This is a genomic window from Paenirhodobacter sp., assembly GCF_050177655.1.
Classification (GTDB): Bacteria; Pseudomonadota; Alphaproteobacteria; order Rhodobacterales; family Rhodobacteraceae; genus Rhodobacter.
This window is the reverse complement of record NZ_JBFXGV010000007.1, coordinates 1-56,528: the sequence shown is the minus strand read 5'-3', so window position 1 is coordinate 56,528 and position 56,528 is coordinate 1. Positions and strand designations below refer to the sequence as shown.

Annotated in this window: 49 protein-coding genes and 1 pseudogene (1 of these 50 running past the window's edge); 14 read left to right on the top strand and 36 right to left on the bottom strand. The window is 68.0% G+C overall.

What is annotated here, in order from left to right; genetic code table 11:
• On the bottom strand, positions 1–495 hold the 5' end (the start) of the coding sequence (locus tag AB7U46_RS04950) for a c-type cytochrome (protein ID WP_428335829.1). The gene continues 1,182 nt to the left of window position 1, outside the view; only the first 495 of its 1,677 coding nucleotides appear in the window; its start codon is at positions 493–495; its stop codon lies off the left edge, out of view.
• Positions 496–645: 150 nt separating this feature from the next.
• Positions 646–2,730, bottom strand: a complete 2,085-nt coding sequence (locus AB7U46_RS04945; protein ID WP_428335828.1) for a c-type cytochrome — start codon at positions 2,728–2,730, stop codon at positions 646–648.
• A 426-nt stretch (positions 2,731–3,156) separates the two neighbouring features.
• Between AB7U46_RS04945 and thiC the strand changes: the two genes are divergently transcribed.
• From thiC to AB7U46_RS04905, 8 genes are all read left to right on the top strand, one after another.
• The gene (gene thiC / locus AB7U46_RS04940) at positions 3,157–4,944 is read left to right on the top strand and encodes a phosphomethylpyrimidine synthase ThiC (RefSeq protein ID WP_428335827.1); all 1,788 of its coding nucleotides are present in this window, start codon (positions 3,157–3,159) and stop codon (positions 4,942–4,944) included.
• A complete protein-coding gene (locus AB7U46_RS04935; protein ID WP_428335826.1) occupies positions 4,941–5,876 on the top strand; it encodes an FAD-dependent oxidoreductase in 936 nt (311 codons plus the stop codon). The genes thiC and AB7U46_RS04935 overlap by 4 nt, the downstream gene beginning before the upstream one ends.
• Positions 5,866–6,063: a sulfur carrier protein ThiS gene (thiS, locus tag AB7U46_RS04930; RefSeq protein ID WP_428335825.1), complete on the top strand. Its 198-nt coding sequence runs from the start codon at positions 5,866–5,868 to the stop codon at positions 6,061–6,063. Before AB7U46_RS04935 ends, thiS begins: the two co-directional genes overlap by 11 nt.
• A 3-nt stretch (positions 6,064–6,066) precedes the next feature.
• Positions 6,067–6,825: a thiazole synthase gene (locus tag AB7U46_RS04925; protein WP_428335824.1), complete on the top strand. Its 759-nt coding sequence runs from the start codon at positions 6,067–6,069 to the stop codon at positions 6,823–6,825.
• Positions 6,822–7,433 (top strand): thiamine phosphate synthase, encoded by a 612-nt coding sequence (locus AB7U46_RS04920; protein ID WP_428335823.1) that lies wholly within the window; start codon positions 6,822–6,824, stop codon positions 7,431–7,433. The genes AB7U46_RS04925 and AB7U46_RS04920 overlap by 4 nt, the downstream gene beginning before the upstream one ends.
• Entirely contained in the window at positions 7,430–8,341 is a 912-nt protein-coding gene (locus AB7U46_RS04915; protein WP_428335822.1) for a ThiF family adenylyltransferase, read from the top strand. The genes AB7U46_RS04920 and AB7U46_RS04915 overlap by 4 nt, the downstream gene beginning before the upstream one ends.
• Positions 8,338–9,099 carry a bifunctional hydroxymethylpyrimidine kinase/phosphomethylpyrimidine kinase gene (locus tag AB7U46_RS04910; protein ID WP_428335821.1) on the top strand — a complete coding sequence of 254 codons (762 nt, stop codon included), beginning with the start codon at positions 8,338–8,340 and terminating at the stop codon, positions 9,097–9,099. The genes AB7U46_RS04915 and AB7U46_RS04910 overlap by 4 nt, the downstream gene beginning before the upstream one ends.
• A 70-nt stretch (positions 9,100–9,169) precedes the next feature.
• Positions 9,170–10,390, top strand: a complete 1,221-nt coding sequence (locus AB7U46_RS04905; protein ID WP_428335820.1) for an MFS transporter — start codon at positions 9,170–9,172, stop codon at positions 10,388–10,390.
• Positions 10,391–10,408: 18 nt separating this feature from the next.
• Here AB7U46_RS04905 and AB7U46_RS04900 read toward each other — a convergent pair whose 3' ends face one another.
• The 4 genes from AB7U46_RS04900 to AB7U46_RS04885 are packed head-to-tail and all read right to left on the bottom strand — an operon-like array spanning position 10,409 to position 14,354.
• Positions 10,409–11,041, bottom strand: coding sequence for a CoA transferase subunit B (locus AB7U46_RS04900; protein WP_428335819.1), 633 nt, complete (start codon positions 11,039–11,041; stop codon positions 10,409–10,411).
• Entirely contained in the window at positions 11,041–11,766 is a 726-nt protein-coding gene (locus AB7U46_RS04895; protein WP_428335818.1) for a CoA transferase subunit A, read from the bottom strand. Before AB7U46_RS04895 ends, AB7U46_RS04900 begins: the two co-directional genes overlap by 1 nt.
• A complete protein-coding gene (gene rpoN, locus AB7U46_RS04890; RefSeq protein WP_428335817.1) occupies positions 11,763–13,046 on the bottom strand; it encodes an RNA polymerase factor sigma-54 in 1,284 nt (427 codons plus the stop codon). Before rpoN ends, AB7U46_RS04895 begins: the two co-directional genes overlap by 4 nt.
• A 57-nt stretch (positions 13,047–13,103) precedes the next feature.
• Complete coding sequence (locus AB7U46_RS04885) at positions 13,104–14,354, bottom strand: CobW family GTP-binding protein (protein WP_428335816.1); 1,251 nt, start codon at positions 14,352–14,354, stop codon at positions 13,104–13,106.
• Positions 14,355–14,793: 439 nt separating this feature from the next.
• Here AB7U46_RS04885 and AB7U46_RS04880 point away from each other — a divergent pair, with 439 nt between their 5' ends.
• Entirely contained in the window at positions 14,794–16,776 is a 1,983-nt protein-coding gene (locus AB7U46_RS04880) for a sigma-54-dependent Fis family transcriptional regulator (RefSeq protein WP_428335815.1), read from the top strand.
• Positions 16,777–16,878: 102 nt separating this feature from the next.
• Here AB7U46_RS04880 and AB7U46_RS04875 read toward each other — a convergent pair whose 3' ends face one another.
• The 12 genes from AB7U46_RS04875 to AB7U46_RS04820 form a co-directional block, all read right to left on the bottom strand.
• Complete coding sequence (locus AB7U46_RS04875; RefSeq protein ID WP_428335814.1) at positions 16,879–17,709, bottom strand: hypothetical protein; 831 nt, start codon at positions 17,707–17,709, stop codon at positions 16,879–16,881.
• Positions 17,706–19,976, bottom strand: coding sequence for a hydantoinase B/oxoprolinase family protein (locus tag AB7U46_RS04870; protein ID WP_428335813.1), 2,271 nt, complete (start codon positions 19,974–19,976; stop codon positions 17,706–17,708). The genes AB7U46_RS04875 and AB7U46_RS04870 overlap by 4 nt, the downstream gene beginning before the upstream one ends.
• Before the next feature lie 55 nt (positions 19,977–20,031).
• A complete protein-coding gene (locus tag AB7U46_RS04865) occupies positions 20,032–22,188 on the bottom strand; it encodes a hydantoinase/oxoprolinase family protein (RefSeq protein WP_428335812.1) in 2,157 nt (718 codons plus the stop codon).
• 99 nt (positions 22,189–22,287) lie between these two features.
• Complete coding sequence (locus AB7U46_RS04860; protein ID WP_428335811.1) at positions 22,288–22,692, bottom strand: acetone carboxylase subunit gamma; 405 nt, start codon at positions 22,690–22,692, stop codon at positions 22,288–22,290.
• 3 nt (positions 22,693–22,695) lie between these two features.
• A complete protein-coding gene (locus tag AB7U46_RS04855; protein WP_428335810.1) occupies positions 22,696–24,630 on the bottom strand; it encodes a hydantoinase/oxoprolinase family protein in 1,935 nt (644 codons plus the stop codon).
• Positions 24,631–24,974: 344 nt separating this feature from the next.
• Entirely contained in the window at positions 24,975–25,664 is a 690-nt protein-coding gene (locus tag AB7U46_RS04850; protein WP_428335809.1) for a type 1 glutamine amidotransferase, read from the bottom strand.
• A gap of 51 nt (positions 25,665–25,715) precedes the next feature.
• A complete protein-coding gene (locus tag AB7U46_RS04845; RefSeq protein ID WP_428335808.1) occupies positions 25,716–26,519 on the bottom strand; it encodes an ABC transporter permease subunit in 804 nt (267 codons plus the stop codon).
• The gene (locus AB7U46_RS04840; protein ID WP_428335807.1) at positions 26,519–27,427 is read right to left on the bottom strand and encodes an ABC transporter permease subunit; all 909 of its coding nucleotides are present in this window, start codon (positions 27,425–27,427) and stop codon (positions 26,519–26,521) included. The genes AB7U46_RS04845 and AB7U46_RS04840 overlap by 1 nt, the downstream gene beginning before the upstream one ends.
• On the bottom strand, positions 27,424–28,563 hold the full coding sequence (locus AB7U46_RS04835; protein WP_428335806.1) for an ABC transporter ATP-binding protein: 1,140 nt from the start codon (positions 28,561–28,563) through the stop codon (positions 27,424–27,426). Before AB7U46_RS04835 ends, AB7U46_RS04840 begins: the two co-directional genes overlap by 4 nt.
• Positions 28,564–28,623: 60 nt before the next feature.
• The gene (locus tag AB7U46_RS04830; RefSeq protein ID WP_428335805.1) at positions 28,624–29,709 is read right to left on the bottom strand and encodes a polyamine ABC transporter substrate-binding protein; all 1,086 of its coding nucleotides are present in this window, start codon (positions 29,707–29,709) and stop codon (positions 28,624–28,626) included.
• A gap of 36 nt (positions 29,710–29,745) precedes the next feature.
• A complete protein-coding gene (locus tag AB7U46_RS04825) occupies positions 29,746–31,068 on the bottom strand; it encodes an NAD(P)/FAD-dependent oxidoreductase (protein ID WP_428335804.1) in 1,323 nt (440 codons plus the stop codon).
• Entirely contained in the window at positions 31,068–32,417 is a 1,350-nt protein-coding gene (locus AB7U46_RS04820) for a glutamine synthetase family protein (RefSeq protein WP_428335803.1), read from the bottom strand. Before AB7U46_RS04820 ends, AB7U46_RS04825 begins: the two co-directional genes overlap by 1 nt.
• Before the next feature lie 122 nt (positions 32,418–32,539).
• On the opposite strand from AB7U46_RS04820, the gene AB7U46_RS04815 reads away from it, so the two are divergent.
• On the top strand, positions 32,540–33,235 hold the full coding sequence (locus tag AB7U46_RS04815) for a GntR family transcriptional regulator (RefSeq protein WP_428335802.1): 696 nt from the start codon (positions 32,540–32,542) through the stop codon (positions 33,233–33,235).
• 224 nt (positions 33,236–33,459) lie between these two features.
• Here AB7U46_RS04815 and AB7U46_RS04810 read toward each other — a convergent pair whose 3' ends face one another.
• From AB7U46_RS04810 to AB7U46_RS04775, 8 genes are all read right to left on the bottom strand, one after another.
• Positions 33,460–34,302: a dipeptide ABC transporter ATP-binding protein gene (locus tag AB7U46_RS04810; protein ID WP_428335801.1), complete on the bottom strand. Its 843-nt coding sequence runs from the start codon at positions 34,300–34,302 to the stop codon at positions 33,460–33,462.
• Entirely contained in the window at positions 34,299–35,138 is an 840-nt protein-coding gene (locus AB7U46_RS04805; RefSeq protein WP_428335800.1) for an ABC transporter ATP-binding protein, read from the bottom strand. The genes AB7U46_RS04810 and AB7U46_RS04805 overlap by 4 nt, the downstream gene beginning before the upstream one ends.
• Positions 35,139–35,145: 7 nt before the next feature.
• Positions 35,146–36,000, bottom strand: a complete 855-nt coding sequence (locus tag AB7U46_RS04800; RefSeq protein ID WP_428335876.1) for an ABC transporter permease subunit — start codon at positions 35,998–36,000, stop codon at positions 35,146–35,148.
• 59 nt (positions 36,001–36,059) lie between these two features.
• A complete protein-coding gene (locus AB7U46_RS04795; RefSeq protein ID WP_428335799.1) occupies positions 36,060–37,067 on the bottom strand; it encodes an ABC transporter permease subunit in 1,008 nt (335 codons plus the stop codon).
• 60 nt (positions 37,068–37,127) lie between these two features.
• On the bottom strand, positions 37,128–38,732 hold the full coding sequence (locus AB7U46_RS04790) for an ABC transporter substrate-binding protein (RefSeq protein WP_428335798.1): 1,605 nt from the start codon (positions 38,730–38,732) through the stop codon (positions 37,128–37,130).
• Positions 38,733–38,890: 158 nt separating this feature from the next.
• The gene (locus tag AB7U46_RS04785; protein ID WP_428335797.1) at positions 38,891–40,078 is read right to left on the bottom strand and encodes a M24 family metallopeptidase; all 1,188 of its coding nucleotides are present in this window, start codon (positions 40,076–40,078) and stop codon (positions 38,891–38,893) included.
• Between the two features lie 118 nt (positions 40,079–40,196).
• On the bottom strand, positions 40,197–41,405 hold the full coding sequence (locus AB7U46_RS04780; protein WP_428335796.1) for a PLP-dependent aminotransferase family protein: 1,209 nt from the start codon (positions 41,403–41,405) through the stop codon (positions 40,197–40,199).
• Positions 41,406–41,732: 327 nt separating this feature from the next.
• The gene (locus tag AB7U46_RS04775) at positions 41,733–42,050 is read right to left on the bottom strand and encodes a hypothetical protein (RefSeq protein WP_428335795.1); all 318 of its coding nucleotides are present in this window, start codon (positions 42,048–42,050) and stop codon (positions 41,733–41,735) included.
• A 595-nt stretch (positions 42,051–42,645) separates the two neighbouring features.
• On the opposite strand from AB7U46_RS04775, the pseudogene AB7U46_RS04770 reads away from it, so the two are divergent.
• Positions 42,646–42,882 (top strand): annotated as a pseudogene (locus AB7U46_RS04770) (transposase); the annotation flags it as partial.
• Between the two features lie 15 nt (positions 42,883–42,897).
• Here the strand turns inward: AB7U46_RS04770 and AB7U46_RS04765 are convergent.
• The 10 genes from AB7U46_RS04765 to AB7U46_RS04720 all read right to left on the bottom strand — a co-directional run bounded on the left by AB7U46_RS04765 (position 42,898) and on the right by AB7U46_RS04720 (position 51,977).
• On the bottom strand, positions 42,898–43,131 hold the full coding sequence (locus AB7U46_RS04765; protein ID WP_428335794.1) for a hypothetical protein: 234 nt from the start codon (positions 43,129–43,131) through the stop codon (positions 42,898–42,900).
• The gene (locus AB7U46_RS04760) at positions 43,115–44,629 is read right to left on the bottom strand and encodes a cytochrome D1 domain-containing protein (protein WP_428335793.1); all 1,515 of its coding nucleotides are present in this window, start codon (positions 44,627–44,629) and stop codon (positions 43,115–43,117) included. Before AB7U46_RS04760 ends, AB7U46_RS04765 begins: the two co-directional genes overlap by 17 nt.
• 109 nt (positions 44,630–44,738) lie before the next feature.
• Positions 44,739–45,950, bottom strand: coding sequence for a heme d1 biosynthesis radical SAM protein NirJ (gene nirJ / locus AB7U46_RS04755; RefSeq protein WP_428335792.1), 1,212 nt, complete (start codon positions 45,948–45,950; stop codon positions 44,739–44,741).
• A gap of 3 nt (positions 45,951–45,953) precedes the next feature.
• A complete protein-coding gene (locus AB7U46_RS04750; RefSeq protein ID WP_428335791.1) occupies positions 45,954–46,433 on the bottom strand; it encodes an AsnC family transcriptional regulator in 480 nt (159 codons plus the stop codon).
• Entirely contained in the window at positions 46,430–46,903 is a 474-nt protein-coding gene (locus AB7U46_RS04745) for an Lrp/AsnC family transcriptional regulator (RefSeq protein ID WP_428335790.1), read from the bottom strand. Before AB7U46_RS04745 ends, AB7U46_RS04750 begins: the two co-directional genes overlap by 4 nt.
• Positions 46,900–47,895: an Lrp/AsnC family transcriptional regulator gene (locus AB7U46_RS04740; RefSeq protein ID WP_428335789.1), complete on the bottom strand. Its 996-nt coding sequence runs from the start codon at positions 47,893–47,895 to the stop codon at positions 46,900–46,902. Before AB7U46_RS04740 ends, AB7U46_RS04745 begins: the two co-directional genes overlap by 4 nt.
• Positions 47,896–47,897: 2 nt before the next feature.
• Entirely contained in the window at positions 47,898–49,061 is a 1,164-nt protein-coding gene (locus AB7U46_RS04735) for a cytochrome D1 domain-containing protein (protein WP_428335788.1), read from the bottom strand.
• The gene (locus AB7U46_RS04730; protein WP_428335787.1) at positions 49,058–49,372 is read right to left on the bottom strand and encodes a c-type cytochrome; all 315 of its coding nucleotides are present in this window, start codon (positions 49,370–49,372) and stop codon (positions 49,058–49,060) included. The genes AB7U46_RS04735 and AB7U46_RS04730 overlap by 4 nt, the downstream gene beginning before the upstream one ends.
• On the bottom strand, positions 49,365–50,144 hold the full coding sequence (gene cobA / locus AB7U46_RS04725; RefSeq protein WP_428335786.1) for a uroporphyrinogen-III C-methyltransferase: 780 nt from the start codon (positions 50,142–50,144) through the stop codon (positions 49,365–49,367). Before cobA ends, AB7U46_RS04730 begins: the two co-directional genes overlap by 8 nt.
• A gap of 69 nt (positions 50,145–50,213) precedes the next feature.
• Positions 50,214–51,977 (bottom strand): cytochrome D1 domain-containing protein, encoded by a 1,764-nt coding sequence (locus tag AB7U46_RS04720; RefSeq protein WP_428335785.1) that lies wholly within the window; start codon positions 51,975–51,977, stop codon positions 50,214–50,216.
• A gap of 144 nt (positions 51,978–52,121) precedes the next feature.
• Here AB7U46_RS04720 and AB7U46_RS04715 point away from each other — a divergent pair, with 144 nt between their 5' ends.
• From AB7U46_RS04715 to AB7U46_RS04705, 3 genes are read left to right on the top strand one after another with little or no spacing between them, the layout of a single operon-like run.
• Entirely contained in the window at positions 52,122–54,275 is a 2,154-nt protein-coding gene (locus tag AB7U46_RS04715; protein ID WP_428335784.1) for a 4Fe-4S binding protein, read from the top strand.
• Positions 54,272–55,495 (top strand): NnrS family protein, encoded by a 1,224-nt coding sequence (locus tag AB7U46_RS04710; RefSeq protein WP_428335783.1) that lies wholly within the window; start codon positions 54,272–54,274, stop codon positions 55,493–55,495. Before AB7U46_RS04715 ends, AB7U46_RS04710 begins: the two co-directional genes overlap by 4 nt.
• A 3-nt stretch (positions 55,496–55,498) precedes the next feature.
• Complete coding sequence (locus tag AB7U46_RS04705; protein WP_428335782.1) at positions 55,499–56,386, top strand: FAD:protein FMN transferase; 888 nt, start codon at positions 55,499–55,501, stop codon at positions 56,384–56,386.
• The last annotated feature ends 142 nt before the right edge of the window (positions 56,387–56,528 follow it).

The following is a 56,528-nucleotide window of genomic DNA, read 5'->3' as shown; positions in this document are numbered from 1 at the left end:
CTCCTGGCCGGCGATGCGCGGGAAGACCGCGCCGACGCCCTCGCCGTTCTGGCCGTGGCAGCTGGCGCAGGAGGGGATCTCCCGGCTCCAGTCGCCATTGTGGAAGAGCGCCTCACCCGCCGCGGCATCCGCCGCGACCTCGGTCTCCGGCGCGGGCCAGTCCTGCTTTTCCGCCTTCTGCGCGGCGAAATAGGTCGCAAGCGCGGTGATCTGATCTCCCGTCAGTTCCGGCGCGATCGAGGACATCGTGTCGCCCACCCGGGTGCCGTCGGCAAAACCGTGCAGCGCCCCCGCGAGGAACCCCGCATCCATTCCGGCGATCATCGGCGCGCCCATGTCGGCGCTGCCCAGCCCCGTCTCCCCGTGGCAGGTGGCGCAGGCGGGGACCGTGTCGGTGCCCTCGGTGATCAGGCTCATGACCTCGTCGGTTCCGGCTTGCGCCGCGCTCGTGGCGAGCAGCAGCGCAAACCCGGTGAGGATCTTGCGGTGTAGCATGGCTGGAAGGCTCCCTGTTCTTCCCTGATTGACAAATTCAGCTATCGCAATGCTGCGATGCGTTCAACGTTGTCCCGGCTCCCTTGCAACAAGCGATGCGGCCGGCCCCGGGACAAAGGACCAGCCGCAGGCTTCGGACGAGGCGGTCGATCAGTACCGCGCGTCCTTCGGTTTCGGATCCTTCGGCCAGTCCTTCACCTTGTCGGGGAAGTCGGGCCGCGGCATGTGGCTGAAGTATTCGCCCACATCCACCGCATCCTGATCGGAGAGACCGCCCTGACCCAGCGGGAACTTGCCATGCGCCGCGATCGGCATGTTCTGCTTCACGAAGGCGGCGGCCTTGAAGGTGCGGGACATGCCGGCGCCGATGTTGAAGGAATTGTCGCCCCAGAGCGGCGGGTAGACGGTGCGCCCGGCGGCATCGGTCAGGCCCTCGCCGTTCTCGCCGTGGCAGGCGGCGCATTGTTGCGCATAGATCTCCTTGCCATGCACCGGATCGGGGATCAGCGTCTGGTCGATCTTGCCGATGCCGCGGCCCTCGACCTTGTCCTCGGGCTTGGTCTCGCCCTTCATCCAGTCGAAATAGGCGATCATCGCCTTCATCGGTTCGCCGTCCTTGGCGAGCGGCTTGCCGTTCATCGAGCGGCGGAAGCAGCCGTTGATCCGGTCTTCCATGGTGATGACCTTGCCGGCCCGCGCCCCGTAGGAGGGGAAGAAGGCGGTGATGCCGATATAGGGCGAGCCATCGGCCACCGTCCCCGCGTTGAGGTGGCAGGAGGTGCAGTTCAGCTCGTCGCCCACGTTCTCGGGAAGCAGGTCACGGGTCTCGGCGTTGAGCCGCATGCCATAGACCAGTTGCTCGGCATTCGGTTCCTTCAGCATCGCAGCCAGCCGCGGCGTCTCGAAGGTCGAGGCCGCGACCGCCGGGCCGATCGCCTTGCGCGCGGCTGCGACCTGTTCAGTCGTGATCGCCGAGGCACCATTGCCGAAGTTCTCACGCACGAAGCTCAGGATCTCGGCAATCTCCTGATCGCCGAGCTGCGCGAAGCCCGGCATGAAGAAGGCGCGCGGATGCGCCGCGGTCACCGCGGTCTCGCCGCCGGTCAGCGTGATGTGGATCAGCGTCGCGGGATCCTCGGCCGAGATCGTGTGGTTGCCGCCGAAGGCCGGGAAGACGCCGGGCACGCCTTCGCCGTTCGGGCGGTGGCAATCGGTGCAGAACTGCGCATAGCCAAGGCCGCCCGCGGTGGTGAAGGTCGTCTCGGGAACCACCGCCGCGATCACCTCCTCGGGGCTTTCGGCCTGTTCGGGCCGGTCGGTGGGCAGCGACTTCATGTAGATCGCCATCGCCGTCAGATCGGCATCGGTGAAATGCTGCGTCGAATGCGAGATGACATCGGTCATGCTGCCCGAGACGGTGGCAAAGCGGTTCTGCCCGGTCTTGAGCAGGCGCACCATGTCCGACACCGTCCAGAGGCTGCGCAGGTTGACCGCGTTCCAGTTCTCGACCTGCGCACCGGAGAGGAACTTGTCCCCCTTCGGCCCCTTGTCCGACATCGTGACTTCCTGGAAGCCGATGCCGCGCGGGGTGTGGCAGGCGCCGCAATGGCCAAGCCCCTGCACCAGATAGGCGCCGCGGTTCCAGACCGCGTCCTTCGACGGATCGGGGGCGAAGGGCTGCGACTTGAGGAAGGCGACGTTCCAGAAACCGAGGCCCCAGCGCTGGTTGAACGGGAAGCCGAGATCGGTCTCGGGGTTTTGCTGCTTCACCGGCGCGAGCCCCTGGCTCAGATAGGCCCAGAGCGCGCCCATGTCCGCGGCGGACATCTTCGCATAGGAGGGATAGGGCATCGCCGGATAGAGGTTGTGCCCGTCCGCCGCGACGCCCTTGCGCATCGCGCGGTCGAACTCGCCAAAGCCCCAGCCGCCGATGCCGGTTTCCGGATCGGGGGTGATGTTGGTCGAATAGATCGTGCCCATCGGGCTTTCGAGCGCGAGGCCGCCGGCCATTTCCGTGCCGCCCTTGGCGGTGTGGCAGGCGACGCAATCGCCCAGTTCGGCGATGTAGCGGCCGCGCGCGATCAGGTCGGCATTCGCCTCCCCGGTGAAGCCGGGCGAGAGATCCTCGACCGCCGGCGGGCGCACCAGCCAGAGCGCGACGCCGCCGGCCAGCAGCGCCACGGCGCCGAGCGTTGCAAGATATTTTCCGGTACGAGATTTCGGGGCCGCGGTCATGTCAGTGATCCCATGCAATTTCTGCCCGGACGCTAGGTGTCGTTCACGAAACCGTCAATTTGGGGATAGCCCGCAGCAACTAGGGGTTTTCCCCTAGAAAGCCGCCTCTGCGGCCCGCTGCCCCCTGCGACATCGCGTCCTCACCACTGCGCGGCGGGCGTTGACATGTCGCGCGAAGCCGCTATCGTCCGCCCCACGTCAGGGGAGTCCCGCCAAGGGGACTGAGAGGCTGACAGGGGGCAACCCCGGTGAAGCGACCCTTTGAACCTGACCCAGTTGACACTGGCGTAGGAAGACCGAAGGGCATTTCCGCATTCCTCATCCATTGGGGGCGGTCCTTTCGGGCCGCTTGGGCCCTCCTGCCGGGCCGTCGCGGCCCCTTTCTGCCAAGGTTTCACTTGGGTCTCATCGCAAGAGGAGACCGAAATGAAAGACCTGCCCCCCACGATCACCACCGGCCCGCTGCCGGCCTCGCGCAAGATCCACCTTGAGGGCGCTTTGCACCCCATCCGCGTGCCGATGCGCGAGGTCGCGATCTCGAACGAGGCGCCGCTCACCCTCTATGACAGCTCGGGCCCCTATACCGACCCGGCGGTGGCGACCGAGATCGGGCGCGGCCTGCCGCGGCTGCGCGGCGACTGGCTGATCGCGCAGGGCGCGGTCGCCGAACACGAAGGCCGCACCGTCACCGCGGCCGACAACGGCTTTGCCACCGGCGCGCGGCTGACCCCGGCCTTTCCGGTCACCCACCGCCCGCTGCGCGCCACCGGCGGCCGCGCGGTGACCCAGCTCGCCTTCGCCCGCGCGGGCATCATCACGCCGGAAATGGAATTCGTCGCGATCCGCGAGAACGAGGGCCGCATCGCCGCCCCCGCCCGCGACGGCGAGGCCTTTGGCGCCGGGATCCCCGACCTCGTCACCCCGGAATTCGTGCGCGCCGAGATCGCCGCGGGGCGCGCGATCATCCCCGCGAACATCAACCACCGCGAACTCGAGCCGATGATCATCGGCCGCAATTTCAAGGTGAAGATCAACGCGAACATCGGCAATTCCGCCGTCACCTCCTCGATGGAGGAGGAGGTGGAAAAGATGGTCTGGGCGATCCGCTGGGGCGCCGATACGGTGATGGACCTCTCGACCGGGCGCAACATCCACAACATCCGCGACTGGATCCTGCGCAACGCCCCGGTGCCGATCGGCACGGTGCCGCTTTATCAGGCGCTGGAAAAGGTCGGCGGCGTGGCCGAGGATCTGAGCTGGGAGATCTTCCGCGACACGCTGATCGAACAGGCGGAACAGGGGGTGGATTACTTCACCATCCACGCCGGGCTGCGGCTGCACATGATCCCGATGACCGCGCGCCGCGTCACCGGCATCGTCTCGCGCGGGGGCTCGATCATGGCGAAATGGTGCCTGCATCACCACCGCGAGAGCTTCCTCTACGAGCATTTCGAGGAGATCTGCGAAATCGCCCGCGCCTATGACGTGAGCTTCAGCCTCGGCGACGGGCTGCGCCCCGGTTCGATCGCCGACGCCAATGACGAGGCGCAATTCGCCGAGCTGCGTACCTTGGGCGAGTTGACGCAGATCGCCTGGGCGAAGGACTGTCAGGTGATGATCGAGGGGCCGGGCCATGTGCCGATGCACAAGATCAAGGCCAATATGGACGAACAGCTGAAGCACTGCCACGAGGCGCCCTTCTACACGCTCGGGCCGCTGACGACCGACATCGCGCCGGGCTACGACCATATCACCTCCGCCATCGGCGCGGCGATGATCGGCTGGTTCGGCACCGCGATGCTCTGCTACGTCACGCCGAAGGAGCACCTCGGCCTGCCCGACCGCGACGACGTGAAAACCGGCGTCATCACCTACAAGCTCGCCGCCCATGCCGCCGATCTCGCCAAGGGGCATCCGGGCGCGCAACGGCGTGACGACGCGCTCAGCCGCGCGCGCTTCGAGTTCCGCTGGCAGGACCAGTTCAACCTCGGCCTCGACCCCGACACCGCGCGCGAAATGCACGACGAGACGCTGCCGGCCGAGGCGCATAAGGTCGCGCATTTCTGCTCGATGTGCGGGCCGAAGTTCTGCTCGATGCGGATCAGCCACGACATCCGCGCCGAGGCGGAGAAACAGGCGGGCATGGCCGGGATGGCGGAGAAGTTCCGCGCGGGCGGCGCGCTTTACGTTCCGGTGACGGAGGAGGCGGAATGATCTCCGTCCTCGGATCCGGGGTCGCCGGGCTTTGCGCGGCGACGGCGCTGGCCGAGGCGGGCTTCGCCGTCGAGCTGATCGCGCCGGAGGGGGCGCCCCCCGCCGCCTCGCGCCTTGCCGGCGGCATGCTCGCCCCGTTCTGCGAGGGCGAGGCCGCGCCCGAGACCGTCGTCACCCGCGGGCAGGGCGCAATCGGCTGGTGGCGCGCGCATAGCGAAAGCTTCGTCGCGCGCGGCACGCTCGTCGTCGCCCCCGCCCGCGACAGCGCCGAGCTCGACCGCTTCGCCCGCGCGACCCGCGGCCATGATTGGGTCGATCCGGGCGTGCTCGAACCGGGTCTCGCCGGCCGCTTCGCCCGCGGCCTCTTCTTCGCTACGGAGGCGCATGTGACCCCGGTCACCGCGCTCTCCGAGCTGCGCGCGGGCCTCGCCCGCCGCGGCGTCGCGATCCATGGCGGCGCCCCGCGCGGGCGCATCGTCGATTGCCGCGGGCTGTCCTCCGGCGACCGGCTGCCCGATCTGCGCCCGGTGCGCGGCGAGATGCTCGAGCTTTTCGCCCCGGACGTCACCTTCACCCGCCCGCTGCGCCTGCTGCATCCGCGCTTTCCCTGCTACCTCGTGCCGCGCGGCGGGGGGCGTTTCATGCTTGGCGCGACGATGGTCGAAAGCGCGCGCCCCGGCCCGATCACCGCACGCGCGGCGATGGAACTCCTGTCCGCCGCCTACACGCTGCACCCCGCGCTTGCCGAGGCGGAGATCCTTTCCACCGGCACCGGCCTGCGCCCGGCTTTCCCCGACAATATCCCCGAGATCCGGCGCGAGGGCGACCGCCTCCATCTCAACGGCCTTTATCGCCACGGCTTCCTGATGGCGCCGGTGCTGGCCCTCGATCTCGTCGCGCTCTTGCAAAAGGAAACCGCCGATGCGCATTGATCTCAACGGCGCCCCGGTCGAGACCGGCGCCGCCACCCTCGCCGATCTGATCGCCGAGCGCGGCTTCGACGCCGCCGCGGTCGCGACCGCGCTCGATGGCGCCTTCGTCGCGCGGGGGGCACGCGGGCAGACCCCGCTCACCCCCGGCGCGCGGATCGAGGTGCTTTCGCCGATGCAGGGGGGCTGAGCGATGTTTTACGACACCCCGCTGAGCAGCCGCCTGCTTCTCGGCACCGCGCAATACCCCTCGCCGCAGGTGCTGCGCGACGCGATCGCCGCCTCGGGGGCGGAGGTCATCACCGTCTCGCTGCGCCGCGAGGGGCCCGAGGGCGGCGCCTTCCGCGAGATCCTGCGCGAGAGCGGCTGCCGCCTGCTGCCCAACACCGCGGGCTGCCATTCCGCGCGCGAGGCGATCACCACCGCGCAGATGGCGCGCGAGCTGTTCGGCACCGACTGGATCAAGCTCGAGGTGATCGGCCATGCCGACACGCTGCAACCCGATCCCTTCGCACTGCTCGAAGCCGCCCGCGTCCTCTGCGCCGAGGGGTTCCGCGTCTTCCCCTACACCACCGAAGACCTGATCCTCGGCGAGCGGCTGATCGAGGCGGGCTGCCGCGTGCTGATGCCCTGGGGCGCGCCGATCGGCTCGGGCCAGGGGCTGCGCAACCGCGAGGCGCTGCGCAGCTACCGCGCGCATTTCGCCGGCGTGCCGCTGGTGATCGACGCCGGCATCGGCGCGCCAAGCCAGGCCGCGCAGGCGATGGAGATGGGCTTCGACGCGGTGCTGCTCAACACCGCGGTCGCGCGTGCCACCGACCCGGTCGCGATGGCGCGCGCCTTCGGGCAGGCGGTCGCGGCGGGGCGCGTCGCACATGAGGCCGGGCTGATGCCGCGCCGCGAAATGGCCACGGCCTCGACCCCGGTCTTCGGCATGGCGGTGCTGGCATGATCCGGCTCGATCCCTTCTATCCGATCGTAGGCGATGCGGATCTGCTCGAGACCCTCGTGCCGCTTGGGGTTCGCCTCGTGCAGCTGCGCCTGAAGGACCGGCCCGAGGCGGAGATCCGCGCCCAGATCCTTCGTGCCAAGGCCTGCTGTGCGGCGCATGGCACGCAGCTCGTGGTGAACGATCACTGGCGTCTCGCGCTCGAGGCGGGTTGCGATTTCGTCCATCTCGGGCAGGAAGATCTCGACACCGCCGACATCCCCGCGTTGCGCGCCGCCGGGGTGCGCTTCGGCCTGTCCACCCATGACGAGGCCGAGCTCGACCGCGCGCTCGCCACCCGGCCCGCCTATGTCGCGCTCGGCCCGGTCTGGCCGACGCTCCTGAAGAAAATGAAATGGGGGCCGCAGGGCCTTGCCCGCGTCACCGAATGGAAGCGCCGCGCGGGGGCGGTGCCGCTCGTCGGCATCGGCGGCATCACCCCCGACCGCCTCGGCGCGCTTTTCACTGCCGGCGCCGACAGCGCGGCGGTGGTGACCGACATCGCCACCGCCGCCGACCCGGTCGCGCGCTGCCGCGCCTGGATCGCCGCAACGCGGGAGTTGGCGCGATGAGCCGCTACGCGCGCCAGACCGTGCTGCCCGAGATCGGCGCGCAGGGGCAGGCCCGGCTCGCCGCGGCGCGGGTGATGGTGGTGGGGGCCGGCGGGCTCGGCTCGGCGGTGCTGCCGCTGCTCGCCGGGGCGGGCATCGGCGCACTGCGCCTGATCGACCCCGACATTGTCGCCGAAAGCAACCTGCACCGGCAGACCCTCTTCGAAATGGGCGATCTGGGCCGGCCGAAGGTCGAGGCCGCCGCCGCAGCGCTCTCCCGGCGCAACCCGGATTGCGCCGTCACCACGCGGATCGCCCGGCTCGACCCGCTGATCGCGCGCGCGGAGATCTCGGGCCTCGACCTCGTGATCGACGCCGCCGACACATTCGTGACAAGCTACACGCTCTCCGACATCTGCCAGGCCCGCGGGGTGCCGCTGATCAGCGCCGCGGTACTCGCGCGGCAAGGCCATGTCGGCGGTTTCTGCGGCGGCGCGCCCAGCCTGCGCGCGGTCTTCCCCGATCTGCCGGCACAGGCGGCGAGCTGCGAGAGCGCCGGGGTGATGGGGCCGGTCGTCGCCACGCTCGGCGCGCTGCAGGCGCAGATGGCGCTTGCGGTGCTGCTCAACCTCACGCCCTCCCCGCTCGGCCAGCTCCTGCAGATCGACCTCGCCAGCTGGCGCCTCTCGGGCTTTCGCTTCGACGGCGCGGCGGAACCGGAAGAGCCCGGCCCGCTGATCCTTTCGCCCGGCGAGATCACGCCCGAGGACATCACCGTCGATCTGCGCCGCGGCGAGGCCGCCCCCGACGATCCCGCCGGCCGGCGCGTGGTCTTCCTCTGCCGCAGCGGCCTGCGCGCCTGGCATGCCGCGCGCCAGCTGCAACGCGCGGGGCACGCCCGCGTCGCGATCGTCGGAGAGGGCGCATGAGCGCGCCGCTGCTCCTGATCGGCGGGCTCGATTCGAGCGCCGGCGCCGGGATCCTGCGCGACGCCGCCACCGCTGCGCAGCATGGCGTGCCGTTTCGCACCGTGGTGACCGCCGTCACCGCGCAGACCGACGCGGCGGTGAGCGCGATCCACCCGGTCCCGGCCCCGGTCATCCGCGCCCAGATCGCCGCCGCGGGCGCGGTGGCGGCGATCAAGATCGGCATGCTCGGCACCGCCGCGACGGTCACGGCCGTCGCCGATGCGCTGCCCCCGGTGCCGCTGGTGCTCGACCCGGTGCTGCGCGCCTCCTCCGGGCGGGCGCTGCTCGATCCGCCGGGGCTGCGCCTCTTGATCGGGCGGCTCCTGCCGCGCTGCACGCTCCTCACCCCGAACCTGCCCGAGCTTGCCCTGCTCGGGCGGGCGCTCGGCCTGCCCGAGGGGGGGGCGGAGGCGGAGATCGCCGCGGCGTTGATCGCGGCGGGGGCGCGCAACGTGCTGGTGAAGGGCGGGCATGCCATGACGCCCGAGCGCTGCGAAGACCGCCTCTACCGCGCGACGGGCGCCGTGCTCAGCTTTGCCGGCCCCCGCCACCGGGTCACGCTGCGCGGCACCGGCTGCCAGCTCGCCACCGGCATCGCGGCGGAGATCGCGCTGGGGCGCGCCCTGCCGGAGGCGATCCCCCGGGCGCGCGCCCTCCTCGCGCAGCGCTTCATGGCGGCAGAGGCCGAGACCTCAGCGCAGCCTTGCGCCGCGCCGTGATTTGGCGGCAACTGTCCCTTGTCTGCCGCGCGCCCGCTCCGGGGGCACCGCGGCGCAACGGGAGCCTGCGATGAGCGACGAGACCACGACGAAACCGGCGGGCTGGCACGCGCTGCCGACGGGGATCTGGGCGCTCGGCTTCGTGTCGATGCTGATGGATGTCTCCTCCGAGATGATCCACGCGCTGCTGCCGATCTACCTCACCGCCGGGCTGGGCGCGACCGCGCTCGCCGTCGGCGTGATCGAGGGCATCGCCGAGGCGACGGCGGCGATCACCAAGGTGTTTTCCGGCGCGCTTTCCGACTGGCTCGGACGGCGCAAGGGGCTGGCCGCGCTCGGCTATGGCCTTGCCGCGCTGACGAAACCGGTGTTTCCGCTCGCCACCTCGCTCGGCTGGGTGGTGGCGGCGCGTTTCGTCGACCGCGTCGGCAAGGGCATCCGCGGCGCGCCGCGCGATGCGCTGATCGCCGATCTCACCCCCGAGGGGTTGCGCGGCGCCGCCTTCGGCCTGCGCCAGTCGCTCGACACCATCGGCGCGGTGCTCGGCCCGCTCGCCGCGATCGGGCTGATGGCGCTTTTCGCCGATGATTTCTCGAAGGTGTTCTGGGTCGCGGTGATCCCCGCCTTCCTGTCGCTCGCCCTGATCCTGACCGCGGTGCACGAGCCGCCCCGCCCCGCGGCAAAGCCCGCCCGCGCGCCGCTGTCGCGCGCCGAACTCGCGCAGCTGCCGCGCGCCTTCTGGGTCGCGGTGGGGGTGGCCTCGGTCTTCACCCTCGCCCGGTTCAGCGAGGCCTTCCTGATCCTGCGCGCCTCCGAAGCCGGGCTTGCGACGGCGCTGGTGCCGCTCGTGCTCGTCGGGATGAACGTCGTCTATGCGCTTTCCGCCTATCCCGTGGGCGCGCTTTCCGACCGGATCGGGCGGCGCGGCCTGCTGATCGGCGGGCTCGCGCTGCTGATCCTCGCCGATCTCGTGCTGGCGCTTGGCCCCGGGCTTTGGGGCGCGGGGATCGGCGTGCTGATCTGGGGGCTGCACATGGGGGCGACGCAGGGGCTGCTCTCGGCGCTCGTCGCCGATACCGCGCCGCCCTCGCTGCGCGGCACGGCCTTCGGCCTTTACAACCTCGTCACCGGGGTCGCGCTGCTGCTGGCGAGCGTGATCGCCGGTGCGCTCTGGCAACAGATCGGCGCGCAGGCGACCTTCCTCGCCGGTGCGATCTTCGCGGCGCTGGCGCTGTTCGGCGTGCCGCTGCTCGGCCCGCGCAAGCCGCGCCCGGGGGGCGATGACGCCTGATCCCGGGCGCGGCGTAACTCAGTCGACGATCGTCGCCTCGGTCGCGGCGCGGAGGTCTTCCTCGGTCACGCCGGGGGCGGTCTCGACGATGTGCAGCCCCTTGTGACCGACGTCGAAGACACCGAGATTGGTGATGATCCGATCCACCACCCCCTTGCCGGTGAGCGGCAAGGTGCATTCCTTCAAGACCTTGCTCTCGCCGTGTTTCGAGGTGTGATCCATCACCACCACCACGCGCTTGACGCCGGCGACGAGGTCCATCGCCCCGCCCATCCCCTTCACCAGCTTGCCGGGGATCATCCAGTTCGCGAGATCGCCCTTTTCGCTGACCTCCATCGCGCCAAGGATCGCCATCGCGATCTTGCCGCCGCGGATCATGCCGAAGCTCGTGGCGCTGTCGAAATAAGCGGTCTGCGGCAGCTCCGTGATCGTCTGCTTGCCGGCGTTGATGAGGTCGGGATCCTCCTCCCCCTCATAGGGAAACGGCCCCATGCCGAGCATGCCGTTTTCCGATTGCAGCGTCACGTTCACGCCTTCGGGGATGAAGTTCGGCACCAGCGTCGGGATCCCGATCCCGAGGTTCACATAGGTGCCGTCATGCAGCTCGAGCGCGGCGCGTGCCGCCATCTGGTTGCGATCCCAGCCCGCCATCATGCGACCTCCCGCTTGCGCGTGGTGCGCTGTTCGATCCGCTTCTCGTGGCTGCCCTGGATCAGGCGATGCACATAGATCCCGGGCAGATGGATCAGATCGGGGTCGAGCGAGCCGGTCGGCACGATCTCCTCGACCTCCATCACGCAGATCTTGCCGCACATCGCGGCGGGCGGATTGAAGTTGCGCGCGGTCTTGCGGAAGATCGCGTTGCCGCTTTCATCCGCCTTCCAGGCCTTGACGATCGAGACATCGGCGACGATGCCGCGCTCGAGAACGTAGGTCTGACCGTCGAATTCCTTCAGCTCCTTGCCCTCGGCCACCACCGTACCGACGCCGGTTTTCGTGTAGAACCCGGGAATGCCCGCGCCGCCCGCGCGCATGCGCTCGGCGAGCGTCCCCTGCGGGTTGAATTCGAGCTCGAGCTCGCCCGAGAGATACTGCCGCATGAATTCCGCGTTCTCGCCGACATAGGAGGAGATCATCTTGCGGATCTGCCGCGTGTCGAGCAGCTTGCCGAGGCCGAAACCATCCACGCCGCAGTTGTTCGAGGCGATGGTGATGTCCTTCACGCCGCTTTCGACCATCGCGTCGATCAAGAGTTCCGGGATACCGCAAAGGCCAAAGCCGCCCGCCGCGATCATCATCCCGTCAAACAGCAGCCCGTCGAGCGCCTCCGCCGCAGAACCGTAGATCTTGCCCCTCTGGACCCTTGTTTGCGTCACGCTTTTCCTCCTCTTTTCCTGTCCCAGGCCGGGGGGATCCCCGCCTGCGCGCGGTGATTGGCCACCGCGCGACGTGAAACCTCGATGCCGCGCGCGGCGAGCGCTTCGGTGAGCGCGCGATCGCTGAGCGGTGCCTCGGGCGGCTCCGCGGCGATCAGCTCGGCGAGCACGGCACGCACCGCCATGGCCGGCGTGGCGCCGCCGCGCGATCCGGTACGGGCGAAGAACGCCTCCATCGGCAGCATGCCGCGCGGCGTCTGCACCAGAAGCCCGTTGCGCAGCCGGCTGATCGTGCTGTCGTGATAGCCGAGCGCGCGCGCGACATCGGTGCAGGTGAGCGGTACCAGCGCCGCAGGCCCGCTTTCGAGAAACGCCTGCTGCCGCGCCACGACATGGCCCGCCACCTCGAGCAGCATCTGGTTGCGGCGCGACAGCGTGCGGTCGATCCATTTCGCCGCGGCGATCTGGCCGCGGGCGGCGCCGTCACCACGCACGGTGATCTTCGGCAGCGTCTCGCGGTTGAGCGCGACCTGCAAATGCCCCTCCGGATCGCGCGTGACGATCAGATCGGGGGCGCGGCGCAGTTCGGGCGCGTCGCCGAAATGCGTGCCGGGCTTCGGGTCGAGCCGGCGCAGCTGCGCGACCATCGCGGCCAGCTGCGGCGCATCGACACCGCAGCGCTGCGCCAGCGTGCCCGCCTCGCCGCGCGCGAGCAGCGGCAGATTGTCGAGCAGGCGCCGCATCGGATCGCTCAGCGCCTCCTGATCGGCGAGCTGCAGTGCAAGGCATTCGGCGAGCGAGCGCGCGAAAAGCCCCGCCGGCTCCATCTGCTGCAATCGCGCGAGCACCCGCTCCGCCTCCGCCGGCGAACAGGCCGCGCGCGTGGCCAGCGACTCGAGCGGTGCGCCAAGCCAGCCGCTCGGCTCGAGCGCCTCGGCAATGACCGCCGCAATCGCCGCCTCGCGCGGGGCGCGGAACAGAAGCCCGATCTGTTCGGCGACATGGGCGTGCAGCCCGGGCGCGGGCGCGGCAAACCGCTCGGCCGCGTCGCCATCGCCGCCCGCCTGCGCGCGCCAATGGGGCAGCGCACGCCCGGGGCGCGGCGCGGCCTCGGGCTCGGGCAGTTCGACCTGCAGGGCGGGGTTTTCCGCCGCCGCGGCGACGAGCATGCCGCAGATCGCAGCATTGTCCATCTGCAGATAGTCGAGCGCCTGCCGCATCACCTGCGACATCTGCACCGCCATCTTCTGACCGAGCCGCAGGCCCGTCATTGCGCGCATTCGCTCGCCCTCCCCCGGCGAGAGTAGCCTGCGCCCCCGCCGGCGCAACACCCGGGATCAGCCATGGCGACGGGCCCCGCCGAGAAAGCGCGGCTGGATCACGAAGGCCTCGGAAGCGAGCCCGGCCCGCGGCGTCAGCGGCATCCGCTCGGACAGCCAGCTGCGCGTCGGCAGGCCGGGGCAGATGGCACTGCGGCGCAGCGCCTCGCGATCGCCCGGGATCGCGGCGAGACGCGCGCGGATCCCGGCCTCGTCCGCGGCGCCCAGATCCTCGCCGATGAAGACGAGCCGGCCGTGGCGATCGGCCAGCGCGCCGCTGCCCGGCCAGGCCGGCAGGCGCACCGGCAGGCAGGCGGTGCCGTCGACGCATTGCACCACGACCGGCACCTCAAGCCCGGGCACCGCGATCAGCCCCTTTACCCGCAAAAGCCGCCCGGCCCAGTCCGAGAGGATCTGCCCGAGCGCAAGGGAAAACCCGCGCCAGCCCGGCGCCTCGGGGAATTCGACGACAAAGCTGCGCACGCGGCCGGAATGGGAGGGTTCATGCGCGGGCGCGCCGCCGAACGTCGCGGCGAAGGGCCCGGGCGCCGGCGCGCGCAGGCTTGCGGTGCCGAGCCAGTCGCCGAGATCCGTGGGCGCCGCCTCGGTCGAATAGAGACCGGCGCCGAAGATCGCGTCGGGCTCCGCCGCGCCCGCGCGCAGCACGACCTGCGGCGCGGAGGGGTTGAGTTCGGCCAGCGCGCGGGCGACGGCGGCAGTTTCCACCTGACCGGCCAGTTCGGATTTCGTCAAAAGCAGACGATCGGCGAGGCTCACCTGCACCCGCGCCTCGCGGTGACGCGGCAGCTGCGCGCGGGCGCGTTCGCAATCGACCACGGTCAGCACCCCGTCGCAGCGAAACCGCGCCGAGACCAGACGATCCTCCATCAGAGCGCGCAGCACCGGCGCGGGATCGGCAAGGCCCGTCGTCTCGATCAGCACCCGCGTCACCGGCGCGATCTCGCGGCGCGAGACGCGCTCGTGCAGGCGCATCAGCGCGCGCATCAGATCGCCCTGAACGGTGCAGCACAGGCAGCCCGAATCAAGGATCACGAGGCTTTCGTCGATTCGCTCGACGAGGTGGTGGTCGATGCCGATCTCGCCCAGCTCGTTGATGAAAACCGCCGTTCCGGCCATCTCCGGCCGCGCCGTCAGCGCGTTCAGAAGCGTGGTTTTCCCCGCACCGAGAAAGCCGGTGAGCACCGTCACCGGCACCCGGCCGACCGGTTTTTCTGCAACCGCAAAGGGTGCGAAACGCGCCTTTTCCATGTTTTCTCCTCCCTCTCCGAAGAAGAAGGGAAGCAGGTTTCTTGCCAATCGCGGAAGCCGCAAGGAAGCCGGGCGCTTATCGCTCCGGGGGCGAGATGCGACCGCGGAATGACGACCGGAAACCGGACGCTCCCATCGCGCAGGGCGTCCGGCTTCAGGACGCAGTGGCGAGCAGAGCCCGTGGCTCCCGGGGCTCGCCCCCCCCCGCGCGGTTTCCGCAGCGCAGCGTCGTCGGGGGCCGGCATGGGTGCTCCGCACGAAACCGCGCGATGCGCGGAAAATGCTCTTTTTCAAAGGAATTTCCCCTTTTCCGCGGGGGAATGCTAAAGTGCCCGGGAGGAAAGGGGCCGGCCCGGAAACGGGCCCCCGCTGCGGATGCCTCGGGGAGGAGGCAGCAGCGCGGCTGGTCGGCAGACCGCCCCGAGGGAGGAGATTCGAGATGCCCCAGACGATTCTGCGTCAGCGCTTTGCCTTCCCCGAGAACGATCGCCAGATCATGACCTCGTGGGAACGGTTCATGGACGGGCAACAGCCCGGCACCGATGCGCTGCGCCGGCTGATCGACGACTCGTGGCGGCGCTGCCACGGTGCGGTCGATCCGGCGCGCAACCGCGCCCCCACGCCGATGATCGGCGATGCGCTGCACGAGCTGCTCGCCGACAGCGAAGATCTGATGCAGGCCGGGGCGCCGGTGATCGCCTCGGCGCGCGACTTCCTGTTCGAGACCGGCACGGTGATGGTGCTGACCGACGCCGGCGGCAAGGTGCTGCGCGTCGAAGGCGACAATTCGCTGCGCGACCCGACCGAGGATATCCACCTGATGCCCGGCGGCGACTGGAGCGAGGCCGCCTTCGGCACCAATGCGATCGGCACCACGCTGCAGATCGGCCAACCGATCCAGATCCATTCCGCCGAGCACTACTGCACCGGGACGAAGCGCTGGTCCTGCTCGGCCAGCGTGATCCGCGATCCGCTCAGCGGCACGATCCTCGGCGCGATCGACATCTCCGGCCTGAACGAAAGCTACAGCCGCCACAGCCTGGCGCTGGCGATCGCCGCCGCCGGGCGGATCGAGAACCGCCTCGCCCAGCGCGAACTGAAGCTGCGCTACCAGCTGCTCGACCAGTGCTTCGAACGGCTGAGCGGCCCGGGGCGCGACGGGCTGATCGTCTTCGACCGCTCCGGCCGGGCGATCAAGACGAACGATCGCGCCGCGGCGCTGATGGCCGAGCTTGCCAAGACCCGCGGCGCGGCCGACCCGGCGCTGCGCGATCTGGCGCTGCCCTGGAAGAAGGGGCGCATCGCCCCCGAGAACATGCCCGACTGGATGGACCGCGACTGGATCGAGCCGGTTCATCAGGATGGCGAGCGGCTTGGCGCGGTGCTGGTGCTGCCCGACCGCTCCGCGACGGTGCGGCGCGCGGGGCTGCGCAATGTGAATGCCGTGCCGGCGGCGGGCGATCCGTTCGACCGGCTCTCCGGTTCGGCGCCGGCCTATCGCGAGGCGATCCGCCGCGCGCGGCTCCTGTCGAAAAGCCCGGCGCCGGTGCTGCTTCTGGGGGAGACCGGCGTCGGCAAGGACGCCTTCGCCCAGGCGCTGCACGCCGCCGGGCCGCGGGCGACCGGCCCCTTCGTTGCGGTGAACTGCGGCGGCTTCTCGCGCGAGCTGTTGACCTCGGAGCTTTTCGGCTATGCCGACGGCGCCTTCACCGGGGCGCGGCGCGGCGGCATGACCGGCAAGATCGAGGCGGCCGATGGCGGCACGCTCTTCCTCGACGAGATCGGCGAGATGCCGCTCGATCTGCAGCCGCATCTGCTGCGCGTGCTGGAATCGGGCGAAGTGTTCCGCATCGGCGAGAACCAGCCGCGCAAGGTGAAGCTGCGCCTGATCACCGCGACCAACCGCGATCTGAAGGCCGAGGTCAGCGCGGGGCGGTTCCGGCTCGATCTGTTCTATCGCATCGCGGTGACCTCGCTGAACCTGCCCGCGCTGCGCGAGCGGATGCCGGATCTTCCCGAGCTGAGCGCGCATCTGCTCGCGCAGATCGCCGCGCGCTACGAGATGCCCGCGCCCGCGATCGCGCCGGCGGTGCTCGAGGCCTTCGCGCGGCATGACTGGCCCGGCAACATCCGCGAGCTGCGCAACGTGCTCGAGAGCCTCTTCCTCGAGAGCGAGGGCGGGATGCTGCAGCCCGGGGCACTGCCTGCGGAGCTGCGGCGCGACGCGCCGGGGGGCGCCCTGCCCGAGGGGCTTACCCCGCTCGAACGGGTCGAACGCGACGCGATCGCCGCGGCGATCCGGCGCCAGCAGGGCAACCTGACCTCCGCCGCGCGCGACCTCGGCATCGCCAAGAGCACGCTTTATGTGCGGCTCGACAAGCTCGGCCTCAAGGAGCAGATCGCCCAGCTGCGCGAGCGCTGAACCAGAAACGAAACGGCACCCGGGGGGAACCGGGTGCCGTTCCTGCCGCAGGCGATGTCCCCGGAGGAGGCGACGGGCCGCGGCATGTGTCTGCGCGGTGGCTCAGGCCGGCGTGGTCTCGCGCAACCGCGCGACCGCGTCGAGCACCGCCTCGGGCGCGTGGAGGGGCGGGATCTCGGCGAAGAGGAACTGCGCCGCGCCAACCGCGGGCAGCGCTGCGCCGGCGAAAAGCGCGGCGCTCACGTCGCGCCCGGTCGCCGCCGGATCGGGGCCGATCACCGCGTCGAAGCCCCCCTGCCCCGGCGCCACGCCGCGCCCGACCACCGCCCAGCGGTAATGCCGCGCCGCGTTCAGGATCGGCGCGTAACGATCGGCCGGACCGGGCGCATCGCCCTCTTCGAGCAGCACCCCGCCCACCGGCCGGTTCGCGACGCAGCGGATGAAATCGGCCATGTACATCGCCGCATCCTCCACCGCGTCCTCGTCGACTTCGGCGTCGCGCCCGGCGGCGATCTGCGCCTCGGCGAGCCAGGCCCCCGGCGCCGGCATCGCGAGCACGAGCGGCACCTGCCCCTGCAGATGCGCCCCCACCGCCGCCGTCACCTCGTCGAGCAGGGCCCGCGGCCCCTCCTCCTCGAGCATCCGGCGCAGGGGAAAGGTCGCGCGTTTCTTCGCGCCCATCTCGATGGCAAGCGCGGGATGGCGCGCCCGCCAGGAGCGGAACAGATCGCCGACGTCGATCACCGCCACATCGCCGCGCAAAAGCCCGCGCGCCTGGGTGAACCACGAGAGGTATTTCGCCGCGCCCTCGGCCCAGGGATCGCCCCCGACGCCCAGCAGAAGCCGCCGGGCATAGCCCGACGACTCCAGCCAGACCCGCAGCGCCTTCGTGCCCGAAGCTCCGGGCGGATCTTCTGCGAGAGACTGGCTCATTGCTTCTCGTCCCCCATCGCACCGGCCGCGACCAGACGCGCTTCGAGCTCGGCGATGCGCACATCCTTCGGGTGGATCATGTAGTTCGGCTTCGGCTCGTCGCCGCGGCGGGTCTTGTCGGGCGCGCCCATGTAGAGCGTCTCGACATCGTCGCCCCAGCAGCCGAAATAGGGCAGATGGGCCGGCGGCTTGGGCCGGTTCCAGCCCTTGACGAACTCGGCATAGGGCACCGAGCGGGCGATGCGCGCCTTGCGCTCCTCTGCACGGGCCTTCTCTGTCGCGTCGAAGTCGATCGCAAGCGTCGCCGGATCGAAGACCACCTTGTAGAGCCGCCCCGCCACTTCGGGCGACATCAGCCCTTCCTCGATGTCCTTCACCACGCCCACCGGGTCGCGTTCGAGCAGGTCGCCATAGCCCGCACCCGCGCCCTGGCTGATCATGTAGAGCTCGCCCCGCTTCGAGATGTCGAAGCCCATGCCCATGTGATGGGTGGTGTAGCGCGCGCCCTCGAAGGGCTGCTCGTTCATGATCTCCTCGATCGAGTGGCGGAACTTCTCCGGCTCGTTCAGCAAGATGTCATAGACGTCGACGCCCTGCACCTTCGAGAGCGGATAGGTGCCGCAGGCATAGCCGCCGAAGAGGCCCTGGATCGGCGGGATCTTCGCCCCCTGAGCCGTGGTCATGAAGCCCCACTGCTCGCTGTCCTTCGTCGCCACCATCATCGTGTAGCCCTGACCGCCGCGATACTTGCCCGGCGCGATCGCGTCGCGCGTCATCTTCTTCGAGACGAGCTGCAGGAAGGGCACGTCTTCCTCGTTCACCTCCTGCTCGCCGATATCGGCCATGGTGGCGAAGATCGGCGCCAGCGCATGTTCGCCATCGCGGTTCGAGGTCGCCCCCGCGCCCATGCCGTTCAGGTCGGCGCAGAGATTGCCGAGCGTCTCGCCATGCTGGCTGACCCCACCCCAGATGAAGGTGTTGATCATGTTGAAGGTGGGCGCATGGACCTTGGTGTATTTCTCCGGGCAGGAGTAGAGGAACTTCGCCACCGCATGCTGCCCCGCGGTGAAGCCGGTGAAGATCGACATCAGCGACTGAGAGTTCGGCGCATCATAGGAGCAGTTCAGGATCGAATGCGGATCGGTGATCACCTCGATCGGCGCCATCGCCGCCTGACCGCGCGGCAGGTCGGGCCAGATGTAGCACAGGAAGAGCTGCGACAGCATCCCCTTGAGCCCGCCGAGGATGGTGTTCGTCGCGCGGTTGGTAAACTCGGGCGACGAGCCGCGGAAGTCGAAGGTCAGTTGATCGCCCTTCTTCGTCAGCGTGCAGTTCACCTTGACCACGCAGTTCTCGCGCAGGGTCGAGTCCTGAATGATATAGGTACGCACCGACATGTCGGGCCATTCCGAGATCCGGCGCTTCACCTCGGTGCGCACGTCTTCCATGGTCAGCCGCAGGGTCGAGATCAGCGCATCGGCGCCGTCGGTCTTCAGCGTTTCCTCGATGCGCTGCTTGATGCGCAGGCAGGCGAAAAGCTTCACCTTCATGTCCTCGAGCTGCAGCTTCGGCTCGCGCACCGAATTCTGCAGGAAGGTCAGCAGATCGCGCTTGATCTGATAGTTCTCGACCACTTTGAAGGGCGACATCTTGAGCCCCTCGTCCGAGGGGCTTTCGGCCATCGAGGGCATGCCGCCCGGCTCGATCGCGCCATTCTCGCCCTCGTGCACGGTGGAGGCGACCCAGCACACCAGCCGCCCCTCGTGGAAGATCGGCAGGATCATCGACTGGTCGGTGTTGTGCACGTTGCCATAGCGGCTGTCGTTGTGGATGAAGCCGTCGCCCTCGCGCACGCCCACGGTGGGCTCGTTGATCCAGTTCTTGACGATGAACTTGATCGGGTGGTGCACCACCGACGAGAACAGCAGCACGCCGCCCGCCGAGGCGATCGCGAGGTCGCCCGAGGCCGAGTAGATGCCGGTGATGACATCGCCCCATTTCGCACCCGGCGCCGCGCCCATCTGCTCGACCATCTCGTAGCCCTCGTCGCAGCCGGCCTGCAGCCGGTCGCGGATCTTGGCGACGGTGTGGTTGTCGGGCACGTTGGCGATCGCCTGCTCCTCGTCGGGCGTGCGCTTCATCAGGTCGTGGTTTTGCATGATCTCGGGATCGGGACCGAGGAACAGCGTGGTATCCTCGAGAAACTTCTTGATCAGCTTCATGTCTTCGGCAGAGGGCGCCGGCCCCCCGGTGGTCAGGTCTTTCATGGGAACTCCTCCTGTTGGGATGGGCCCCGGCGCTCCTCTCGCCGGGGCTCGCGTGTCAGTGCTTGGTGACCGGGGCCTCGTTGCGCAGGAACCAGGTCGCGCCCTGTTTCGCGGCGACCAGCGTCCAGCCCGGGTTGACGAGGAAGGTCGTCACCTCCGAAGCGACGATCGCCGGCCCCTCGATCTCGACGCCGGGCTCCAGATCCTTGCGCGCCCAGACCGGGGTCTCGAAGGCCTGATCGAAGCCGACGAAATGGCAGGTGCGGTGCCCGCTCGGCGCCGGGGGGGCGGTGCGCTCGGGCTTCGCCAGCGGCTTGATGTTCTGGAACTGCACCGTCTCGTGGCGGCGATAGCTCGACACGCGGATGGTGTTGATCCGGATCCCCGCCTCGGGCGCCTGGCTGCCCTCGCCGAAGCGCTTGCCGTAGTCGGTCGAGAACTGGTCGATCACCTGCAGCACGTCGCTCGGGCTGCTCAGCTCGTGGATCGGGATCACCGCCGTGGTCTGCACCAGCTGGTTGCCATAGCGCATGTCGAGTTCCAGATCGTGCTGGATCTGGTCGGCCGGCACGCCCTGGCGCAGCAGATCCTGACGACCGCGTTCCTTCAGCTCGGCGACGATGCCGTTGAACCGCTCGTAATCGCTGAAGATCCGCCGCGTGTTGCTGTCGTAAAGCACCATGTAGAGCGACTTCTCGTGGATGTGGAGCTGGTGCATGTTGCCCGCCCCCACCGCCGAGAAGACCGAGCTGAGCGGCGGCGCCAGGATCTTGTCGATCGCCAGATTCTGCGCGATGCCGCAGCAATGCAGCGGCCCGTTGCCGCCATAGGCGAGCATGGTGAAGTCCGTCGGATCATAGCCGCGCGCGCGCAGCTCGGTGAAAAGACCGTTCGCCATATTGGCGTCGACCTTCTCGCGGATCAGCTTCGCCGCCTCGATCACGGTGACGTCGAGATCGTCGCAAAGCGCATCCTCGACCGCCGCCTTCGCCCGGCGCGGGTTGAGCGGGATCGAGCCGCCGGCGTAGTTCTCGGCGTCGAGATAGCCGAGCAGAAGGTCGGCGTCGGTCACCGTGGGCTTCATGCCGCCGCGGTCGTAGCAGGCCGGCCCCGGGTCGGACCCGGCGCTTTCGGGACCGCATTTGACCGTCTTGTACATCCGGTCATAGGAGGCGACCGAGCCGCCGCCCGCGCCCAGCGTCACCAGGTGGACCATCGGCACCGAGACCAGCCAGCGGTCGATGACCGGGTTGAAGTCATAGTGCTTGATGCCGCCCTCGACGACGATGCCGATGTCGTAGGAGGTGCCGCCCATGTCGGTCGCCACGACATTGCCAAGCTCGGCCTGCAGCGACAGGTGCTCCGAGGCGCCGATGCCCGAGACCGGGCCCGAGTGGATCGTCTGCAGCGCGTCGGTCGAGTTCAGCTGCGCCATGCCGCCCGAGTTGTGGATCACCAGCATCGGCTTTTCGTAATTGTGCACGCGCAGGTTCTGCTCGAGCGCGGAAAGCGCGTGATACATCGTCGAATGCAGGTAGCCGTCGACGATCGCCGAGGTGGCGCGGACATATTCGCCCTTCCGCCCCGCGACCTGGTGCGACAGGATCACCGGGATCGCGCCGAGCAGATGCGAGGGATATTCCTCGAGCACGATCTCCTCGATGCGCTGCTCGTGGGCGGGGTTCACCACCGAGTTCACCAGCGCGACGACGATGATCTGCGCGCCGCGGTCGACCAGTTCGCGCAGCTGGCGGCGGACGTCTTCCTCATCAAGGCCCATCACCAGCTTGCCCTCGAAGTCGAGCCGCTCGCGGATGCCGCGGATCATATGCGCCTCGACCAGCGGGTCGGGACGCTGGGCGTTCGGCAGATCCTGCTTGCCCATGTCGTCCAGCCCCTCGCCATAGCCACGCGCGCGGCTGAGCGGCACGGTGGCCTCATAGCCCGCGGTGACCAGCATGCCGATCTTCGGCCCCTTGTGCTCGATCAGCGCATTGGTGCCGAGCGTGGTGGCATAGCGCACCGAGTCCACCTGCTGCAGGATGTCCTCGAGTTCGAGATCGAGAACCTTGCAGGCCTTGCCTAGGGCCTCGTTGAAGCCCATCGCGAGGTTGTGGTGCGTGGTCAGTGCCTTGGTCTCGATATAGCGCCCACCCCAGACGACGAAGCAGTCGGTGAAGGTGCCGCCGATATCAACGGAAACGCGTTTCATGCTCTCTCCCTGTGTATTGGATCCGGGGGCTGCCCTCCTCCGGCAGCCGGTCCCGGCGATGGTTGTGCCCCCCGCGCGCGCCGCGGAGGGCGGCGTCGATCAATGCGCGTGGCCGCGCCCGGGCACCACGGCGGGGCCGGCGTCGGGCAGCATCTCCGGGCCGCGGGCCGCCCATTGCGCCTTCAGCGCGGGCACGTCGACCTGCATGTCCCACAGCGGCGGATGGCCCGGGATCGCGTATTCGGTCTCGACCTGGGTGCCGCATTTCGGGCAGCAGAATTCGAGGATGCGCACCCATTCCGGATCGGGCGCGAAGGTATAGCGATACTTCGCCGGGTCGATCACCGGCGGGTGGATCTCCTGCGGGTTGCGGTCATGGACCAGCAGCCCTTCCTTGTAGTTGCCCTCCGCCGGCGCGATCACGTGATCGCAGACGCGGCATTCCCATTTCTCGGTCTCGAGGTCGATGCGCAGGTATTCGGTCATCGGCACTTTCATCGTCATGGCTTATTCCTCCCGGTCCAGAATGACGTCGCCCGCTTCCGAGACGGTGAGGATCCACCCCGCCGGAATGAGCGCCGTGAAGTAATCCTCCTCGAGGATCGCGGGCCCCTGGGCCCAGTCGCCCGCGGCCATGCCGCCCAACCGGTAGACCGGCAGATCGGCGCGGCCCTGGCCTGCCACAAGCACGCTGCGGCGCGCCGCGGCCTCGGCGCGGGTCTTGCGGGTCACCGCCACATGGCGGCTGTCGCCGTGGCGCAGGCTCTTCGTCGCGACGAGCTCGAGCTCGACCGCTCCGGCCTGCGCAAAATCGGTGGGGAAACCCTCGCCCTCGGCCAGTTCGTGCACGACCTCGCCCTCGGCGGTCTCGGTCACGAGCCGCGCGGCGATCGCGTAGCTGCCCGGTTCGAACCCCTCCGCGAACATGTCGCGCGAGGCCTTCTGCATCAGCGTCTCGCGCGCCGCGGAAAGCGCCGCGGTGGTGTTTTCGGGCAGGGTCACGGTGTAGCGCTGCGACACGTCGCAGGAGCCGATGCCATAGGCGGAGAACACCGCCGCCATCGCCGGCATCGCCACGCGCTTGATCCCCGCCTTTTCCGCCACGCCACAGGCCAGCAGCGGCCCGGCGCCGCCAAAGGCCATCATCACCGTGTCGGGCGAGATTTTCGTGAAACGGTGCAGCTCGGCCGCGACCTTCGCCTCGAAAGCGTCGGCCATCATCGCCACCGCGGTCTCGAGATCGACCCCGAGCGGATCGGCGATATTGGTGCGGATCGCCGCCTCCGCGCGGGCCGCGTCAAGCCCCATGCCGCCGCCGAAATAGGAGGCCGGATCGAAGAGACCGGCGAGCAGGCTCGCATCGGTGATCGTCGCTTCCTTGCCGCCGCGGCCGAAACAGGCCGGGCCGGGCAGCGCGCCCACGCTTTCCGGGCCGATCACGATCTTGCCGTCCTTCACCTTGAAAATCGAGCTGCCGCCGGCGCCGGCCGAGATGATCTCGCACAGCGGGAAGGAGACCGAGATCCCCTCGACATGGCCGCGGCGGATCTCGGCGACCTTGCCCTCGGTACATTGGCCGATGTCGGTGGTGGTGCCGCCGACGTCGATCGAGACCGCATCGCGGAAGCCATAAAGCGCGGAGAAGGCCTTCACCCCCTCCATGCCGCCGCGCGGACCGGAGGAATAGGTCTTGATCGCCACCGTCTTCGCCACGCGCGAGGCATCGCCGTCATTGCGGAAGATCAGGAGCGGGTTCTTCGTGCGGTATTCGCGCAGCCGGTTCTCGGCCTGGTAGAGGAAGGCCTCCATCGAGGGGTGCAGGAAGGAGTTGATCAGCGCCGACCAGGCGCGGCGATCGGAGTTGCGGTCGACGGTGAGGTCGGAGGCGTAAAGCACCGGCACCGCGCCCAGCAGGTGACGGGGATATTTGCGCAGCACCACCGCCTTCACCCGCTCCTCGGCCTTGAGGAACCCCTCGCCGGTGAAGCAGATCACCAGACGGTTCGCGCCGGCGGCGGTGAGCTGGTTGATCGTGCGCACGATCTCGACCTCGCCATCGGTGCCGTCGAGCGCGGCCGGATCGACGAAGCCGACGCGATCGCCGACGAGCGCGGCCCAGACCTCGGGGTCATGGGTGGCGAGCTGCGCGGGCAGATCCTCGGCGCCCTTCGCCAGGATCAGGCCAAGCTTCGGCCCCTTGCGCTCGCAGATCGCGTTGGTGCCCTGCGTCGTCGAATAGCGGATCAGGTCGACTTCCTCGAGCAACCGCTTCACATCGGCCGCGCCATAGACGACCTCGGAGGCCTTCTGCAGCCCCTCGAAGAAGCATTTCGACAGATCGTAGGGCGTGGTCAGAACCTTGGTCTTGGTCACGCCGTCGTCCGACATGATGCAGACGTCGGTGAGAGTCCCGCCGTTATCAATGTTAATCTGAAATGCCATTGCGCATTTCTCCTCCCATACCTGTTGCGACGGCGCCTCCTGCGCGCCGGGGCCTCGGCAGATGCGGGACGGGCTCCTCCCCCTCCACGCGCCGATGAACCTGTGAGGGAAGGAAGCAGGAATGATGCCAGCTCTCCGGATGCCGGCGGAAAACTTTCAATTTATTGTTTTTAAATGGTTTTTTTCGGGTTCCCGGATCCGCTTCCGGGGCGACCATCCGGCATCCGGACGCCGTCCGCCGTGGCGACGGACGGCGTCCGAGCGCAGAGGCGGACAGGCGAAACACGCGGCGCGGGGTCCCCCCGGCCGCGGCAAAGATGGTGCGGGTGCAGTTCGCCCGAAGGTCAGGTCAGGGCAGAGCCGCCCAGAACGTCGGCGATCATCGCGGCATGATGCGCGGTATCCGGCGCAGGCCCGGCCGCGAGACTGTCGAGCGCCGCCTGCGCCACCTCGGGCGGCAGCAGATCGCGCCGCGCCTCGATCAGCGCGCGCAAGAATTCGGGCGTGAACTCGGGATGCGGCTGCAGCGTCAGGACGTGATCGCCATAGGCGAGCGCCGCATGGCGGCAGAACGGCGTCGCGGCGATCGTGCGCGCGCCCTCGGGCGGCGTGACCACCTGATCGCGGTGCCAGGCGAGCAGCCGATCCTGCGCCCCCGCCCCGGTGTCATAATCGACCGCGCCGACGCTCCAGCCGCCGGCAAAGCGCTCGACCTTGCCGCCCAGCGCCTGCGCCACCAGCTGGTGGCCGAAGCAGATCCCGACGAGCGGCACCCGCGCGGCGACGATCGCGCGCACGAGATCCTCGAGCGGCGCGATCCAGGGGTGATCCTCGTAAACGCCGAAACGCGAGCCGGTGATGATCCAGCCATCCGCCGCCGCAGGCCCAGGCGGCAGCACGCTGTCGAGCACCGCCCAGGTCTCGAAGGTGAAGCCCCGCCCCGCCAGCAACCGGCGGAAGAAGGCGTCGTAATCGCCGAATTCCGCGCGCAACTCGTCCGGCGCGCGGCCGGTCTGCAAGATACCGATTTTCATGAAATCCTCCGCATCACGCGCGGGCCGGGGCTGCCCCCGACCCGCCGGTTTTCAGCGCGCCTGCGCGGCGGCGCGGCGCATCTGCCAGCTGGCCAGCACGATCACCACCGAGATCGCGGCGATCACCAGCGTGGCAAGCGCGTTCACCTCGGGGCTGACGCCCAGCCGCACCTTCGAGAAGATCACCATCGGCAGGGTCGAGGCCCCGGGTCCGGTGACGAAGGCCGAAACGACGAGGTCGTCGAGGCTGATGGTGAAGACGAGGAGCCAGGACGAGATCAGCGCCGGCGCGAGCGCAGGCAGGGTGACGTCGAAGAACACCCGGAGCGGACGCGCGCCGAGATCGAGCGCCGCTTCCTCGACCGAGCGGTCGAGCGCGCTCATCCGCGAGCCGAGCACCACGGTGGCATAGGCCGCGCCGAAGGTCGCATGCGCGATCACCAGCGTGTCGACGCCCCGCCCCGCGGGCCAGCCGAAAAGCCCTTCGAGCGCCACGAACAGAAGCAGCATCGAGAGGCCGGTGATCACCTCGGGCATGACGAGCGGCGCCGTCACCGCCCCGCTCAGCAGCATCCGGAAGCGGAAGCGGCCGAAACGCGCCAGCGCATAGGAGGCGAGCGTGCCGATCACCGTGGCGAGCGTCGCCGACATCACCGCGACGCGCAGACTGATCCAGGCGGCATCGAGGATCTGCTGATCCTCGAGCAGCGCGGCATACCATTTCGTCGAGAAGCCGCCCCAGACGGTCACCAGCTTCGACTCGTTGAAGCTGAAGACGACGAGCGAGAGGATCGGCGCGTAGAGGAAGACGAAACCGAAGATCGCGACGAGGCGCAGAGAGACAGAGCGACGCATCAGGTGTTCTCCTCCTTTTCCGACTGGGTGCGCTGCAAGAGGCCAATCGGCAGCACCAGCACCACGAGCATCACGATCGCCACCGCCGAGGCCACCGGCCAGTCGCGGTTGGAGAAGAACTCGTTCCAGAGCACCGAGCCGATCATCAGCGTCTTCGGCCCGCCGAGCAGCGCGGGGATCACAAACTCGCCCACCGCCGGGATGAAGACGAGCAGCGCGCCGGCGACGATCCCGGGCAGCGACAGCGGCAGCGTCACGGTCAGGAAGGTGACGAAGGGCCGCGCGCCGAGATCGGCCGAGGCCTCGAGCAGCGCCTCGTCGAGCTTCACCAGCGTCGAATAGAGCGGCAGGATCATGAAGGGCAAATAGCTGTAGACGATGCCGAGATAGACCGCGAAATCGGTCTGCAGGATCACCAGCGGTTCGTGGATGATCCCGGTCGCCATCAGCAGACCGTTGAGCAGCCCGTTGCCCTTGAGGATCCCGATCCAGGCGTAGACGCGCAGCAGGAACGAGGTCCAGAACGGCAGCACCACCAGCATCAGCAGGATGTTGCGCCGGTTCACCGGGGCGCGGGCGATCACATAGGCCATCGGATAGCCGATGAGCAGCGTGACGACGGTCGAGACCGCCGCCATCTTCAGCGAACCGAGATAGGCCAGCAGATACAGCGGGTCTTCGGTCAGGAACTGGAAATTGCCGAAGTTGAGCGAGATGTTCAGCACCCCCTCGGCCCAGTCCCAGATCGGCAGATAGGGCGGCCGCGCGATCACCGCTTCCGAAAGCGCGATCTTCGCCAGAACGACGAAGGGCAGCAGGAAGAAGAGGCTCAGCCAGACGAGCGGCACCGCCACCACCGCGGCGCGCCCCTCCATCCGCAGCCGGCTTGCCAGCGCACGCAGCCTCATGCCGTCACCACGACGCTTGCCGCGCCGTCCCAGCCGATTTCCACCTCTTCGCCCGCGCGGATCGCGTCGTCGTCGCTGCGCAGCCGGTTCGTCTGCGTCACCTTCACCGGCTTGCCGGTGGGCAGGGTGACGTGGAAGACGGAAAGGTTCCCCATGTAGGAGACGTCGTCGACCCGCGCCCGCAGCCGGTTCGGCAGGGTCTCGGGCAGGCGCCGCTCGATCGCAATCTTCTCGGGGCGGAGCGCCACCGCCACCGCCTGCCCTTTCACGCCGCTGATCCCGTGCGAAACGAGGATGTCGCTTTCGGTGTCGGGCGAATGGATCGTCGCGTGATCCTCATAGTCGCCCGCGATCCGCCCCTCGAAGAGGTTCACCGAACCGATGAAATCGGCCACGAACCGGCTTTGCGGATATTCGTAGACGTCATGCGGCGTGCCGATCTGCATGATCTCGCCCGCGGTCATCACGCCGAGCCGGGTCGAAAGCGTCATCGCCTCTTCCTGGTCGTGGGTGACGACGACGAAGGTCACGCCGAGCGATTCCTGGATCTTGATCAGCTCGCGCTGCGTCTCCTCACGCAGCTTCTTGTCGAGCGCGCCGAGCGGCTCGTCGAGCATCAGAAGCTTCGGCTTGCGGATCAGCGCACGCGCCAGCGCCACGCGCTGCCGCTGCCCGCCGGAAAGCTGATGCGGCTTGCGCCCGGCCAGCCCGTCGAGCTGCACGAGCGAGAGCATCTCGGTCACCCGGGTCGCCACCTCGGCCCGTTTCACCCCGTCGCGCTTCAGCCCGTAGGCGATGTTCTTCTCCACGCTCATATGCGGGAAGAGCGCGTAGGACTGGAACATCATGTTGGTGTCGCGCAGATAGGGCGGCACGCCCGACATGTCCTCGCCGTCGATCAGGATCTGCCCCGAGGTGGGCGTCTCGAACCCGGCCAGCATGCGCAAGAGCGTGGACTTGCCGCAGCCCGATCCGCCAAGCAGGCAGAACAGCTCGCCGCGGTAGATGTCGAGCGAGACGTCGTTCACCGCCGTGTAGGAGCCGAACCGCTTCGTCACGTTGCGGATCTGCAGGAACGGCGCGACGGCGGGATCATCCCACGGCCGCGAACCGCGCGCCGCGATGGCTTCGGTCATTCTTCTTCTCCCTGTCAGAATGGTTGCGGCCATCCCCCCTGAAGGGATGGCCGCCTGCCGTCATTGTCCGGTCTTCAGCGTGGTCCAGGCACGGGTCAGCGTGCGGTCATAACGCTGTTTGTGCGGGCGCGCGGTGTAGAGCTTGTCCATCACCTCGGGCGCCGGGTAGATGCCGGGATCCTCGCGCACCTCGGCGGCGACAAGCGGCGTCGCCTTGGTATTCGCGTTGGCATAAAAGACATGGTCACTGATCGCCGCGCTGACCTCGGGGCGCAGGAAGTAGTCGATGAACTTCAGCGCGTTTTCCGGATGCGGCGCGTCCGACGGGATCGCCAGCATGTCGAAGCCGACCTGCGCCCCCTCCTTCGGGATCGCATAGGCCACGCGCACGCCCTGCCCAGCCTCGGCCGCGCGGTTGCGCGCCTGCAGGATGTCGCCCGAATAGCCCACCGTCAGGCAGATGTCGCCATTCGCCAGATCGTTGATGTATTGCGAGGAATGGAAGTAGCGGACATAGGGCCGCAGCTTCGCCAGAAGCGCCATCGCGGCATCGAGATCCTCGGTCTTTTCCGAGGTCGGATCGAGGCCCAGGTAGTTCAGCGCCGCGGCGGTGATCTCGGAGGGGGAATCGAGCAGCGCGATGCCGCAGCTTTGCAGCTTTGCCGCCTGCTCGGGATCGAAGAGCACCGACCAGCTGTCGACGGTATCGGTGCCGAGCCGCTCGGCGACCTTGTCGCGGTTGTAGCCGATGCCGATCGTATACATCATGTAGGGCACGCCATAGGTGTTGCCCTCGTCATTGGTCGCGACGATCGCCATCAGCTTCGGATCGAGATTGCCGTAATTCGTCAGCGCGGTCTTGTCGATCTGCTGGAACACCCCGGCCTGCGCCTGGCGCGCCATGAATTCGAGCGAGGGCACGACGATGTCGTAATTCGTCGAGCCGGTCAGCATCTTGGCCTCGACCACCTCGTTGCTGTCGAAGACGTCGTAATTGACCTTGACGCCGGTCTCCTTCTCGAAATTCGGGATGGTGTCGGGGGCGATGTAATCCGACCAGTTGTAGATGTTCAGCACCGGCTCTTCCGCCCCGGCCGGAAGGGCCGAGGCGAGCGCGGCGAGCCCCGCCGCGATGATCTTGCGCATGATAGTCTCCCTGATTTTCTTTTGTGTGGCGGGCGTTTACACGCCCAGCCGATCGCGCGCCGCGTACCACCACGAGCCGATGACCGAATAGGGCACGCGGAACAGACGGCCGCCCGGGAACGGGATCCAGGGCATCTTGGCGAACATGTCGAAACGGGTCTGGTCGCCGTGGATCGCCTCCGACAGGATCCGCCCGAAAGTGTGCGAGCCGGTCACGCCATGGCCGGAATAGCCATGCGCGAAATAGGTGTTGGCGCCGATCCGGCCCATCTGCGGCACGCGCGAGAAGGACAGCGCGAAATTGCCCGACCAGGCATAGTCGATCTTCGTGCCCTTGAGCTGCGGGAAGACCTTCTCGAGGTTCTTCCAGAGCTTCGCCTTGATGTCCTTCGGATCGGTGCCGCCATAGACGGTGCCGCCCCCGAACAGGAGCCGGTTGTCCGCCGACATGCGATAGTAATCGAGGATATAGCGCACGTCCTCGATGCAGACGTCCGACGGCATCAGTTCGCGCGCGAGCGTCTCGCCCAGCGGTTCGGTCGCCATCACCTGGGTCGAGACCGGCATCACCCGCCACTCGAGCGTCGGCACCACATGGCCGAGATAGGCGTTGCCGCAGAGCACCATGACCTTCGCCACGACCTTGCCCTTCGCCGTGCTGAGCGAGGGCCGCGCCGATGCGGTATCGACCGAGGTCACCGGCGACATCTCGAAGATCGTGCCGCCCAGCCGCTCGATCGCCGCCGCCTCGCCAAGCGCCAGGTTCAGCGGGTGCATATGGCCGCCCTTGCGGTCGATCATGCCGCCCGAATAGAGGTCGGAGGCGGCGTGCTGGCGCATCTCCTCACGGCTCAGCATCTCCTGGCTCTCGATGCCATAGCTGCGCCAGAGTTTGCGACGCGCCTCGAGGTCGCGCATATGCGCAGGGGTCAGCCCGGCGAAGACGTTGCCGTGCTTGAGATCACATTTGATGTCATAGGTCGAGATCCGCTCGCGGATGATGTCGCCGCCCTCGGTCACGAGGCTCGCCACGAATTTCGCGGCATCGGCGCCGTAACGCCGCCCGATCGTCTCGAGACTGGCGTTCAGCCCGTTCACGATCTGCCCGCCGTTGCGCCCCGAGGCGCCCCAGCCGATCCGCGCGCCTTCGACCACGGTCACCTTGTAGCCCTTTTCGGCCAGATGCAGCGCCGTCGAGAGGCCCGAGAAACCCGCGCCGAGCACACAGACGTCAGTTTCATGGGTGCCCACCAGCTCGGGCCGCAGCGGCGCCGGGTTGGCCGAGGCGGCATAATAGCTCCCGGTATGGGCGCCGGTGCCCGCATAGGGGTGGTTCGGAAGCGAGGACATGGCGTTCATCAGACGGCCTCCAGGTAGGAGTGATATTCGAAATCGGTGACGTGGCGGGTGAAGCGGCGCAGCTCCTGCACCTTGCACTGCACGAACATCCGGCGCAGACGCTTGGAATAGACCTGCTCGATATGGGCGCCCTTCTCGAAGGCCTCGATCGCCGAGGCCCAGTCGGGCGGAAGCGTCTCGAGCACCTGCGAATAGGCGTCGCCCAGCAGCGGCGCGGGCGGCTCCCACTGTTTTTCGATGCCCAGCAGCGCGCCGCCGAGGATCGAGGCGAGCACCAGATAGGGGTTGGCATCGGCGCCGGCGACGCGATGCTCGATCCGCCGCGCCTTGTGGCTGCCACCCGGGATCCGGATCGCCACGGTGCGGTTCTCATAGCCCCAGGCGACCGAAGAGGGCGCATGCGAGCCCGGCAGCAGCCGGCGATAGGAATTCTCGTGCGGCGCGAAGACCAGCGTGTTCTCGGCCATCGTGCGGATCAGCCCGGCGACGGCATGGCGCATCACCTCGGTGCCCTCCTCGCCGCCGTTGTCGAAGACGTTGCGCCCCTCGGCGTCGACCAGCGAGAAATGCACATGCATGCCCGAACCGGCGCGGTCGCCATAGGGTTTCGCCATGAAGGTCGCGGCGAAACCGTGCTTGCGGGCGATGCCGCGCACCAGCCGCTTGAACAGCACCGCATCGTCGGCGGCCTCGAGCGGGTCGTCGACATGCAGCAGGTTGATCTCGAACTGCCCCGCCCCGTTTTCCGAGATCGCGGCGTCGGCCGGAATGCCCTGCGCCGCGCAGGCGTCATAGACCTCGTTCAGGAAGGCGTCGAAATGCTGCAACTCGTCGAGCGAAAGCGCCCCGTCGCTGTCGAGCCGCTTGCCGGTGACCGGCGAGCAGGGCGGCTGCGGCGCCGCGCCCGAGGGATCGACGACGTAGAATTCGAGTTCGGTCGCGACCACCGGCGTCAGGCCAAGCGCCTTGTAGCGCTCGACGATGGCCGCCAGCGCGCGGCGCGGATCGCCCGGGAAGGCCTCGCCGTTCTCGGTCCGCATCCAGAGCTGCGCAAAGGCCGCGGGCCGCGCCGTCCAGTCGACCGGGCTCAGCGGGCGACCGGTGAAGTCGCACAGACCGTCGGCATCGCCGGTGTCCCAGACCAGTTCGTTGCCCTCGATGTCCTCGCCCCAGATGTCCATGCCCAGCAGCGACAGCGGCATCCGCAGACCGCCGGAAACGATTTTTTCGACCTGATCGACGGGCACGCGCTTGCCCCGCATCACGCCGTTCAGGTCGCAGATGCAGGCGAAGATCGTCTCGATTTCGGGGCGGTCGGCCAGCCAGGCCGTCGCGTCCTCGGGTTTCATTGTGATGCTCCCTGGCGTTTTGTGATATCTTTTCACAATCTGTGATATAACGCAGATCTTGAGTCAAGCCTCAAAGCACGGCAGGATGGCACGTCCTCCAGCACAGGAAAGCCAAAGGCCCCATGACCGACTGCCCGCTCCCCGAAATTCCGCATCTCGCCGGGATGACCACGCAGGACTATGCCTATGAGCGGTTGCGCAACGCGGTGATGGTGGGGGCGCTGAAACCGGGCACGGCGCTGACCTTCCGGGGCCTCGCGCAGATGCTCGGCCTCAGCCCGACCCCGGTGCGCGAGGCGATGCGCCGGCTCAGCAGCGAAAAGGCGATCGAGGTTCTGGGCAATCGCCGGCTGCGCGTGCCCGAAATGACGATCGGCCGTTTCGAGGAGCTTGTGCAGCTGCGGATCGTGCTCGAGACCCATGCGGCCGAGCGGGCTTTCCCGTATCTATCCGATATCGTTATCGAAAACCTGAAGTCGCTCGATGACCGGATGGATAGCGCGATTGCCGCCCACGATCTCGATGCGCTGACCCGGATGAACCAGGAATTCCACAAGACGCTTTACGCGCTGAACCCGGACCAGGCGACGATCCCGTTGATCGAATCGGTCTGGTTGCAGCTTGGCCCGTTCCAGCGCCAGGTGATCGAAAACGTCGAGCGGATCTACGTTATCGACCGGCACAAGGAAATGCTGGCCGCGATGCGCGCGCGCGACCTCGTGGCGCTTTGCGCGGCGATCGAGCGCGACATCCGCGACGGCTCGATCCGATCGGGCCGGCAGATGCTGCGCACCGGCTCCTTCGCCGGCACCGACTGACCCCGCCCCGCCTTTCCGCCACCTGTCTCCGTCGACCGCGGCCCATTTCCGCCTAACTGCGCGGCAATGCCGCGGGAAGCACAGAAATCCCGCCGAACAAAATGAAATATCATTTCGCCGGTAGGTGCATCGTTTTCGCGGGGATCAGTCGCGGCCTCGTTTCCGCCGGGGGCGGTCGAGGACGCGCAGGAAACCGCGGCGGAGAACCCGCCGCGGCCTTGCCGTCAGCGCGCGGCCAGAAGCGCCTTGCGCCGTTCGACCCGGGCACGGATCGCGGCGATCTCGGTCACCGGCGTCGCGGCGAAGAGCTGCTGGGTATAGGCGTGGCGCGGGTTGGCGAAGATCTCTTCGCGCGTGCCCTGCTCCACCACCTCGCCCTTGTGCATCACCATCACCTCGTCGGCGATGTAGCGCACGACGGAAAGATCGTGGCTGATGAAGACATAGGTGAGGCCGAACTCCTCCTGCAGATCGGCGAGCAGGTTCAGCACCTGCGCCTGCACCGACAGATCGAGCGCCGAGACCGGCTCGTCAAGCACCAGAAGCGCCGGGTTCAGCATCAGCGCCCGCGCGATCGCGATGCGCTGGCGCTGCCCGCCCGAGAACATATGCGGGTAGCGGTTGAAATGCTCGGGCGCGAGGCCGACCTTGGCGAGCATCGCCTCCGCCCGCGCGCGCCGCTCCGCCGCCGGCAGATCGGTGTTGAGCAGCAGCGGCTCCATCAGCACGTCGCCGATCTTCTGGCGCGGATTGAGGCTGCCATAGGGGTTCTGGAACACCATCTGCACCTTCGAGCGCAGCGCGTGACCGGGCTTGCGGCGATGAATGTCGACCTCCTCGCCCGCGATCTTCAGCACCCCGCCCGACTGGTGGTCGATCAGCGCGATGATCCGCGCGAGCGTCGACTTGCCGGAACCGGACTCGCCCACGATCGCAAGCGTCTTGCCCTTTTCCAGCGCAAAGGAGGCGCCCTGCACCGCCCGCAGAAGCCGCGGCTTGCCGAACATGCCGCCCGGGATCAGGTAATCCTGCGTGAGCTTGACGCCCTCGACGACGATCTCGGTCATTGCACGCCCTCCGCGCCGAAGAAGTCCGACACCGTGGGCAGCCGGTCGCCCGTGGCGTTCTCGGGCAGGGCCGAGAGCAGCGCGCGGGTATAGGGATGCTGCGGCGCCTCGAAGAGGGTGAGCACCTCGGCCTCCTCCATCTTGCGGCCCTTGTATTGGACGATGACGCGGTCGGCGGTTTCCGCCACCACGCCCATGTCGTGCGTGATCAGGATCAGCGCCATGCCGTAATCTTCCTGCAGCTTCATCAAGAGATCGAGGATCTGCTTCTGGATCGTGACGTCGAGCGCGGTCGTCGGCTCGTCGGCGATCAAGAGCCGCGGATTGGTGGCGATCGCCATCGCGATCATCACGCGCTGGCACTGCCCGCCCGACATCTGATGCGGATAGGCGTGGATCTTTGCCTCGGGCTCGGGGATGCCGACCGCGCGGAAAAGATCGAGCGCGCGTTCATGCGCGGCGCGCCGGCTCAGCCCGAGGTTGAGGCGCAGCACCTCCTCGATCTGGAAACCGACGGTGAAAGAGGGGTTGAGCGAGGCGATCGGCTCCTGGAAGATCATCGTGATCTCCCGGCCGATGACCTGGCGGCGCTCCTTCGGCGTCATGTGCAGAAGGTCGTGGCCGTCGAAGGTCATCTCGTCGGCGGTGACGGTGGCGGTGTCGGGCAGAAGCCCCATCATCGCCAGCATCGAGACCGATTTGCCCGAGCCGGATTCGCCCACGATCGCCAGCACCTCGCGCGCATCGACGGAAACGTCGATGCCGTCGACGGCGGTGAAGCTGCCGGTCGAGGTGGCGAAGCGGACGGTGAGGTTGCGGATGGTCAGAAGTGCCATTTGGACCTCAGCTCTTCTTCAGTTTCGGGTCGAGCGCGTCGCGCAGACCGTCGCCCATCAGGTTGATCGCGAGCACCGAGATCAGGATCGCGAGGCCCGGGAAGGTGACGACCCACCAGGCGCGCAGGATGAACTCCCGCGCCTCGGCGAGCATCGTGCCCCATTCGGAGGCGGGCGGCTGCGCGCCCATGCCGAGAAAGCCCAGCGCCGCGGCGTCGAGCACGGCGGAGGAGAAGCTCAGCGTCGCCTGCACGATCAGCGGCGCGAGGCAGTTCGGCAGGATCGTCTTGAACATCAGCCGCATGTTGCCGGCGCCGGCGACGCGCGCGGCGGTGACATATTCGCGTTCCTTCTCGCCCATCACCGCGGCGCGGGTGAGGCGCGCGAAATGCGGCTGATAGACGATCGCGATGGCGATCATCGCGTTGAGCAGCCCCGGCCCGAGGATCGCGACCAGCACGAGCGCGAGCAGCAGCGAGGGGAAGGCGAGGATCACGTCCATCACCCGCATGATGACGGTGTCGACCCAGCCGCCGAAGAAGCCCGCGACCATGCCGATCACGATGCCGCCGACGAGCGCGATCGAGACCACGACGATGCCGATGAAGAGCGAATATTGCGAGCCGTAGATGAGGCGCGAGAGCATGTCGCGCCCGACCGCATCGGTGCCGAGCAGGAAATCGGTGCGACCGCCCTCTTGCCAGACGGGCGGCACCAGCAGCGCGTCGCGATATTGCTGCGTCGGGTCATGCGGCGCGATCACCGCGGCGAAAACCGCGGTCAGCACGAGCAGCACGAAGACGATCATCCCCGCGACCGCGCCCTTGTTCTGTTTGAAGTGGAACCAGAAATCGGCAAGCATCCGGCGCCGGATCGCGGCGTCGCTCAGCTTCACGGCCGGGGTATTGGTGGCGGTCTGGGTCATTTGTGGCGGATCCTCGGATTGATCAGGCCATAGGTCAGATCGACGAGCAGGTTCACCAGCATCACGATCGCGGCGATCAGCAGGAGCCCCGATTGCACCACCGGGTAGTCGCGGCGCGAGATCGAGTCGATCATCCATTTGCCGATGCCGGGCCAGGAAAAGATCGTCTCGGTCAGGATCGCGCCGGCCATCAGCACGCCGACCTGCAACCCGATCGTGGTGATCACCGGGATCATCGCGTTGCGCAGCGCATGCACCATCACCACGCGGCCATTGGGCATGCCCTTCGCGCGCGCGGTGCGGACGTAATCCTCGCCCATCACCTCGAGCATCGCCGAGCGGGTCTGCCGCGCGATCACCGCAAGCGGGATCGTGGCGAGCACCACCGAGGGCAGGATCAGGTGGCTTGCCGCGGAGAGGAACGCCCCCTTCTGCCCCGACAGCAGACTGTCGATCAGCATGAAGCCGGTGACCGGCGGGAAGAAATACATCAGCGAGATCCGCCCCGAGACCGGCGTCCATTGCAGGATGCCCGAGAACAGGATGATCAGCAGCAGGCCCCACCAGAAGATCGGCATCGAGAAGCCGACGAGCGCGGCCGTCATCGAAACCTGATCGAACCAGGAGCCGCGCTTGATCGCGGCGAGCACGCCGACCGGCACGCCGATCAGCGTGGCGATCAGGATCGCGCAAATGCCAAGCTCGACCGTCGCCGGGAACAGCGCCAGGAACTCGGTCAGCACCGGTTTCTTCGTCACCAGCGAATTGCCGAGATCGCCGTGAAAGAGGCGGATGAGGAAGTCGCCGTATTGCGCGAGGAAAGGCTTGTCGAAGCCGAGCTGATGCGCGAGCTCGGCGTGGCGTTCGGGCGTGAGGCCGCGTTCGCCGGCCATCAGGAGCACCGGATCGCCGGGCAGGATGCGCACGAAGCCGAAGGCGACGAGCGTGATCCCGAGGAAGGTCGGGATCAGATAGAGCAGTTTCGTGAGCAGGAATCTGGTCATGCGATGAACCTTGACGGGCGCGCGAAGAAACTCCGCGCGCCCGCCCTGTGGTGGCCGATCTTACTCGGCGATGTCGACGTTCTCGAAGGTGAAATCACCCAGCGGGCTCATGGTGAAGCCGGTGACGTTCTTGCGCATCGGCACGAATTGCGTCGAATGCGCGAGCGTGTCCCAGGGGGCCTGCGCCTTGAAGATCACCTGCGCCTGCTCATAGAGCTTGGTGCGCTCGGCCATGTCCGAGGTGGTCTTCGCCTTCAGCAGCAGATCCGAGAACTCCTTGTCGCACCAGAAGGCCCGGTTCGCGCCGCCCTCCTTGGCGCCGCCGCAGGACAGCAGCACGGAGAGGAAGTTGTCCGGATCGCCGTTGTCGCCGGTCCAGCCGAGGATGACGGCGCCCTTGCGGCCCGCTTCCATCGACTTCTTGAGATATTCGCCCCATTCGTAGGAGACGATGTCCACCTTGACGCCGACCTTGGCGAGGTCCGCCTGCATCAGCTCGGCGGTGCGGCGCGCGTTCGGCATGTAGGGGCGCTGCACCGGCATCGCCCAGATCTCCATCGAGAGATCCTTGACGCCGGCATCGGCGAGCATCTTCTTCGCCGCGTCCGGATCGTAGGCGTCGTCCGTCACCGCGTCGTTATAGGACCACATCGTCGGCGGGATCGGGTTCTTCGCGACCTGACCGGCGCCCTGGAACACGGCGTCGATGATCGCCTGCTTGTTGATCGCCATGTTCAGCGCCTTGCGCACCTCGGGCTTGTCGAAGGGCGCGACGGTGGTGTTATAGGCGAGATAGGCGACGTTCAGGCCGGGCAGCTCGTCGAGCTTGAGGTTCGGATCGGCCTTGATCGTGGCGAGGTCGGCCGGCGACGGATAGGGCATCAGCTGGCATTCGTTCGCCTTCAGCTTCTGCAGGCGGACCGAGGCGTCGGGCGTGATCGCGAAGACCAGATCGTCGATCTTCGGCGCCGGCCCCCAGTAGTCGGGGTTCTTCTGGAAGCGGATCACCGCATCTTTCTGATAGGCGACGAATTTGAACGGGCCGGTGCCGATCGGCTTGTTGTTGAAGTCTTCCTTGGTGCCGGCCGCGGCGAGCGTGTCGGCATATTCCTTGGAAACGATGCGCATGAAGGGCATCGCGAGGTTGGCGATGAAGGGCGCCTCGGGATGGGTCAGCGTGACCTTGACGGTCAGGTCATCGACCTTCTCGACAGATTTCACGAGGTCGGGCATCTCCATCGAGGTGTAATATTCGTAGGTGATGCCGGGGGTATATTCGTGCCAGGGATCGTTCGCATCGCCCTGACGCACGAAGGAGAAGACGACGTCATCGGCGGTCAGATCGCGGGAGGGGGTGAAGACGTCGTTCGACTGCCATTTCACGCCCGGGCGCAGGTGGAAGGTGTAGACGGTGCCGTCTTCCGACACGTCCCAGCTTTCGGCCAGCGCCGGCACGACCTCGGTGGTGCCCGGCTTGAATTCGACGAGCCCGTTGAACACCGGATGCGCCGAGGCGTCGAAGGTGGTGCCCGAGGTATAGGGCGCCGGGTCGAACCCTTCGGGCGAGGCTTCCGAGCAATAGACGAAGGTCTTCGCCAGCGCCGGTGCCGCGGTCATCAGCGCAAGCGCCGAGGCGGCCAGAAGGCTGCGGGAGAGGAGTTTCATGAAGGCTTCCTTTCACTCACTGTTGAGACGTGATTCGCCCTGCAAATTGATTCATGCAGGTTTTTCATGGCGTTGCGGGATTCTTCTGGTTTACCCAATTCTTGACCGCCTGTTCGAAATCACACTATCGCGTGATCCTATCGGGGAGCAACCCGGCGTCACAGGCTGCGACACCGGAACGGGTCGTCGAGGCTCTCGGCGGGGGGGCAGAACCAGTGCGCTCCGTCGGCCTCCATGTGCACGATATCCTCGAGCCGCACGCCGCATTCGCCGTAGACGCAGAGCATCGGCTCGATCGAGAACACCATGCCCGGGGCGAGCGGCGTCAGATTGCCGCGCAGGATGAACGGATCTTCGTGGATGTCGAGGCCGAGCCCGTGGCCGGTGCGATGCGGCAGGCCGGGGACGGTGTAATCCGGGCCGTAGCCCTCCGCGGCAAGCGAGGCGCGCGCCGCGGCATCGACCGCCTCGCAGGGGGTGCCGAGCGTCGCGGCGGCAAAGGCCGCGGCATGGGCGCGCCGCTCCGCCTCCCAGATCGCGCGCTGACGCGGCGTGGGCGTGCCGAAGACATAGCTGCGGGTGATGTCGGAGCGATATCCCTGCAGGATACCGCCGAGATCGACGAGCACCATGTCCCCCTCGGTCAGGGTCTGCGGATAGGGCACGCCATGCGGATAGGCCGTCGCCTCGCCGAACTGCACCGCGACGAAAAGCGGCGCGAGGCCGAGGCGGCGATGCGCCTCATCGACGAAATCGCAGAGTTCGGTGGTGGTAAGGCCCGGGCGCAGGAGCCCGTGCACCGTCTTCTGCACAAGCCAGCTCGCGTCCATCGCGGTCTGGATGATCGCGATCTCGGCCGCCGACTTGATCTGGCGCTGCGCCGCGATCATCGCCTCGGCCGCGACCACCGGCCCCTGCACCGCCGTGCTCAGCCGCCCGGCGAAACGGAAAGGCGTCGCCGGATCGAGCGCGAGCCCCTGCCCCGGCGCCTCGAGCGTGGCCAGCCGCGCTGCGATCATCGCGCAGGGATCCTCATGCTCTTCCCAGGGCAGGATCTCCCCCGCGAGGCGCAGCATCGTCTCGAGCTTGGGCACCTCGAACTGCGGGCTGACGTAGACCGGCGCGCCCGTCGCCGGGATCAGCGCGCCATGCACCCGCTCCGACAGCCCGATCGAAAGCCCGGTGTAGTAGCGCAGCGAAGAGGAGGCATCGAGCCAGGCCGCCTTCACCCCTTCCGCACGCAGCCGCGCCTGCAGCCCCGCGATCCGCGCGGCAAGCTCCGCATCGCCGATCGGCGGCGCGCTCACCGCGGTGAAGGTTTCCAGTGCTTTGGTGAAGTCATCCATCTGCCGCATCCATTTCCGGCCGGGCGGTCCTGCCGCCGGTGGGCGGGAAGATGCGTCCATCGGCGGGAAAGGTCCAGCCCGGGCGAACCGGACCCGACGGAACGGGGATGCCCCGCCCCTATTTCTGCAGCGCGCGCCGGATCGCGCGGCCGATCCGCGCAATGCCCTCGTCCGTCACGGCCTTTTCATGCAGCGAGAAGCTGAGCCGCAGCATGTTGCCGCGCGAGCCATCGGCAAAGAAGGCGCGCCCCGGCACGAAGGCCACCTTCTCCTCCGCAAGCGCCGCGGCGAGCAGCTCGGCCCCGTCGAGCGCTTCGGGCAGCGTCACCCAGACGAACATCCCGCCCTCGGGCTTCGTCCAGCTCACCCCCTCGGGCATTTCGCGCGCGAGCGCATCGAGCATCAGATCGCGGCGCCGGCCATAGACCTCGCGCAGATGCGCGACATGGCCGTCGAAATCATCGGCCGCGACCTTCGCCACCACCATCTGGTTCAGCGTCGCGGTGTGCAGATCGGCCGCCTGTTTCATCAGCACGAGCCGTTCGATCACCTCGCGCGCGGCGACGACCCAACCCACGCGCAGCCCCGGCGAGAGCGTCTTCGAGAAGGAGCCCGAATAGATCGTGCGACATTTCTCGATATCGCCCTTGCGCGCGATCTCGAGCGCGAGGATCGGCGGCACCGCCTCGCCGTTGTAGCGCAGCTGCTGATAGGCGCCGTCCTCGAGGATCGCGCAGTTCAGCTCATCGGCGAGATCGATCAGCCGCTCGCGCTCCTCGCGGGTGATGGTGAGGCCCGTGGGATTGGAGAAATCGGCTGAGAGATAGGCGAATTTCACCTTGCCCCCCGCCTCGGCCGCCGCGGCCTGATATTGCGCAACGGTGCGGTTGCCGCGCAGCGAAAGCCGGTCATAGACCGGCTCATAGGCGTTGAAGGCACCGAGCGCGCCAAGATAGGTCGGCCAGGAAACGAGCGCCGTATCCTTCGGGCCCAGCAGCAGCTTGCCGAGATAGTCGAGCGCCTGCTGCGAACCCGAGGTGATGAGAATGTTTTCCTCGGTGCAGGCGATGCCGAGCTTTTCCATCCGGCCACGGATCCACTTGCGCAGCGGCAGGAAGCCCTCGCTCACCGAATATTGCAGCCCGCCGGTGTCGCGCAGCACCTCGGCGGTGGCGGCGGCGAATTTCTCGACCGGAAGCAGCGCCGGATCCGGGATGCCGCCGGCGAAGGAGATGATGTCGGGCTGATCGAGCAGCTTGAGCAGTTCACGGATTTCCGAGGCCTTCATCCGAAGAGCCCGCGACGCCAGAATGTCGGACCATTGCATGAGTGAACTCTCCTTCTTTCTCCGCCCCGGCCGACCGGGCCGCGCGCGGAGGCAAATTTTGACCTGCCTAGTGCCAATCACGACGCCAGTTCAAGGTGCCCGGAGGGGGTCACGGGCCATACCCGAAAAAGTGATCACGCTGAAATATTTCCGCGCCCGGCTCGGATCGGCCGGGAAAGGCGGCCTCGCCCCGCAGCGGGCACCTCCCGGCCCGGGCAACAGATCCTCACCGATCGCTATTGGAGCGCGTTTTCTGAACAGCTAAACTCTATCCTGATGATCTACACGAGCGCCCGGCGTTGCCGCTGGACCGCGACGTCTGAACAGCTACACTACACTCCGCCACATCCATTTGTTTTCAAAGCGTTTTACGGCAGGATGCCGTGAGTTGAAATGCGCATCTCGCATCAGAACAGCACGAGTTGTGACGGATCCTCCCGCGCCCGCCGGCGCCCCTGTCCGGCAAGGCGCGTTCGATCCGGCCGATCCGGCTTGCAAGTGCTTCCTTGCCGTTGATGAACCGTGCGTAGATCGGGAACTGGCGGCGCTCGAACCCTCGTCGAGCAGGAAATTGCGGAAATCTCCGGCGGCCTTGCGCTGAGGCTTCGTGTCGGTCGACAGGTCGAACATGACGAGGATCCACATCAGACGATATCCGCCCAGAAAGGGCGCGTTTGGCACCGGGCGAGGGCGAGGCGGGTATGCACAATGCCCCCCTGAGAATGGTGGAACCGTATTTTCCATCCCGTTGGGCGCAAGCTCATTTCGTAGAAAAGAGCATCCGGCGCAAAGCTCAGGCACACCAGATATAGCGAACAAATGCCACACAGACACCACTGAATGACCACCTCCTCACCAGAGAGCCATCCCGGAACAAGCTATGAGACGCAGGAAAGTGACGCGCCAAACCTCGCCCCGAATGGGACCGACGGGTTCGGGGCCACAGGGCCCGGCAGATCCGTCTGGTTTCTGTCGGGCGGCAATTCCTGAATCGGCCTGTCATGCTTGACAAGCACCTTCGGCAGCAGTCCCCTGATGCGGTTCAGAAATCGCGGTCGAGTGGTTAACAAGCTCGACAGAGCCCCAGATCGAGGCACGGGCTGCAGCCCGTGTCTTCATTTCATCGCCCCTTAAATCACAACCTCGCTCCGCGCCGAACGGCGGCCGCATCTTGCCGGGGCCCAGACCCATTGATCTCGGGCACTTGGCGCGCCTCAGGCTCCGCAATGGGGCCTGATCGCTGAGTCATCTTCACTGGCTGAACGACGCCCAAATGGATCGTCTGACTCCATTCATTCCGACGAGACGTGGCCAGCCAGAGGTTGATGATCGAGGCGTCTTGAGTGGGATAGTGTTCACCAGTCTCAATGGCTTGAGATGATGTGACGTCCCAAAGGAATACCGGCCGGCAAAGACGCTCGACAACCGCAGAAAGCGCTGGAGAGACAACGCTGTCTTCGCCCGGATCATGGGCGGGGCGGATGTCGCGCTTTCAGCCCTCGGCTTCGGCGATCAGCCCGCGCACCCATCGCGCTGCGGCCCAGGTGGCCGGCACGCCCAGCGGCACCGCCGCCGTCACTGCCCAGACCGGCGGGATCGCCGGCAGGCCGACCCATTGCCCCATCAGCCCCAGCATGAAGAGGTTGATCGCCACCGCCCCCGCCGAGAACGGGTAAAGCAGCAAGGCGAGGCGCCGCAGCGAGGGGAGCTCAGTGGCTGGTGCCATCATCGAAGGTGATCTTGTTCCAGACATTGTATTTCCCGATCGGTTTGCGCATCGGCAGGCGCTTCACCTCCTCGAAGGTCTTCGCGTCATAGATGATGACCGCGCCGTCATCCTCCATCAGCGAGGTGAAGACATAGCGCCCGTCGCGGGTGAATTCGGCATGCGCGAAAAGTTTGCCCGGCTCGGGCACGAGGCGGCGCACGATCTGCAGCGACTGCTTGTCGATGATCTGCATCTCGTCCTTGTGCGGGCCGAAGAAGACATCGGCCCAGACATAGGGCGATGCCTCGTGACTGCGCAGAAAGAACCCCGGCCCATCCATCTTGATCGTCTGCACGAGATGCCAGTCACTCATGTCGATGACCGAGATCACCCCGTCCTTCAGATGCGGCGTCGCCATCACCCGGTGCCCGTCACGCATCCAGGAAATGCCCGAGCCGAGATGCGGCATCCCGGGCAACGGCAGTTCGGCGATCTTGCGCCCGACGTCGAGGTTGATCACCTCGCCCTTGGTGCCCTCACGGTTGGTGCCGATCAGGTCGCGATAGTCGGGCGAGAAGAAGAAATCGTCGAGCGGCTCGTCGATGTCGATGCGCCGGCGCGCGAAGAGCCCCTTCTCGGCACCGAGGCTCTCTTCCATCGAGGCCTCGTAGCTGTGCACGAAACCGTCGTGGAACGGCCCGCCCTCGGGATCGGTGGTGACCTCCCAGATCTCGGGCGCGTCCTTCAGCGCGAGCACGAAGCTCTGCCGTTCGGGCGCCTGATAGACCGCAGAAACGCGCGAGGGGGTGCCGTCGCGCGCGACCACGTCGATCACCTTCACCACGCTCAGATCCTCGGTCGAGAGGATCGTGAGCGTCTGCGGCAGGTAATTCGCTACCGCGAGCCACTTGCCATCGGCGCTCATCGCGATGTTGCGGCTGTTCAGCCCGGCGCGGATCTGCCCCACCACCTGCAGTGACCAGATGTCGTATTTCTGCACCCAGCCATCGCGGCTCATGACGAAGACATAGCGCCCGTCGGGCGAGAATTTCGGCCCGCCATGCACCGCGAAGGGCGTGGCGAAGCGGTCGAGCACCTCGAACGTGTCGCCATCGAGCACCGAGATATGGTGGTCGCCCGCCTCGACGACGAGGGTGATGTTCATCGGATCGCCCGGGAACACCGGCGCGCCCGCCGGATGGTAATCGGCATTCATCTCACGGCTCGCGCGCGCGTCCTCGACCGTCCAGCGCGGGGTCTCGGCAAGCGAGGTCGAGATATAGGCGGCCAGCGCGGCGATCTCCTCGGGGCTCAGCCGGTCCCTGAACCCCGCCATCTGCGTCGCGGGCCGCCCCTCGGCGATCACCTTTTCAAGCGACGGCCCCATCATCCGCCCCAATGTTTCGGGGATCAGTGCGGGGCCGGTGCCGCCGAGGCGGTTCTCGGCATGGCAGGCCGAGCAGTTCTCGGCGAAGAGCGCGGCGCCATCGGGGCCCGCCGCCCCCTGCCCCGGCATCAGCGCGAGGAGGAGGGTGAGGAGGCCTCCGGCGGGGATATTTAGCCACTTTGGAAACGGCGATTGCGCTTCCAAAGTGTTCAAATATCCCCCGCGGAGCGTCCCGAACTCAGAAGAAGCGGTGCGCTGGGTCATGGCTCTTGCCTCGGAAAGGAGTGACTTGCAGGCGCTCGGCCTCGGCCGCAAGGCCGATCTCGGCGGCGCCGAGGTAGCAGGCCGGATCCTCGGCCCAGGGATCGCCCGAGACCTGCAGCGCCCGGATCCTCGTGTTGCCGCCACAGACCGCCTGATAGGCGCAGGCGCCGCAGCGGCCCTTGAGCGGGCGCGGGCGGGTGCGCAGGGTGGCGAGCATCGGATCGGCCCCGGTCCAGAGCGCGGAGAACGGCGCCTCCTTGACCGAACCGACGGTGTAATCGGACCAGTAGGTATCGGGATGCACCCGTCCCTGGGTGTCGATATTCGCCACGCCAAGCCCCGAGGAATTGCCGCCCCAGGCCTCGAGATGGGCGCGGACATGGGCCGCCTTCGCGGGGAAATTCGTCTCGACCCAGCGCAGGAAATAGACCGCATCGGCATCGTTGTTGCCGGTGACGATCTCGAGCGGGCGGTTCGCGGCCAGCCCCTCCCAGGCGCGCGCGATCAGCAGATCGAGCGCGGCCCGGGTGCGGGCGTGTTCGGTATCGTCGCCGCGATGCTTGTCGCCGCGCCCGGCATAGACGAGATGCGAGAGGTAGAACTTGTCCACCCCCTCGCGCTCGCACAGATCGAGCATCGCGGGAAGCTCTCCGGCATTGTCTTCGGTGAGGGTGAAGCGCAGCCCCACCTTGACGCCCCGCGCCAGAAGCGCGCGCACCCCGTTCAGCGCCGCCTCAAAAGCGCCGTCGAGGCCGCGGAACCAGTCGTTCGTCGCGCCGATGCCATCGAGCGAGATGCCAACGTAGTCAAAGCCGAGATCGGCGATGCGCCCGGCGTTTTCCGCGGTGATCAGCGTACCGTTCGTCGAGAGCGAGAGATGCCGGAAGTCGAGCGCCCTCGCCCTCTCCGCAAGTTCGAAGAAATCGAAGCGCGAGAGCGGCTCGCCCCCCGAAAGGATCAGCGCCGGGATGCCGAAGCCCTTGAGGTCGTCGAGCACGCCCATCGCCTGCGCGTGGCTCAGTTCACCCGGAAACGGCCGGTCGGCCGAGGTGGTGTAGCAATGCCGGCAGCGCAGATTGCAGCTGCGCGTGAGGTTCCAGATCACCACCGGTTTCACCCCGCCCGCGCGGCGGCGCACCGGTGTCGGCTGCACCAGTTCGCGCATGTATTGGCTCAGTCGGAACATGTCTCAGCCCTCGGCAAGGCGCAGCCCGGTCTTCTTCAGGATGCGCGTGGAATAAAGGATGTCGCTTGTGCGGCAGGCGGGGCCGAGCAGGGCGGCGATCACGGCACGCTTCGCCTCGACCTCGGCGCGGGTGGTGCCGTGGATCATCGCGAAGAGGTTATAGGGCCAGCCCTCGGCGCGCGGGCGCAGGTAGCAATGCGAGACGAAATCGAGCGCGCCCACCTCGGCGCCCAGGCGCTGCGCGCTTTCCTCCGCGACATCCCAGACCGACATCCCGTTCGCCACCTGGCCAAGCGCATAGTGATTGGGGGCGAGCGCGACGCGCCGGATCGCGCCACCCGCCTGCATTGCACGCATCCGCGCGATCAGATCCGTCTCCGCGATACCGACCTGCCGCGCGATCTCGGCATAGGGTTCGGCGATCAGCGGCAGACCCGACTGGGTCGCGGCGATGATCTTGCGGTCGATGGGGTCGAGACTCATAGCTGCATCCGGAAGCCGATAAAGAACTCTTCGAGTTTCGGGAAACGGAGGACGCACATCCCCGTTTCCCGCTCGATCTCACGCGCCACCTGTTCGATGCCCTCCGGCGCGACCGCGGCCAGCACGAACCACATGTTCAGGCGGTGATTGCGTTCATAATTATGCGCGACCTCGGGGTGGGCATTGACCAAAGTCATGACCTCCCCGAATTTCGCCGCGGGCACTTCCATCGCGCAAAGGCAGAAGGCCCCGCCCAGCGCGGCGGCGTCGTAGAACGGGCCGAAGCGGGTGATCGCGCCGATCTCGCGCAGCCGCGCGATGCGGCGCAGAAGCTCCTCGACCGGGATGCCGAGCGCGGCCGCGGGCGCGGCGAAAGGATCCGGGCCGATCGCCACCCCCTCCTGCAAAAGGTTGATCGCGGCGCGATCGGTGGCGTCGAGCGCGCCCTCGGGCAGAACCGCGCGGCTCATTCCGCGGCCACCGCCGCCGTCGGGCGCCCGGCAAGCATCGCACCGGTCTGCTTGAAGCAGCGGATCGAGAACAGCACCTGTTTCGTCGCCCCCGCGAGTTCGGGCAGCGCGGCGGCGCCTTCGAGCACCTCGAAGGCCTCGCTGCGCGCGCGGGCGTGGATCATGCAGAAAAGCGGATAGTCCCATTCGGGGCGGCGCGCGCGTTCGTAGCAGAGCGTCACCCCGGGATGGCGCACCAGCGCCTTGCCCGCGGCGGCGATGCGCTCCTCGGGCAGGTTCCAGGCGACCATCGCGTTCGAACGCCAGCCGAGCGCGCGGTGGCGCACGATCACGCCCAGCCGGGTGATGATCCGCGCCTCGATCAGCGTCCCGATCCGGGCGATCACCTCGGCCTCCTGCAGCCCGAGCCGCGCGGCCAGCGCCGCATAGGGCCGCGACACGAGGTCGAGCCCGTCGGTCAGCGCCTGCAGCAGCGCGCGATCCCCCGCGCTCAGCACCGAGAGATCCGCAGGCCTGTCGAGCGAAAGCGCATGGCGCGGCCCCTCAAGCGCAAAGCCGAGGTCGATGTTGAAGGCGCGCACGAGCGGCAGCATCAGCACCCGCAGCCCCGAAGCCGCCTCGATCCGCGCGACGATCGCGTCGCGCTCGGCCAGATCGGGCGCGGTGACGACGAACCAGAGGTTCCAGTCGTTCTCGCGCAGATAGGAATGGTTCACGCCCGGCTCGGCGCCGACGATCTGCGCCACCTCCTCGACGCGCCACTCGGGCACCGCCATCGCGGCGAGGCTCGAGGCGCCGACGGTATTGGGCCGGCAGGTCGCGCCGACGCGGGCCATGGTGCCGGTCGCCCGCAGATGGGCGAGCCGTGCGAGCAGCACCTCCTCGGCGACGCCGAGCGCCGTGGCGATCTCCCGGAAGGGTTCCGCCACCAGCGGCAGATCGCGCTGCCAGTCACCGAGGATGCGGGCGTCGAGGTCGGAAAGCAGCGGCATCGTCACAATCCCATCTTGTGGGCGCGCGCGGTGAAGAAGATGCCCGAAGGGCTCTTCGCCGCGATCTCGCCGATCGGTTTCAGGGTTTCGGTGTCGTAGATCACGACCTTGTCGGCGTCGCGCACGGAGACCCAGGCCTCGGTGCCGCGCGCGGTGAACTCCATGTGCAGCACGGCGGGGCCGGGCTTCAGCTCGGCGGTGACCTGATGCGTCATCGCGTCGATCACCTGCACCGTGTCATTGAGCGGATGGGCAAAGTTCACCCAGACCTGCCGCCCCCCCGGCCGCGCCATCGCAAAGACCGGCTGGCCATGCGTCTCGGTGCGACCGGTTTCCTCGAGCGTGCGGCTGTCGATCCAGAGCACCTCGTGGTGATGCACCGCGGGCAGCACGATCTGCTCGCCCGCGCCGGCCCAGCCCTCGAGATGGGGCATCTTGTAGACCGGCATCTCCTCGCTGCCGCGGCCGTAATGCGGCAGGATCTTGCGCGGCTTCGGATCCTTCGCCCAGAGGTCGATCGCACTCAGCCCGTCCTCGCCGAAGAGGCCGGCGATATAGGTGCGCCCGTCCTCGGTGATCAGCGCGTCATAGGGTTCGCGGCCGATATCGGCGAAGGTGGTGACCTTCGGCGCCGGCCCCGACATGTCGACGATCTTCGTTTCGCCCGTGTCCCAGACCGAGAACAGGAATTTGCGCCCGGGCGCATCCTCGAGGCCGAGCGCCTTGCCCCCGGCGGGGATCGCGGCGACCTGGTCGAGCGTTTCGGCATCAAAAATGTTGATCCCGCCCGGCTCGTAATTCGCCACCGCGATCAGCTTGCCGTCGTCGGAGATCGCGCCGCCGATCGAATTGCCCGCCTGCAGGACGCGCTTGACGATCTTCTGGGTGAGCAGGTCGAGCTTCGTCAGCCCACCGTCGCGGCCGAAGACATAGGCATAACGCTCGTCGTTCGAGAACACGAGCGAGGCGTGGGAGAGATCGCCGAAACCCTCGACGCGCGCAATCGCGGCATGCTCGGACTGGTCGATCACGAGGACCGAACCGGTGGCGCGTTCGATCACCACGCCAAGATCGCCGGTCGCGCGCAGATCGTCTGCAAACGCGGCGGGGACAAGCGCGGGGGCGGCAAGGAAACTGCACAGGAAAAGCGCGGCAAATCTGGTCATTTCTCTTCGATCCCAAGCAGATAATCGGCGATCCAATAGGCCTCGGCCTCGCTCATCAGCGGTCGCCAGGGCGGCATCGCGGTTTGCGGAATGCCGTCGAGGATGATCGTCGCGATCCCCTCGCGGTCCTGCCCCTCAAGCGCCTCACGGGTGAGGGGCGAGCCAAGGCCGCCCTTGCGCGTCATGCCATGGCAAGCGCCGCAATCCTGCGCGACGAGATGTTCGAGCCGCGCCGCATCAGCCGCCCCGATGCCCTCGGCGCAGGCCGGGGCCGCGACGAGCGCCGCAAGCAGCAAAAGCCCCCTAGGCATGGGCCGCGGCCCCCAGCCGCTCGGGCCAGTCGCCGCAGGGCAGCCCCTGCGCGGCGACGAGCGAGACGGTGCGGCCGACGAAGAACAGCACCGGCGCGGGCAGGCCCTCGGCCTCGCAGGCGATGCGGTCGAGGCGCGCGACCACGCGGCATTCGCGCGGCGTGGTGGCAGAGGCGACCGCCATCGCCGGCGTCGTCGCCGGCAGGCCGCGCGCGATCAGCTCGCGCGCGATCGTCGCCATATTCGCCGCGCCCATGTAGATCACCAGCGTGGTGTCGGGCGAGACGAGGCTGTCCCAGTCGAGATCGAGCGCGGCGTCGCGCGCGCGGTGCCCGGTGACATAGCGCACGCCGGTGGCAAGCCCGCGATGGGTCAGCGGCACGCCGGTCGAGCTGGCCGCACCCTGCGCCGCGGTGATGCCGGGGATATACTCGACGGCGATACCCGCCGCGCGCAGCTCCTCCGCCTCCTCCGAGCCACGCCCGAAGATCAGCGGATCGCCGCCCTTGAGGCGCACCACCGTCAGCCCCTCGCGCGCGAGATCGACGAGCAGGCGATTGATCTGATCCTGCGGCACCGAGTGGAACCCCGCCTCCTTGCCGACCGAGATCATCCGCCGCCCGGGCGGCACCAGCGCCATCACCTCGGGCGAGACGAGCCGGTCATAGACCACGGCATCGGCCGCCTCGATCGCGCGGATCGCCTTGAGCGTGAGCAGCTCCGGATCGCCCGGCCCCGCCCCCACCAGCATTACCTTGCCTGTCGTCATCATCTGCGCACCCGTTCCTGGAATGTCTGGATCGGAGGGGCCAGCAGGCCCCCCCGGGTCTTTCGGCACCGCTCAATAGGTGTCGGTGCGGGTGTTCAGCACGTTGAACTTGCCGGTCGGCGTGATCAGCCGCGGATCCTTGATCACCGTCTTCAGCTTGAGCGTCTTGTCATCGACGACGACGATCGCGCTTTGCTTGTCCTTCGAGTTCCAGACCGAGAACCACACTTCCGAGCCGTCCTTGTTGAACTCGGGCTGCACGACGCGCGGCTGGCCTTCGGGGATGCCCGCCCACTCGCCGATCGGCAGCGTGGTGAATTCGGGATCCTTGTCGGTCTCGCCGTTCATCTTCGAGATGTCGAAGACCGCGACCGAGGAGGAGATCTCCGCCTCCGGGTTGAGCGGCGCATCGACATAGAGGTGGTTCGAGCCCGGATAGGTCTTGATGAAGAGCGAGCCGCCGCCCAGCGCGTAGAAGCTGTCGACGATCTTCCAGGCCTGATCGGGGTGACCCTCCGGATCGGTGCCGATCAGCGCGACCGAGTCGTCGCCGAGGTGCGAGGTCGCCCAGACCGGGCCGAAGACCGGGTGTACGAAGTTCGCGCCACGGCCCGGGTGCGGGGTCTGGCCGCCGGTCTCGACCAGGGTGACGAGCTTGTCCTCCTTGGTGTCGACCACCGCGACCTTGCCGCGGGCATTGGCCGCCACCAGGAAATAGCGCTTCGTGCTGTCGAAGCCGCCGTCATGCAGGAAGCGTTCCGCCTCGATTTCCGTCGTCTTGAGGTTCTTCAGGTCGGTGTAATCGACCATCAGGATCTTGCCGGTCTCCTTCACGTTGACGATGAACTCGGGGTGGTAATGCGAGGCCACGATCGAGGCGACGCGCGGTTCGGGGTGATAGACCTGCTCGTCATAGACATTGCCGCGGGTCGAGACGATCTTGAGCGGCTCCAGCGTCTCGCCGTCCATGATCACGTATTGCGGCGGCCAGTAGCTGCCGGCGATCGCGTATTTGTCTTCCCAGCCCTCGAATTTCGAGGTCTCGATCGAGCGCGCCTCCGAGCCGACCTTGATCTCGGCCACGGTCGAGGGCGGATCCATCCAGAGGTCGATCATGTCGACCTTGGCGTCGCGGCCGATCACGAAGAGATAGCGCCCCGAGGCGGAGATGCGCGAGATATGCACCGCATAGCCGGTGTCGATCACCGTCTTGATCTCGTAGGTATTCGCGTCGATCAGCGCGACCTGACCGGCGTCGCGCAGCGTCACCGACATCAGATTGTCGAGATCGAGGTCGTTCATCTTCTTCGTCGGCCGGTCTTCCGGCTTCACGATGACCTTCCAGCTCTCCTTCATCTCCGGCATGCCGAATTCCGGCGGCGCGGGCGGATCGAGCATGACATAGCGCGCCATCAGATCGACCTGGGCCTCGCTCAGCTCGCCCGAGGTGCCCCAGTTCGGCATGCCCGCGGGCGAGCCGTAGGTGATGAAGCTCTGCAGGTAGTCATAGCCGTGTTCGCGGGTGATGTCGGGGGTCAGCGGCTTGCCGGTCGCACCCTTGCGCAGCACGCCGTGGCAGCCGGCGCAGCGCTGGAAGTAGATCGTCTTCGCCTCGTTGTATTCCTCCTGCGTCATCACCGGATCGTCGGCCTTGCGGCCGGGGATCTCGACGTTGATCTGGGCAAGCGTCGTCATCGAGGGTTCGTAGGCGGCGGCGGGGCCGTCGGCATGGCCGACCGGCTTGTCCTCGGCCCAGGCGATGGAAACGCCAAGGGCGAGGCCGAGCGCGGCACTCGCAAGCAGCGTCCTGCGGGCTTTGGGGGCTAGCGTGGTCATCGGGAATTTCTCCGTTCGCTGGTGAGGCGAGGCGGAGAATGCACAAATCCGTGAGCGCGCTTCCTTGACTTTTGTTAATGCGATCGCGGGTCGGCGTCGCGAAAGTCGGCCCGGGTCTGCAGCCGACCCGGATGGAACCTCGCGATGTGCCACTCGACCCTCTCCCCGGAAAGCGCCCGCCCCCTCTTCCGGCGCCTTCACGGGTCGCTTGCGCGCGGGCTGACGATCGCCGCGCTGGCGCTCGCATCGGTTCTGTCGCCGGCGCCCCCCGCCCGGGCGGAAAGCTTTTCCTCGGGCGGGGTGGTCGCCTCCGACGCGATCGAGGCCGCCGCGCCCGACGCGGCGATCGGCGCGGATCTTTTCGGCCAAAGCGCCCCGGTGCGCATCGAGCGCCTCGCCGACGGGGTGCCGGGCTGGGCCGCGCGCGACGGCACCGGCGCGCTTCTCGGCTATATCGGCTCGACCTGGGAAATCGCCGGTTCGGTCGGCTATTCCGGCCGCCCGCTCGACGTGCTCGTGGCGATCACGCCGCAGGCGAAGATCGCTGGCGCAAAGCTGATGCGCCATTCCGAACCGGTGCTGACGCTGGGCATCTCCGACGCCGACATCGCGCGTTTCGTGAACGGTTTCGCCGGTCTCGACCTCGCCGCGGCGCGCGAGGACATCCTGAAACCCGCCGATGACCTGCCCGACGTGATCGCCCGCGCCACGGTCTCGACCGGGGTGATCCGCGACGGCATCCTGCGCAGCGCGCGCACGCTGGCGATCGGGCGCGGGCTGATCGCGGCGGGCGGCGGCATCGACCGGCTGAGCTATGCTCCCGCCGACTGGGACGCGCTGCTTGCAATGGGCGCCCTTGCGCAGGCGCATGTCACGATGGACACCGCCGCGACCGCGCTGGCCGGGGCGAGCGTGCCCGTCCCCTCGGGCCCCGGCGCCTTTCTCGACCTCTGGACCGGGCTGATCGACACGCCGACCGTCGGGCAGAACCTGCTTGGCCAGCAGATGTTCACCCAGGCGGTGGGCGCCCTCGGCCCCGGCGAGACGGCGCTGATCGTGATCTCCGCCGGGGTGCAGTCGCCCCGTGGCACCGCGTGGAAACGCAGCGGAAGTTTCGAGCGGATCGCCGTGGTGCAGGGCGCGCAGCGCATCATGCCGCGCGCCGAGGATTTCCTGCTGATCAAGAAGCTCGCGATCGCGGGCGCGCCCTTTGCCAAGGAGATCTCGGTGTTCCGGATGCCGGCGCAGGGGTTCGAGCCGACCCTGCCCTTCCGCGTCGAGATCACCGCCGCGCGCGACACCGCGGCGGGCGGCACCGTCGCGATGGTGATCGGCGCGGATTACGCGCTGCCCGATGCCTTCCGCCTCGCGCCGCCCCCCGAACCCGAGGCGCTCTGGCACGAGATCTGGCGCGCGAAACGGGTGCAGACGGTCTTCACCGCCGCGATGCTCGGCGCGCTCACGCTGATCCTCTTCGCGCAGGAGGGAATCGTGCGGCGGCCGAAACTCTGGCGCCGGCTGCGCATCGGCTTCCTCGCCACCACGCTTTTCGGGCTGGGCTGGGGGATCAACGGGCAGCTTTCGGTGGTGCAGGTGATGGCCTTCGTGCAATCGCTGCTGACCGGCTTCCGCTGGGAGACCTTCCTGATCGAGCCGGTGATCTTCCTGATCTGGAGCTTCGTCGCGCTTGGTCTGCTGTTCTGGGGGCGCGGGGTCTATTGCGGCTGGCTCTGCCCCTTCGGCGCGCTGCAGGAGCTGCTCAACACCGCCGCGCGGCGCCTGGGCATCCGCCAGATCGCCGTGCCGCAAGCGCTGCACGAGCGGCTCTGGGTGATCAAATACACCCTCTTCGTGGCAATCCTCGCGCTGGGTTTCTACTCGATGCATGACGCGCTGGTGCTGGCCGAGGTCGAGCCCTTCAAGACCGCGATCTCGCTGCGCTTCCTGCGCGCCGGACCCTTCGTGCTCTTCGTGCTGGCGCTGCTTGGCGCCGGGCTCTTCATCGAGCGGTTCTATTGCCGCTACCTCTGCCCGCTCGGCGCCGGCCTCGCGATTCCGGCGAAGCTGAAGATCTTCGACTGGCTGAAGCGCCGCCCCCAATGCGGACGCGAATGCCGGCTGTGCGAGCCCTCCTGCACGGTGGGCGCGATCGACCCGCTCGGGCGGATCAACCCCAATGAATGCGTGCTCTGCCTGCGCTGTCAGGTGATCTACCACGACCCGACCGGCTGCACCGTGCTGAAGCGCCGCGCCCGTGCCGCCGCCCCGACATCCCCCGCCGCAGGAGCGCCGAAATGACCCTTCCCGCCCGCCTTTTCGGCGAAGGCTTCCGCATCTTCTTTCTCGCCGCCGGGATCTTCGGGCTGATCGCGGTGCTCTGGTGGGGGCTCTGGCTCGCCGATCTCGTCGCGCTGCCGCCCTCCGCCGTGGCGCCCGGCACGCTGCACGGCCATGAGATGATCTTCGGCTACGCCGCCGCCGCGATGGGCGGCTTCTTCCTCACCGCCGTGCCGAACTGGACCGGGGCGCAGGCGGCGAAACATCTTTTCATCGCGAGCGTCGCCGGGATCTGGCTTGCCGGGCGGATCGCCACGGCGCTGTCGGGGCATCTGCCGCCCGCGCTCGTCGCCGTGATCGACCTCGGCTTTCTGCCGGTGCTCGGCGCGAAGCTCCTGACCCAGCTGCTCAAGCGGCCAAAGCCGCAGAACCTGATGTTCCTCGCGCTGATCGCGCTGATGGAGGCGGGCGAGGCGCTGGTGCAGGCGGATTGGCTCGGCCTCGGCTGGGGCGATGCGGGGCGTGGGCTGCGGCTTGGTCTTTACGCCGCCTGCGCGATGATCGCCGTGCTTGGCGGACGGGTGACGCCGGCCTTCACCCGCAACGCGATGCTGCGCGAGGGGGTCGAGACCGGACTGCCCGTCTCGCGCCGCCCGCTCGAGGCCGCGGGGATCGCCGCCGCGATCGGCGTGGCACTGGCTGCGCTGCTCGACCTGCCCGAACCGGTGACGGGGGCGATGGCGCTCCTCGCCGGGGGGGCGCAATTGGCGCGGCTGATCGGCTGGCGCAGTCGCTGGACCCTGCGCCAGCCGATCCTCTGGGCGCTGCATCTGGGCTGGGCGCTGCTTGGCCTTGGCTATCTGCTCACCGGGCTCGCCGCCTTCGGGATCGGCGACGGCTTCGGCGCGCTGCATGTGCTTGGCATCGGCGCGGTGGGCGGCATGACGCTTGCGGTGATGAGCCGGGCGAGCCTTGGCCATACCGGGCGCGCCCTCGTCGCGCCGCGGCCGGTCGTCCTGGCTTACGCGCTGATCCCCGCCGCGACGCTCGCGCGCTGGCTCGCGAACGCCTGGCCCGCCGCACACGATCCGCTGACGCTCACCGCCGCCACGCTCTGGTGCGCGGCGATGGCGCTTTTCCTGGCCGCGCTCGGGCCGGCACTGCTTGGCCCGCGCGCCGTCACCCGGCCCCCGGTCGGCCCCGCGCCGCCGTTTCGGCCGCGCCCCAATGTCGCGGAGTGAGCCATGCTGAACCGTCGCCGTTTCCTCGCGCTGAGCGCCTGCGCCACCGCCCTGCCCGCGCGCGCCGCGCCGCCGGTCGCACGCTGGCACGGGGCGGCGATGGGCTCCGCCGCCACGCTCACGCTGAGCGGGCTCGACGATCACGCGGCGCGGCCGATCTTTGCCCGGGTCGAGGCCGAGCTGGCCCGGATCGAGGCGCAATTCTCGCTGCATCGCGACTCGGCGCTGACGCGGCTGAACCGTGACGGCCGCCTCGCCTATCCCGACCGCCAGATCCTCGATCTCTTCGCGCTCGCGGGCCGGGTCCATGCCGCCACGGCGGGCGCCTTCGACCCGACGGTGCAGCCGCTCTGGCGCGCGATCGCGGAGGGGCACGACCCCGGCGCGGCGCGCGCGCTGATCGGCTGGGCGGGGGTCGAGGTCACGCCCGCAGAGATCCGCCTCGCACGGCCGGGGATGGCGCTCACCTTCAACGGCATCGCGCAGGGCCATGCCGCCGACCGGATCGCGGATCTCCTGCGCGCCGAGGGGATGCGCGACGTGCTCGTCGACATGGGCGAGATCGCGGCGATGGGGCAGCGGCCGGGCGGCGGCCCCTGGCGGTCGCAGATCGTGGGGCCCGATGGCCTTCCCGCGGGGCGGCTCGATCTGCGCGACCGTGCGCTGGCCACTTCGGCGCCTGCGGGCACGCGGATCGGCCCCGGGGGCGACGCGCCGCATATCCTCGATCCGCTCGGACCGCGCACGCCGCGCTGGCGGCTCGCCGCCGTCGCCGCGCCCCGGGCCGCGCTGGCCGATGCGCTTTCGACCGCGGCCTGCGTGATGGACCGCGTCGCGATCGAAGCCGCGCTCACGGCCTTTCCCGGCGCCACGCTCGTCGCGCTCGCCTGAGCGCCAGGCCCGCGCGCGGAATTCCCGACGGATTCACACACGATTGACTTTCGTTAAGGCGAGTCACCCCCCGCCGCGGCGAAGTGAGCCCACGATCAACCGCTCCGAAAAGGAGAGCGCATATGCGCGAAGTCATGACCAA

Bases quoted from the DNA above. Each gene is read 5' to 3' on its own strand.
- AB7U46_RS04945 (WP_428335828.1), bottom strand. From the start codon at position 2,730: ATGACCGCGGCCCCGAAATCTCGTACCGGAAAATATCTTGCAACGCTC.
- thiC (WP_428335827.1), top strand. From the start codon at position 3,157: ATGAAAGACCTGCCCCCCACGATCACCACCGGCCCGCTGCCGGCCTCG.
- AB7U46_RS04935 (WP_428335826.1), top strand. From the start codon at position 4,941: ATGATCTCCGTCCTCGGATCCGGGGTCGCCGGGCTTTGCGCGGCGACG.
- thiS (WP_428335825.1), top strand. From the start codon at position 5,866: ATGCGCATTGATCTCAACGGCGCCCCGGTCGAGACCGGCGCCGCCACC.
- AB7U46_RS04925 (WP_428335824.1), top strand. From the start codon at position 6,067: ATGTTTTACGACACCCCGCTGAGCAGCCGCCTGCTTCTCGGCACCGCG.
- AB7U46_RS04920 (WP_428335823.1), top strand. From the start codon at position 6,822: ATGATCCGGCTCGATCCCTTCTATCCGATCGTAGGCGATGCGGATCTG.
- AB7U46_RS04915 (WP_428335822.1), top strand. From the start codon at position 7,430: ATGAGCCGCTACGCGCGCCAGACCGTGCTGCCCGAGATCGGCGCGCAG.
- AB7U46_RS04910 (WP_428335821.1), top strand. From the start codon at position 8,338: ATGAGCGCGCCGCTGCTCCTGATCGGCGGGCTCGATTCGAGCGCCGGC.
- AB7U46_RS04905 (WP_428335820.1), top strand. From the start codon at position 9,170: ATGAGCGACGAGACCACGACGAAACCGGCGGGCTGGCACGCGCTGCCG.
- AB7U46_RS04900 (WP_428335819.1), bottom strand. From the start codon at position 11,041: ATGGCGGGCTGGGATCGCAACCAGATGGCGGCACGCGCCGCGCTCGAG.
- rpoN (WP_428335817.1), bottom strand. From the start codon at position 13,046: ATGCGCGCAATGACGGGCCTGCGGCTCGGTCAGAAGATGGCGGTGCAG.
- AB7U46_RS04885 (WP_428335816.1), bottom strand. From the start codon at position 14,354: ATGGAAAAGGCGCGTTTCGCACCCTTTGCGGTTGCAGAAAAACCGGTC.
- AB7U46_RS04880 (WP_428335815.1), top strand. From the start codon at position 14,794: ATGCCCCAGACGATTCTGCGTCAGCGCTTTGCCTTCCCCGAGAACGAT.
- AB7U46_RS04875 (WP_428335814.1), bottom strand. From the start codon at position 17,709: ATGAGCCAGTCTCTCGCAGAAGATCCGCCCGGAGCTTCGGGCACGAAG.
- AB7U46_RS04870 (WP_428335813.1), bottom strand. From the start codon at position 19,976: ATGAAAGACCTGACCACCGGGGGGCCGGCGCCCTCTGCCGAAGACATG.
- AB7U46_RS04865 (WP_428335812.1), bottom strand. From the start codon at position 22,188: ATGAAACGCGTTTCCGTTGATATCGGCGGCACCTTCACCGACTGCTTC.
- AB7U46_RS04860 (WP_428335811.1), bottom strand. From the start codon at position 22,692: ATGACGATGAAAGTGCCGATGACCGAATACCTGCGCATCGACCTCGAG.
- AB7U46_RS04855 (WP_428335810.1), bottom strand. From the start codon at position 24,630: ATGGCATTTCAGATTAACATTGATAACGGCGGGACTCTCACCGACGTC.
- AB7U46_RS04850 (WP_428335809.1), bottom strand. From the start codon at position 25,664: ATGAAAATCGGTATCTTGCAGACCGGCCGCGCGCCGGACGAGTTGCGC.
- AB7U46_RS04845 (WP_428335808.1), bottom strand. From the start codon at position 26,519: ATGCGTCGCTCTGTCTCTCTGCGCCTCGTCGCGATCTTCGGTTTCGTC.
- AB7U46_RS04840 (WP_428335807.1), bottom strand. From the start codon at position 27,427: ATGAGGCTGCGTGCGCTGGCAAGCCGGCTGCGGATGGAGGGGCGCGCC.
- AB7U46_RS04835 (WP_428335806.1), bottom strand. From the start codon at position 28,563: ATGACCGAAGCCATCGCGGCGCGCGGTTCGCGGCCGTGGGATGATCCC.
- AB7U46_RS04830 (WP_428335805.1), bottom strand. From the start codon at position 29,709: ATGCGCAAGATCATCGCGGCGGGGCTCGCCGCGCTCGCCTCGGCCCTT.
- AB7U46_RS04825 (WP_428335804.1), bottom strand. From the start codon at position 31,068: ATGAACGCCATGTCCTCGCTTCCGAACCACCCCTATGCGGGCACCGGC.
- AB7U46_RS04820 (WP_428335803.1), bottom strand. From the start codon at position 32,417: ATGAAACCCGAGGACGCGACGGCCTGGCTGGCCGACCGCCCCGAAATC.
- AB7U46_RS04815 (WP_428335802.1), top strand. From the start codon at position 32,540: ATGACCGACTGCCCGCTCCCCGAAATTCCGCATCTCGCCGGGATGACC.
- AB7U46_RS04810 (WP_428335801.1), bottom strand. From the start codon at position 34,302: ATGACCGAGATCGTCGTCGAGGGCGTCAAGCTCACGCAGGATTACCTG.
- AB7U46_RS04805 (WP_428335800.1), bottom strand. From the start codon at position 35,138: ATGGCACTTCTGACCATCCGCAACCTCACCGTCCGCTTCGCCACCTCG.
- AB7U46_RS04800 (WP_428335876.1), bottom strand. From the start codon at position 36,000: ATGCTTGCCGATTTCTGGTTCCACTTCAAACAGAACAAGGGCGCGGTC.
- AB7U46_RS04795 (WP_428335799.1), bottom strand. From the start codon at position 37,067: ATGACCAGATTCCTGCTCACGAAACTGCTCTATCTGATCCCGACCTTC.
- AB7U46_RS04790 (WP_428335798.1), bottom strand. From the start codon at position 38,732: ATGAAACTCCTCTCCCGCAGCCTTCTGGCCGCCTCGGCGCTTGCGCTG.
- AB7U46_RS04785 (WP_428335797.1), bottom strand. From the start codon at position 40,078: ATGGATGACTTCACCAAAGCACTGGAAACCTTCACCGCGGTGAGCGCG.
- AB7U46_RS04780 (WP_428335796.1), bottom strand. From the start codon at position 41,405: ATGCAATGGTCCGACATTCTGGCGTCGCGGGCTCTTCGGATGAAGGCC.
- AB7U46_RS04775 (WP_428335795.1), bottom strand. From the start codon at position 42,050: ATGTGGATCCTCGTCATGTTCGACCTGTCGACCGACACGAAGCCTCAG.
- AB7U46_RS04765 (WP_428335794.1), bottom strand. From the start codon at position 43,131: ATGGCACCAGCCACTGAGCTCCCCTCGCTGCGGCGCCTCGCCTTGCTG.
- AB7U46_RS04760 (WP_428335793.1), bottom strand. From the start codon at position 44,629: ATGCCGGGGCAGGGGGCGGCGGGCCCCGATGGCGCCGCGCTCTTCGCC.
- nirJ (WP_428335792.1), bottom strand. From the start codon at position 45,950: ATGTTCCGACTGAGCCAATACATGCGCGAACTGGTGCAGCCGACACCG.
- AB7U46_RS04750 (WP_428335791.1), bottom strand. From the start codon at position 46,433: ATGAGTCTCGACCCCATCGACCGCAAGATCATCGCCGCGACCCAGTCG.
- AB7U46_RS04745 (WP_428335790.1), bottom strand. From the start codon at position 46,903: ATGAGCCGCGCGGTTCTGCCCGAGGGCGCGCTCGACGCCACCGATCGC.
- AB7U46_RS04740 (WP_428335789.1), bottom strand. From the start codon at position 47,895: ATGCCGCTGCTTTCCGACCTCGACGCCCGCATCCTCGGTGACTGGCAG.
- AB7U46_RS04735 (WP_428335788.1), bottom strand. From the start codon at position 49,061: ATGACCAGATTTGCCGCGCTTTTCCTGTGCAGTTTCCTTGCCGCCCCC.
- AB7U46_RS04730 (WP_428335787.1), bottom strand. From the start codon at position 49,372: ATGCCTAGGGGGCTTTTGCTGCTTGCGGCGCTCGTCGCGGCCCCGGCC.
- cobA (WP_428335786.1), bottom strand. From the start codon at position 50,144: ATGATGACGACAGGCAAGGTAATGCTGGTGGGGGCGGGGCCGGGCGAT.
- AB7U46_RS04720 (WP_428335785.1), bottom strand. From the start codon at position 51,977: ATGACCACGCTAGCCCCCAAAGCCCGCAGGACGCTGCTTGCGAGTGCC.
- AB7U46_RS04715 (WP_428335784.1), top strand. From the start codon at position 52,122: ATGTGCCACTCGACCCTCTCCCCGGAAAGCGCCCGCCCCCTCTTCCGG.
- AB7U46_RS04710 (WP_428335783.1), top strand. From the start codon at position 54,272: ATGACCCTTCCCGCCCGCCTTTTCGGCGAAGGCTTCCGCATCTTCTTT.
- AB7U46_RS04705 (WP_428335782.1), top strand. From the start codon at position 55,499: ATGCTGAACCGTCGCCGTTTCCTCGCGCTGAGCGCCTGCGCCACCGCC.